This is a genomic window from Flavobacterium sp. ZT3R18 (assembly GCF_007097385.1).
In the GTDB taxonomy this organism is placed as follows: Bacteria; Bacteroidota; Bacteroidia; order Flavobacteriales; family Flavobacteriaceae; genus Flavobacterium.
This window is the reverse complement of record NZ_VJZS01000005.1, coordinates 74,705-132,375: the sequence shown is the minus strand read 5'-3', so window position 1 is coordinate 132,375 and position 57,671 is coordinate 74,705. Positions and strand designations below refer to the sequence as shown.

Genomic DNA, 57,671 nt, shown 5'->3' with positions numbered 1-57,671 from the left:
GAGTGTTTTTTATCCAAATTTTAGAAGTAGTATTATAACTGAAATTTTGTTTTAAAGTCAATAAATTCAAAGCGGGATTTTGCATTTGATCTCCTTTAATAGAAACATCGACAGCATAAATAGCCCAACTGTCCTCTACGATATAAATGTAGCCTTCCATGACAGGCTCAGACGCTCTTTTTGGAGTGACTTTTATTTTATTGATTTGTTGGTTGTTTTCATTGTAAAACGACCCTTCGAATTTGTATTTGTAATAACCAAAAGCATTGTCCGCAATAGGAGAAACCACATTGACATCAAAAGGTAAATAATTATCATAAAAATCAAAATTAGCAGAAGCGGCATTATTAAAACTGAACCCATTATCCTTGCCACTTACTTTGGAGGCAATAATAGTCTCTTTCATTTTATCGGGCTTCTGAAAAGCAATTTTAGAAACGGTTTCCGATAAATAGAGAATGCCACTTCGGGTTGAATCTAGCACTTCATCAAACATGTCCAGTTTTTGCCCTAGAATCTTTTTGGGAGCATCTTTGATTCGGAAGATACCTCGGGAATAAAAATCGGCTTTGTATTTAGCCGTTTTTTCGATGTTTACTTTCTTATTCGCAATAGCGTTTTTTATAATTTGGTTCGCGGGATTGTCTTTTAAATTAATCACAACTTCATTTAAAGAAAGACTTTCTTCGATCAATTTTACATCCAAACTATGAGGAAATGTGAGGACGTCGATGGCTATCTTTTGAGTTTTAAAGCCTAAAAATTGGAACACAATCGAGTGCCTGCCTATTTTTTTTATGTTTAGTTCGTAATATCCCTGTTCGTTTGTAGTAGTTCCATTGTAAGTATTATCTTCATATACGGTAACATAAGGCAGAGGATTCCCTTTTTCATCGGATAGTTTTCCTTTAATTTGAGCAAAATTGAATAAGCTGATAGATAGGAATAGCAACAAAAAAGCGTTTTTCATAAATGTAGTTTTATGTTTGACGCTTCTTTGTAAGGGATGTTACATATAATAATGCACGGCTTTTAATAAAATTTTGTTAAAAAAGTATTACAAAAAGTATTGTATTGCCAAATCATAGCTTTTTAAACCAAAACCAAGAATTACACCTTTTGCATTTCCTGAGATATAAGACTGATGTCTGAAACTCTCACGAGCATAAGTGTTCGAAATGTGAACTTCGATTACAGGAGTGCTTACTGCTTTGATAGCGTCTCCAATCCCAATAGAAGTATGGGTGTAGGCACCAGCATTAAGAATGATACCGTCGTAAGTAAAACCCAATTCTTGTATTTTGCCAATTAATTCTCCTTCAATATTGCTTTGGTAGTAAGTCAATTGTATTTGAGGAAACTTATTTTCTAAAATTTCAAAATAATCTTCAAATGTTTGAGTACCGTAAACTTCGGGCTCTCTTTTTCCGAGTAGATTTAAATTGGGACCATTAACGATGGCTATTTTCATAAGGTTTGTTTTTTGTAAAAATAATTAATCCATGGTGAATATGGATGACATTTTTATCAAAAAACCTTTGTTTTTTTAATAAAGCGGGCGTGGATTTATTTTATTAAGAAAAAACCTTATACAATCTAGTCTTGTGTGTTTTTATTTTGATACTATTCTGTTAAGTATTTTGTTTTTAGTCGTTTATATTTTTGTTTATTTTTTAAGATTAAGGAACTCAAACCTTCTTTTATGATTAAATTAAGTTTTAGTTAACGCATTTTGGTTAGTATTTCGTACATTTACTTTTGTATAAACAAGCAAAAAACAAACAAGATGAAAAAAATTAGTGTATTATTAGTAGCGATATTTGCGTTTAGTTATGCAAATGCACAAGATTCTGGAATGCCCAAAGCGACTTTTTCTAAAGGGAATATGTGGCTTGAGGGCGGGATTACTTTAACTACAGGAGATAGTAGCAATGATTATTTTGCATTAACACCTAAGTTTGGTTGTTTTTTAGATGAGAAATGGGCTATAGGTGGAGATTTTAATATTTCATCGGTATCTTATTTGCCCAATAGCAATAACCTTGATAAATCAAGTTCGTTCGGAATTGGAGTGTTTGCAAGATATTATTTCTTGAGTTTAGGTAATTTTAAGGCTTATGGCGAGGCAGGTTTAGGTTACAATCATACAAAATTAGAATATTTGAATAATACGACTAATATGAATAATGACATCAAAGCCAATATTGATTTAGGAATCAACTATTTCTTCGCGCCTAAATGGGCTGCTACATTTACGCTAGCTGAAATTTTAAGTTATAATAATGCCAAACCGGAAAATGGGTCTAGTAGTAGCGACTTAGTTGTAAATGTGAATTTGTTTAACAATATTTTCGCTCAACCAAAATTTGGATTGCTATACAAATGGTAGTTTAAAATAGTTGTAAAATTATATGAACCTCCTTGCTCGGGAGGTTTTTTTATGGCCAAAAAAGTCTTTACTTTGTTGCTATGAATTGGCAGTCGTATATAAAAAGTTATCAGTCGTATCTGAAAATTGAAAGAGGATTATCAAAAAACACCATTGATAATTATTCTTTTGATATGGAACGGTTGTGCTTGTTTTTGGCGCAAAATGAGATTCAGGTTTCGCCTGTTGTCATAAAGGAAGAAACAGTACAGCAATTCATTTATAACGTTTCTAAAGAAGTGAATCCTAGATCTCAGGCTAGGATAATTTCAGGGTTGAAAAGTTTTTTTTCGTATTTAATATTCGAAGATTTTAGAAATGATAATCCGATGGAGTTGATAGAAACTCCAAAAACAGGACGTAAGTTACCCGATACATTGGCTGTTGTCGAAATTGATGCGCTTATCTCGGCAATTGATTTGAGTTCGAATGAAGGAGAGCGCAATCGTGCAATACTGGAAACTTTATACGGCTGTGGACTTCGAGTTTCAGAATTGGTAGCCTTAAAGATATCGGATTTGTTTTTTGAGGAAGGTTTTGTCAAAGTAACAGGGAAGGGGAATAAACAACGTTTTGTCCCTGTTGGAGATTTAACTCAAAAGTTTATTGAAATTTATAAAAACAACATTAGAACCCAGCTCAATATTCAAAAAGGATTTGAAGATACTTTGTTTTTGAACAGAAGAGGGAGGCAATTGACTCGGGCAATGATTTTTACTATTATCAAAGATTTGGCTGTAAAAATTGATTTGAATAAAAGCATAAGTCCTCATACATTGAGGCACTCTTTTGCTACCCATCTTTTAGAAAACGGAGCTGATTTGCGTTCGATTCAATTAATGCTGGGTCATGAGTCTATCACGACAACAGAAATTTATGTCCATTTGGATAGAAAATTTTTAACCGAAGTCCTTAATACTTTTCATCCAAGGAAAACTGTATAATCTGTGTTGTAAAAATGCATGGTAAGGGTGTGTTATTTCGATAGAAATCTAAAAATGTTAATCTACAATCTTTTTATTTGAATTTAACCCCTTTATATATTTTAGATAATTGCATTTCGATACCAACAGTTGAAATAGGAAGGCTATTTTCTATTGAAATATATTCTTCAAAAGTCCATGTGTTGTCTTGATTTCGAGTAAATTTTTCGACAGAAATACATTCAGAATCAATTAGAATGTATTCTTTCAGAGTATTAATATTTCTGTATAAAGTAAATTTACCTCCCTTGTCATAATTTTTTGTAGAAGGAGATAATATTTCAAAAATAACAGAAGGATTTGTAGCGGTGTCAAAATGATCATCCGTTTCTGCTATTTCTCCGCAAATGATAGTGAGGTCAGGGTAGGTATATAAGCTGTTTTTAGGAATATGTATTCGAACATCATTACCATAAGGTTGGCAATCTTTTCCATCTAATTTAAGGCTTAATTCAAACGAGCAATTCATCGAAATTTTGGCATGCGAAAACGAAGCTCCACTCATAGCAAAAACTTCTCCTTTATAATACTCGTGCTTTACTGTTGCTAAACGTTCAGCATCCAAATATTCCTTTTCAGTTATATGTTTTATTTCAGGAAGTCCCATATTAGATAGTTTTAAACAAAGTTAGTTTAAATTTCAAATAAAATTCAATAAAAAATTCCAAATTACAATTTGTAATAATTGGAATTTGGAATTTAAAATTTTGAGATTTAGAATTTTACTTCGCGATATTCACGGCTCTGGTTTCTCTAATTACCGTAACTTTTACTTGACCTGGATACGTCATTTCAGTTTGGATTTTTTGTGAAATTTCGAAAGATAAAGTTGCTGCATTATCATCAGAAACTTTTTCGCTTTCTACAATAACACGTAGTTCTCTACCGGCTTGAATGGCATAAGCGTTTTTTACACCGCTAAATCCGTAAGCTACTTCTTCAAGGTCTTTTAAACGTTGAATGTAAGAGTCTAATACTTGTCTTCTGGCTCCTGGTCTAGCTCCCGAAATAGCATCACAAACCTGAATGATTGGAGACAATAATGACTTCATTTCTATCTCGTCGTGGTGTGCTCCAATGGCGTTGCAAACTTCTTCTTTTTCACCATATTTTTCAGCCCATTGCATTCCTAATAAAGCGTGTGGTAAATCACTTTCCGCATCTGGAACTTTACCAATATCGTGAAGTAATCCTGCTCTTTTGGCAAGTTTAACATTCAATCCCAATTCGGCTGCCATAATTCCACAAAGTTTAGAAACTTCACGAGAGTGTTGCAATAAATTTTGTCCGTAAGAAGAACGGTATTTCATTCTACCTACTACTTTTATCAATTCAGGGTGTAAACCATGAATTCCTAAATCGATAACAGTTCGTTTTCCAACTTCAATGATTTCATCATCAATTTGTTTGGTTGTTTTGGCAACTACTTCTTCAATGCGAGCTGGGTGAATACGTCCGTCAGTAACTAATTTATGCAATGCCAAACGAGCAATTTCTCTACGTACAGGGTCAAAACAAGAAAGGATAATAGCTTCTGGAGTGTCATCTACAATGATTTCTACGCCGGTGGCAGCTTCTAATGCTCTAATATTTCTTCCTTCACGACCAATAATTCTACCTTTTACGTCATCTGATTCTATGTTGAAAACAGATACGCAGTTTTCTACTGCTTCTTCAGTTCCAACTCTTTGGATGGTGTTAATGATGATTTTCTTTGCCTCTTGTTGTGCCGTTAATTTAGCTTCTTCGATAGTATCTTGAATATGCGACATGGCTTTGCTCTTAGCTTCGGCTTTTAAGCCTTCTACTAATTGGTTTTTGGCTTCTTCAGCAGATAATCCAGAGATTACTTCTAATTGTTGCAATTGACTTTTATGAAGTTTATCTACTTCTACTTGTTTTTTGTCTAAATTTTCAATTTTAGAAGTGTATTCTTTAGTTTTTGATTCAAAATCATCATTTACCTTTTTCGCTTTTGATAATTCGTTAGAAATTTGAGATTCTTTGTCACGTACTCTTTTTTCTACCTCGGCTACTTTTTTGTCTCTGGATAGAATTACTTGTTCGTGTTCAGATTTTAATTCGATAAATTTTTCTTTTGCTTGAAGAATTTTATCTTTTTTAATGTTTTCTGCTTCAAGATTAGCGTCTTTTAGGATAGAAGTTGCTTCTTTTTTTGCGCTTTTAATTAAATTAGAGATGTTACTTTTCTCAATGACTTTGGCGATACCAAATCCTGCTGCAATACCCGTAATTCCCGAAATAATTATTGTTAAGATGTCCATGTTTGTTAAAATTTATATATAAAAAAGCCTACATTAGATTGCTTGTATAAACTCGGAAAGACAAGTTTTGAGCTAACTCACTGTTCAAGTTTCCTCGCCGAAGCGTGGCATGCTTTAGTAGTGATGATTTGCTCATTCTAAATTGTTAGTGTTGAGTTTACCAAATATGAACTAATGTAGGCAGTATCTTAGTTTGTGTAAAGAACGTTTAATTTTCGAGATATTGATCTAAAATTGTATTGATTTTGTTTAATCTTTCAATGGTTTCATCTCCATTTATAGCGTTATCAATATGTTTTTGTTCTACTTGAGAAGCAAATTGTAAGGCGCACATGGCCAATACATCTTGTTTGTCTCGAACGGCATAATTTTCTTCAAATTGCTTTATCATAGCATCAATTTTTTTAGAAGCACTTCTAAGTCCTTCTTCCTGAGAGAAATCTACCGTTAACGGGTACACTCGGTCTGCAATTGATATTTTAATTTTAAGCTTTTCATCCATATTTTTTACTAATCTGATAGCTGTGCTATACAGTAATCAATTTCACGAATTATTGAATTTATTTTAAGCTTTGTATCTCTTTTATTTTCGTCACTGCCTAATAATGTATTGGCTATCTTGAGTGTTTCTAATTGTGTTTTTAATGATTCAATCTCTGTTGATTGAGTTTGTAGTAACACTGCAGCATTTCTTAATTCTAAAGTTATATCTTGATTGTTTTTTTCTAAAGTTTTAATTTTAAAAAAAAGTTTTCCAACCTTATTTTCAAGAGTATCAATTATTTCTGCAATCACACTCATTATAATTCCTATTCATTACTTAATCTTACAAAGTTAGTATTCCTTTTTATTATTACAATATTTTATCGATTTTTTTACATTAAAAAAACCAATTAGTTAAAAATCAGTTTATTGTATTTTGGTTTTGTTTTGTCTTGTGAGTTTTAGTTGCTTTTTTTATCTTAGCAAAAATGTATTCTATGAAATGAGCATATTCCAAAATCGGTCGCAAGCACTAATGATGTTATGCGAATTACATTTGACCGATAAAATACAATAAATATTTGCAAATGAAATTTTCTTTTTTCCTGTTCCTTTTCTCTAGTGCTCTTTTTGCTCAAACCGATTATCCCAAAAACTATTTTTGTTCTCCAATTGATATTCCGATGCAATTATCCGGGAATTTCGGAGAATTGAGACCGAATCACTTTCATGCGGGTTTTGATATGAAAACCCAGCAAAGAGAAGGGTTAAACGTGTATGCTGTGGCTGATGGCTATGTTTCAAGGATTAAAATTTCCACTTTTGGTAACGGAAAAACAATTTATATTGATCATCCAAACGGATTTGCTTCGGTGTATGGCCATTTGCAAAAAGCTGCTGATTCTATTCAAAATTTTATAAAGAAAACGCATTACAAAGAGCAGTCTTTTGAAATCGAGATGTATTTCAAGCCCAATGAAATGCCCGTTAAAAAAGGACAATTAATTGGAGTTTCAGGAAATACAGGGGCTTCCGAAGGGCCTCATCTGCATTTTGAATTTAGAGATACAAAAACGGAGAAAATCATTAACCCCATGTTTTTTGGTTTTGATGCTTTAATGAAAGACACGAAGAAACCAATAGTTTCAAATTTGTATGCTTACCCTTTAGATCCAAAAACTACGGTCAATCATGCACAACGCCCTATCGCAATCAATTTGTCCTTGCAGAAAGACGGAACTTATTTGGCAGACAAAGTGGTTGCCAACGGGAAAATTGGTTTTGGCATCGCCACTTTCGATTATGATGATGTTTCTTTTAACAAAAATGGAGTTTTTAATGTGGACTTATCATGTAACGGAAAATCTATTTTTGGATATCAATTTAATACCTATTCTTTTGATGAAATGCGGTATGTGAATGCATTTATCGATTATTCCTTTTACAAAAAAACACAGCAAAGGATTCAAAAGTTATTTATGAATCCATCCTATAATCTGAGTGTAATTAAAACAGATGAAACCAATGGTGTTATTACAGTACTGCCCAATTTGACTTCGGTTTGTCGTTTGGAGGTTTCAGATTTTTATGGAAATAAAACCACGATTACTATTCCTGTAGCATATGATACGCTTTCGACCATAATAGAAAAAGAAGAAGTTGTCTCGAATTATGTGGTAAAAGCGTCAAAAGATTGCCTTTTTGAAAAAGATAAAAATTCCGTTTTCTTTCCAGCAGGGACATTTTATGATGACTTTAATTTGAATTTTGATGTGAAGAATACTATTTTGACGGTACATGACGATACGGTTCCTGTGCATATCAATTTTACCATTACTATGGAAAATGACAGTTATCTTGCCGATCAAAAAGATAAAGTTTTTATTGGACGAATAAATGGGGGGAAGGTAGGTTACAATACGACCCGTCGAAAAGACAATGTTTATGAGACGAAAGTGAAGACTTTAGGTCAGTATAAATTAGTTTTGGATACGATTCCGCCAGTCATTACGATTGCAAAGTCTATTGAAGGGAAAAAATTAGACAATCAAAAACTACTTCAAGTGAGTATATCCGATAGTTTGTCTGGAATAAAATTCTATAATGGCTATCTTAATGGAAAATGGATTTTGATGGAATATGATAACAAAACGAGACTTTTGACCCACGATTTTAATGACGGAATTGTAGCAGAAGGTGACAATGAATTAAAAGTGGTAGTAGTTGATAATGTAGGGAATTCTTCTATCTTTGAAACTCATTTTCAAAGAAATCAAAAACAATAAAAAACACAGCAGTTGAATAATTTAAGAATCCTATTTTGTTTTGCACTTTTCTGTATTGGTTTTACTTCATCAGCCCAAGCGTCTTATGTAGAAGGAGTTATTTTGAACAAAGACAATCTTCCATTAGAGAATGTAAATGTTTCTTGTTTGAATAATAAGAGCCAGTCTAATGAGAGTGGTTTTTATAAAATTGCTATTCCATCCAATCAAAAAGTGGTTATAGAGTTTACTCATGTTTCTTTGAAAAAGAGTAGTCTTAAAATCACTTTGAAACCAAAGGAAGTGTATGTTTTTAATATACACATGAATGATCAGGAGGAACAAATGGGTGAGGTTATAATAAACAGTAAAAACAAAAAAGCGGTTCAAGGGATTATTACTTTTGATGCCAAAGACATACGGTTTATCCCTGGTGCCAATGCAGGTATCGAAAACGTTTTAAAAACATTGCCAGGAGTAAATTCAAACAATGAACTAAGTACACAATACTCAGTACGCGGTGGAAATTATGACGAAAACCTGGTTTATGTCAATGAAGTCGAAGTGTATCGTCCTTTCCTAATTCGATCGGGGCAACAAGAAGGGTTGAGTTTTATCAATACGGATCTGGTTCAAAATATAGAATTTTCGGCTGGAGGATTTCAGGCGAAGTATGGCGATAAAATGTCTTCAGTCTTAGATATTACCTATAGGAATCCAACACAGTTTGGAACTTCTCTCGAAATGAGTCTTCTTGGCGGAAGCCTAGCTGTTGATGCGGTTTCTAAAGATAAAAAATGGACGGCAATTACGGGTATTAGATATAGAAATAATAGCCTTTTGGTCAACAGCCAAGAAACCCAGACGAATTACACTCCTTCTTTTGCCGATATTCAAACCAATATCAATTATCAAGCTTCTCGCAAATGGCAATGGAGTTTCTTGGGGAATATTTCTCAAAATAAATATTTATACCAACCGCTTACTCGTCAGACCAATTTTGGGACTGCTAGTGCGCCGATGGTTCTTGGGGTTTATTATGAAGGTAGGGAAAAAGATAAATACGATACGTACTTCGGTGCTTTAAAAAGTACTTATGAAGTGAGTGATACTTTTACCTTGAAATTTATCGGATCTGTATTTCATACCATTGAACAAGAATATTTTGATATTTATGCCCAATATCGATTGGGTGAAGTGGATGCTAATATCGGATCTGATACTTATGGAGATGTTGCCTTTTCGAGAGGGATTGGTTCTCAGCTCAATCATGCCCGTAATAATTTGGACGCCTTAATTGCTAATTTAGAAGTAAAAGGTTTTAAAAATTGGAAGCAAAATCAAATCGAATGGGGAGTGAAATACACCAAAGAATCTATTCGGGATCGAGTATCAGAATGGGAAGTTATCGATTCGGCTGGCTTCTCCATACGACCGCCACTTTTTTTGCCTAAAAAAGATGAACCTTACCAACCTTTTGCGGGATTGTTGGTTCCGTACCAATATGTAAGCGCTACTAATTTTACGGATATCAATAGATTTTCGGCCTATGCACAATGGGGAAGAAAAGACAATTTAGGTTCAAATGAAATATGGTGCAATCTGGGTGCACGAATGCAAAGTTGGGAGGTTACAGGCGATAATTTGAAAAGTAATCTTCAAACTGTTTTTAGTCCGAGAGCTCAATTTGCTATCAAACCCGATTGGAAAAAAGATATGCTTTTTAGGTTTACAGTTGGGGTTTACAACCAGCCGCCGTTTTATAGGGAGTTGCGCGATTATAATGGCGTAGTGCAACCCGATACGAAAGCTCAAAAATCGATAAATGTTGTTTTGGGGAATGATTATAGTTTCAAGATGTGGGAACGACCTTTTAAATTGGTAACCGAAGCCTATTACAAAAAAATGTCAGATGTAAATCCATACACGGTTGATAATGTGAGGATACGTTATGCGGCTGCCAATAATGCCACGGCCTATGCGCAAGGGCTTGATGTTCGATTGAATGGGGAATTTGTTCCCGGAACCGATTCTTGGATTAGTTTTGGCTATCTAAAAACCGAAGAGAATATCGATAACAAAGGGGATATTGCCAGACCAACCGATCAACGATTGAAGTTTGGTCTTTTGTTCCAAGATTATATGCCAAAGATTCCAAGTGTAAAATTGTATCTTAATTTGGTTTACAATACAGGATTGCCAGGAGGTTCTCCCTCTTATGCAGATCCGTATTTGTACCAAAACCGATTGAATGATTACCGCCGTGTAGATGTTGGGTTTTCCAAAGTGTTTATCGATCAAAAAATGGGGATGTCCAGTAAGAAATTTTTGAAGAATCTAAAAGAATTGTCTTTAGGTTTTGAAATTTTCAATCTCTTTAACAATCAAAATGCCATAACCAATACTTGGGTTCGAGATGTGTACACCAAAACAGAATATGCTATTCCGAATTATATGACAACCCGCGTTTTTAATTTGAAGTTAAGTGCGAGGTTGTAATGAGTGTTTTAGATTTTAGATTTTTTTGAATTTGCCTTACCATTGATATTGCAATTGATATTGCAATTGAATAAATCTGCGGTATATTTCCCTTTCCATTTTTAAAAATGATTACATTTGAGTTTATTTTTTAATATTAAAATTATTATGAGAACATCACATTTTGTCTATATAGGAATTTCACTTTTACTTTTAGCAAGCTGTAAAGAAGAATCAGAGAAGCCGAAAGTGATTTATGATGCCTCAAAAGTGACGAGAGAACTCACTAAAGCCGATTCGACTCAAATAAAAATTGCGGATTTGCCTATACAAATGCAAGGGACTAATTATCTGATTCATCCCGTAGGAGATTTGAGTGTTTATGAAAAAGGAACCAAAAATAAATACGGTTCTTCGAGTGTGAATGATTTGAGTTTTACCATATCAAATGCATCCGAGTATGAAATTACAGGCTATTTGCAAAATATGAAATTCCAAAGAATAGACTCCGATTCTATAAAAGCATTGACGGATAAACCTGTTTTGATTCAAACAGCAACTTACTTAAAAACGGTTGCCGATAAGACCAAAAATCAAATTATGGTTTATACGATGTATGATATGGATTCTAATAAAGACGGGAAACTCGACACTAGCGATATTAAGGCATTGTATCTAAGTAAAATAAGCGGCGATAAATTCACGAAAGTATCCACTGATTTTCAAGAATTAATCGATTGGAATTTAATCGAATCCAAAAATCGTTTGTATTTCAGAACCGTTGAGGACACCAATAAAAACGGAAAATTCGACAGTAAAGATGTAGTGCATTACAATTACATCGATTTGTCAAGCAAGGATTGGAAAGTGGAAAGCTATAATCCTATTTAATTTTTTTTAAGTATAAAAGAAAAAATTAGCTATGTAATGTGCCAATTTACAAGTTAGCTGCCAGTTTAAAGACCGACAACTAAAAATAAAACTCAAGAAATTAACAAAGAGAACGAATCAATGGAAAAATACATTTCATCTACAGACAACGTAAATATTCACTATACAGAAACAGGAAAAGGAAATACTTCCATAGTTTTTGTGCATGGTTGGCTCGGTAACGTAAATTGGTGGAATAGTCAAGAATCTTTTTTTAAAGAAAAGTATAATATTGTTAAAATTGATTTAGGTGGTCACGGAAAATCTGACAAAACAAGACGAAATTGGACTGGCGAACAATACGCAGACGATATAAAAACGGTTATAAATCAAATTGACACTTCCGAAATTATACTTGTTGGTCATTCAATGTCAGGAGCATATGTAATTGAAGCGTTTAAAGATTTACCCAAAGTAAAAGCTATTATTTTGGTCGACACTTTAAAAGATTTAGACCAAGAATTTACTCCAGAACAAGCCGAACAGTTTATGTTTAGTAATTATCGCAAAGATTTCAAATCAGCGGTTGAAAATATTTTGCCACAATATCTTTTTGTTGCAGAAACTCCTATAACTATAAAAAATCAACTTCAAAACGAATTTATTCAAAATAATTTTGATTTAGCAATAAATGCACTCAAGCCTTTATATGAAATGGATATTAAAAGAATAGCAAAATTGGTAGATATTCCTGTAAGAGCAATTAATTCTGATGCAACGCCAACAAATATAGAAAGCAATCTAAAATATTTTAAGAACTATAATTACAAAATCATCACAAGAACAGGACATTACCCAATGCTTGAAAAACCTGATGAATTTAATAGAATTTTTAAGGAATTAATTGAAGAATTAACTGTTGAAAAAGAAAACAAGTCAAAAAACGGCAGCTAACATCTAGCAAAAATAGCCGAAAAAGCCCTAAGTAGAATGAATAAAAGCCCCAACGGCTCGGATATGTGTTCGCAACGATAGCGCAGATTTGCAATCTGTGCCCACAAACAAAGTCAAGTAAAACAAGTAAAGACAATAAAAAACCTCGCAATTTCGAGGGTTTTTATGCTTAAATGTTGTTTATCCAACTATCATCAGGATCAAGATAAGTAGAAATAACATAATTATCTCTTTGTTTTTACTGGAATAAAAAACTCGTATTTTGTCATTCCGACGAAGGAGGAATCACATTAGTTGCTCACATTATGTGATTTCTCCCAAAAGGTCGAAATGACAAATACTCCTAATTGCTATTCCAGTAAATTTAACGTCAAAACGGTTTAACTCTTGGGGTCGGCTTGTCTTTTATAACTTATCAAGATTTTCTTTTTCGAGTTGAGCAATCATTTCAAAAGCATCAACAGGAGTTTGAGGGTTTTTAATTCGCTCTAAAACTATATCTTTGTGAGAATCTAGAATGCTGTAATTTTCAACGGTTGGCATAATAATTACCTCGACTGTTTTGGCTGTAAATCCTTCCGGAAGCACAACATTAAAAGAGTTGTTTTTTACTTCAATAAATTGTCGAATAGCGTTCATAACAAAATAATTTGTTGGGAGTTATAAAATCTCAAATCAAAATATCACTTTCTAAATCTGATTTTTCGATTTCAAAATCAAATCCTAGTTGTGTTACCAATTGAATTACCAGTTTTTTATACCAATTCTCGGATTTGGGATGGATGTAGATTTTTTCGATTAGTTGGCTAATGTCCACATTTATTTTTAAACCATCATTTAATTTGATGTTGTTATCTGCCACATCGGTAATGATGCGTACTTCACGTTCGTACTGAAAACTTTTTCGTTTGAACAAAAATGGAAAAAATAGATCATCAAACGGAATATACTCTTTTTTGTAATCGATGTAATTGACTTCGCCAATGAATTGCTTGTAATTTTTTTCGGGAACCAAAGCATCCTGAAGTCTTTTTACTGTAGATTGTATGGCTAATCCTTCGCTGTTTTGAGTGAAAATTTGCCACATGGCAAACGATTCGTATTCATTGATGTGCCAACTGCTAATGGCGACTTTCTCTCGATGGGTTTTGTAGTAATTTAAAAAGTCAGGATTGTTTGTAGCCAGTTTTTTGATTTCCTCAAATGTAGGTTCGCTAAAAGTGCCTTCGTATTGGTCTTCAAATTTATCCGACCGTGACATGAACAGTTTTTGCGAAAGCAATAAATCCAAAAACTTCGACAAGTCCAGATATTTCCATACAATGGTATCTGGATCTTGCGGAAGTTTTATGTTGGGATTGTTCAGGTACATAATTAAGGGGTATGAGTTTAAAAGTTTAGAAGGTTTATAAAGTTTAAAAGGTTAGCATAGAAACTAAACTTTTAAACTTTATAAACCTTCTAAACTATTCAAAGGATTGCATCGTTACCAATTTGTTATAAGTCCCATTCATAGCAATAAGGTCTTCGTGTTTTCCTTGCTCTACGATTTTTCCTTTTTGCATTACGACAATCAAATCGGCTTTTTGAATAGTCGAAAGACGATGTGCAATCACAATAGAAGTTCTGTTTTGCATCATGTTCTCTAGTGCGACTTGAACGAATTTTTCGCTTTCGGTATCCAATGCCGATGTAGCTTCATCCAGAATCATAATTGGAGGGTTTTTCAGAACAGCACGGGCAATGGATAGTCGTTGTTTTTGACCTCCAGAAAGTTTGTTTCCGCTATCTCCAATGTTGGTGTAAATGCCTTTTGGGAGGTCTTTTACGAATTCGTAAGCATTGGCTATTTTTAAAGCTTCGATGATTTCCTCATCGGTTGCGTCTAGTTTTCCTAATGAAATATTGGCTTTTATAGTGTCATTAAATAAAATACTGTCTTGTGTTACCAATCCCATCAAACCACGTAGCGACTGCAAATTCAAATCTTTTATGGCAATTCCATCGATAGCAATAGTTCCTTCATTTACATCATAAAAACGAGTTAGCAAATTGGCGATAGTACTTTTTCCGCTTCCAGATTGTCCCACAAGAGCAATAGTTTGTCCTTTTTTTACGGTAAGTGAAAAATCTTTTAAAACATTTTCATCCTCATATTTGAAGTTGATGTTCTGAATCGCAATTTCGGATTCGAAAGTTGATTTTTCTACAGCGTCGATTTTACTGGTAATTGGGTTTTCTTGATCCAAGATTTCTAAAACACGCTCTGCAGCTGCATTTCCTCTTTTGATGGCGTATGATGCTTTCGAAATAGATTTTGCAGGGGTAAGAATGTTGTATGCCAATCCCATATAGGCGATAAACGATGCGCCATTCAGTGTTTTGTCGATCAGAACCATGTGTCCGCCATACCAAAGCAAAATAGCGATAACCATAATTCCCATAAACTCACTGGCTGGAGAAGCTAGGTTTTGGCGATTACCAATACTATTCGATAACAAGAAAAAACGTTGAGTCGATTCTTGAAAAATGCGGTTGAAGTAATTTTCTGAATTATAGCCTTTTACCACTTTCAATCCGCCCATTGTTTCTTCGATAGTCGATAAAAAGATTCCTTGTTCTTCTTGTGCTTTAGTCGATTGTTTTTTTAATTGTTTTCCGATAAGGGAAATAACATAACCCGAAACAGGAATGAAAATAAATACAAATAGGGTCAATTGCACACTGATGGTAACCATTGTAATCAAAGTAAAAACAATCGTAAGGGGCTCTTTTACAATGAGTTCCAAAATAGACAAGAAAGAAGTTTGAACCTCATTGACATCGCCAGAAATTCTAGAAATCACATCTCCTTTTCTTTTTTCAGAATAGAAAGCCAAAGGCAATTCAATAGTTTTTTTGTACATGGCATTTCGCATGTCTCTCAAAACGCCATTTCGTAAAAAGGTGATAAAAAACATCGCTAGATAATCACATAAATTTTTAAGTAAAAAGATAGAAATGATTATCACGACCATTATAGTCAAGGTGCGTCCTACACCAAACGTATCAGTAGTGTGGGTAATGTAATAACTTAAGTAATCTTCGCCATATTTCTTTAGCTCCCAAATACCTTTGTAAACTGGCATTGTCGTATTTTTTTTGGTTTGATCAAATAAAACCTGCATCATCGGAATCAAGGATACAAAAGAAAGCGTGCTAAAAAGGGCATATAGTACATTAAAAAATATGTTCATATAAGCATACTTCGTGTACGGAATGACAAAAGGGAATATTCTTTTAAAATTGTTCATTTATTTTCTGTTGTTGTTTTCTGCTATAGCTATGGCTTTTTCCAATTTTTCTAGCAATAATTTTTTTTCGGGTAATTGAGTCAAATATTCTGCTACTTTGATATGTTCGTGATTATCAAGCATTAAATAATTGATTTGCTCGGGAGATTTTTCGCTACAAAGAATTAGGCCAATGGGTTTGTTTTCACCTTCCTTTTGCTCGTTTTTTTCTAACCAACGAAGATACAATTCCATTTGACCCTTGTAATTAGCTTTGAATTTTCCAAGTTTCAAATCTATGGCGACTAGACTTTTTAATCCTCGGTGGTAAAACAGTAAATCGATATAAAAATCTTCATTATCAATAGTTATTCTTTTCTGACGGGCTAAAAAAGCAAACTCACTTCCCATCTCAGTTATGAAATGTTGAAGCTGTGCCAAAATAGAACTTTCTAAGTCTCTTTCAAAATAACTATCATGTAAACCTAAAAAGTCTAAAAAATAAGGATCCCTAAAAGCTAAATCTGGACTTATTTTCTTTTCGGTTTCTAATGTTTTTAATTCATTGACAATAGTTTGTTCTGGTTTTTTGCTTATAGCCGTTCTTTCAAAAAGCATGCTGTCTATTCGTTCTTGCAAAGTTCTTACGCTCCACCTTTCGTGAACTGTCATTTGTATGTAGAATTCCCTTTTTATCTGGTTTTCTATATTGATAATTGAATATAAGTGAGACCAACTCAATTGTGCAGACAGTGTCTGCACAATTGTAATATCTTGAAAAACAGTGCTTAGTTTTATAAAGCTATGTAGGTTTCTTTTACTAAAGCCTGTTCCGTATCTGATTTGTAGTTCTTGACTTAAGCCTAAAATTACTTTCTTACCATAATCAGCTCTGTCGTTCTTTAGAATTTCATCATTGATACTTTTACCAATATTCCAATACAGTAAAGTCAGTTCTTGATTGACCGTTTTGGCAACAAAATGACGCGTTTGATCTATTAAATCGATAATCGAATTTAATAGTTGAGGAGTGTCATTTGTGTCAAGTTTGTCCATTTATTGATTTAGTTCAATTGCATTGCAATAATTATGTTTTTAATTTTTTCGTTCAATATCTCTTCAACTTCGATAAAATTGTCAACGCTGTCTAAGTGGGTGTTTACACTGATGTAAAATTTAATTTTAGGCTCCGTCCCGCTTGGTCTGGCGCATATTTTCGAACCATCTTCAGTGTAGTAGATTAGTACATCAGATTTAGGAATCTTCATAGTTTCTTCCTCATCTGTAAACAAGTTTTTTGCTATTGATGACTTGTAATCTTCCATCATAACCACTCTTTCTCCGTTGATTTCTTTTAATGGATTTTCGCGTAGGGAAACCATCATTTGGTTGATTTCGGCCAATCCTTCTATTCCTTTTTTAGTGATAGAAACCAAATGCTCCTTGTAGAAACCGTAATCTACATAATATTGTAACAAAGTATTGTACACTGAACTGCCATTGGCTTTGGCCTGTGCCGCAACTTCGCAAATCAATAAAGTAGCAGCAACGGCATCTTTATCACGAACGGCATCGCCAACCATATATCCAAAACTTTCTTCTCCTCCTCCAATAAATTCTAGCTCTGGGAAGTCTTTAATCATTTTGGCAATCCATTTAAAGCCTGTCAATCCCACTTTACATTCTACACCATAAGCAGTCGCCAATTCCATAATCATTGGAGTAGAAACGATAGTAGAACCCACGAATTGTTTTCCGTTTATCTTATCCGCTTTTTTCCATTGTTCTAATAGGAAAGCGGTCATCAAAATCATCGTTTGATTTCCGTTTAGCAAAATCATTTTGCCTTCGTTGTTTCGAACAGCCACTCCCAAACGGTCGCAATCTGGGTCGGTTCCCACAACAATATCAGCATTCAGTTTGTCTGCCAAAGCAAGCGCCATCGTCAATGCTTCTGGTTCTTCTGGGTTTGGCGATTTTACGGTTGGGAAATTTCCATCCGGTTTGGCTTGTTCCGGAACGATGTTTACATTCTTGTAACCCGCTTTTTCCAAAGTTGCAGGAACCGACATAATAGAAGTCCCGTGCAAAGAAGTAAATACAATGTTCAGGTTGTCTTTCGCTTCCTTTGGAGTATTGAAACTAGCATTATCAACAGACGATTTTACAAAAGCTTCGTCAATTTCTGTATCTATATACTGTATCAAACTTTCGTCTGCCGAAAATTTGATTTCGTTGTAATTTAAATTTTCAATGATATTAATAATAGCTTCATCTTCGGGCGGAACGATTTGCCCACCATCTTCCCAATACACTTTGTAACCATTGTATTCTGGTGGATTGTGCGAAGCAGTTAGTACAATCCCGCATTGACAACCTAAATATTTAAGTGCAAAAGACAATTCTGGAGTAGGTCTCAAGTCCGAAAATAAATAAACCTGAATCCCATTGGCAGAGAAAACATCGGCAACCACTTTGGCCAAAGATTGACTGTTATGACGGCAATCATAGGCAATTACAACCTTCAAAACTTGCTCCGGAAAAACAGTATGTAAATAATTAGAAAGTCCTTGAGTATTTTTACCCAACGTGTATTTATTGATGCGGTTGTTTCCAACGCCCATTACACCACGCATCCCACCAGTACCAAACTCCAAATTTTTATAAAAACTCTCTTCTAATTCTTTTGGCGAGGTAGTCATTAATTCTTTGATGGCTACTTGTGTTTCGTTATCAAATGTTGGGGTTAACCATTCGTTTACTGCGTCTAAAATGTTTTGTGCTATGTGCATCTTAAATATTTAGTTTAAATTGTTATTCTGTTTTGTTAAGGAAGAACATTAGCTTCATTAGGAGCTAATTCCTGCTATCCGCTGTATCTTTTCTTGTCTAAAGGAGACAAGAAAAGGATGCCGCTACTATCAGGGCTAGACCCGTAAAGCGAGAAACTCAGTTCTTATAATTAATTTTATTTAAAATTTAGTCTGTCAAATAGTTTTTTACTGTTCTATTCTCTAAACCAATAAAAAATTAAAAGTTCACTTCACTAGAAACTTTATAGCGCTCCTCATTATTTTTGGTTCTCAAAATAATCTCCCCTAGAAATCCTGCCAAAAACAATTGTGTTCCTAGAACCATCGTCGTTAATGCAATATAAAACCAAGGATTACTGGTTACTAAATTGTAATTCATCCCCATATACATGTGGTATAGTTTTGAAATCCCAATATAACCAGCCGATAAAAAACCAACAATAAACATAAAGGAACCCATAGCACCAAATAAATGCATTGGTCTTTTTCCAAATCGGGAAAGAAACCAAATCGTTATCAAGTCCAAGAAACCATTGATGAAACGTTCCATTCCAAATTTAGTTTCTCCATATTTTCTCGCTTGATGTTGCACTACTTTTTCGCCAATTTTTCCAAAACCGGCATTTTTTGCCAAAACTGGAATGTATCGGTGCATTTCTCCGGATACTTCAATGTTTTTTACCACTACGTTTTTGTAGGCTTTCAGTCCGCAATTAAAATCATTCAGTTCTACTCCAGATGTTTTTCTGGCCGCCCAATTAAATAGTTTTGAAGGTAGATTTTTGGCGACAACAGAGTCGTAACGTTTCTTTTTCCAGCCCGAAACCAAATCGTATTTTTGAGTGGTAATCATTTCGTACAGACCCGGAATCTCGTCTGGACTGTCTTGCAAATCGGCATCCATGGTAATAATCACATCGCCTTTTGCCTTAGCGAAACCAGCATGTAGCGCTTGAGATTTACCGAAGTTTTTCATGAATCGAATCCCTTTTACATTTGGATTCTCAGTGGCAAATCCTGCTATGATGTTCCAAGATTCATCAGTACTTCCGTCATCCAGAAAAATGATTTCGTAGCTGTAATTGTTCGATTTCATAATCGAAATGATCCAAGTGTACAATTCTTGCAGGGATTCCTCTTCGTTAAGAAGCGGTATGAGTATAGATAAGTTCATTAATTTAGAAGCTTTGTGGTTTTTCATTTTTTACTATTGCACCTATAATTAGGGAATAAATCAAGCCAAAGAAAGAATACATGGCTAATGTTACAGGTAAAACAATTAAAGGATTCATGAATTTTTTAACCATTGAAAGTCCCATTTCAATTTGTTCACTTGTCATATTTGGGTTTTTGGCTAGCATACCTTCTTTGGTAATAGCTATCATTTCATCAATGAATTCAGGAAAAATGAAATTAAAAATAACATTAAAAACAGCATATATAAGTGCAGCGAGAAAAGTTATAGAAATTCCTGTTTTGAGACTTTCTGTAAGAGATATAAATCCGTTGTTAATATTTTTCTTGTAATTTGTACAACCTATGTATACAAATAACAGAGGTAGTATTATGTAGTTAGCAATGTTTACAATTGATCCAACACTTGTATTGATTAATGATTTCATTCCTACTACATACATAATAACGAATTCCAATACCATTATAATACCGAATAAAACACCATACAAAACACCAGATTTTGCTGGCGATACATTATTTTCCATAGAGACTATTTTTATTAATCAACAAAGATAACAATTCCCAATATAATGGCGTGCAAAAAATGTTTTTTACCATGATATAAAAAAAGTCACGCAAAGGTTTGTATATTGGAAAATAAGTGTAAATTTGCAAACTCAAAATAATATTGTAAAACAAAAAGTTATAATGCGTTTATACCTTTTCTGTTAGAAGAAAAGCTTCAAGACAAGTTATAATTAACAAATAAAAAAGATTCAAGATGAAAAAAGGTGTACACCCAGAAAATTACAGATTAGTTGCTTTTAAAGACATGTCAAACGAAGATGTTTTTATCACTAAATCTACTGCAGATACAAGAGAAACTATTACAGTTGACGGTGTTGAATATCCAGTTGTAAAAATGGAGATTTCTAGAACTTCTCACCCTTTTTACACAGGTAAATCTAAACTTATCGATACTGCAGGACGTATTGATAAATTCAAAACTAAATACGCGAAACACGTTAAATAATTTTAACTTGTTTTCAAATACACTAAAGCCTCGCAATTTGCGAGGCTTTTTTTATGGAATTTATACAAGAAATCCCTGCATTAAGGAGGATTCCATTTCGATAAACATATAAAAATATTTGTAACTTTGCCGTGATAACCAAATCATATTTTAACAATTTACAATCCAATTTATGAACTACATACTTTTTGACGGCCCCGCTCGAAATGCATTATTACCCTTTACCTTTACTCGTCCTGTTGCAGATATTCTTGTTGGAATTATGACGATTCGTCAAAAATGGGAAATGCGTTTAGGTTCCACTACAACAACTTTAACCGAAGAGTATTTATCGGACAAATATCCGATGGTAGAATTAGAAGAAAATGTAATGATAAATGCTTCTTTTCTTCCTAATGATGTTTTGGCTGAAATGGTAAGTAATTTAGAGCCGAATCAAGCTATTTTCAAAGGTGATGAAGTGATTGCTTTTTATACTCAAGAAGATCAAGAATCGGTAGATTTTGATACTTATGAGATCATTGAATATAATGAAGAGTGTATAACCATAGAACATACTTGGGATATTTTCTCCAAAAATGACGAGTCTATTCGCGAGGATTTTGAATTTTTAACCGAAGATAGAAAATCACAGCCTATACCCAAAAGTGTAAATGTTATTGCATCCGAAAATGTTTTCATAGAAGAAGGGGCGAAATTAGAGTTTGTGACTTTAAACGCGTCAACGGGACCAATATATATAGGCAAAGATGCAGAAATTATGGAAGGTTCCGTAATTCGTGGACCATTTGCTTTATGCGAAAATGCGCAGGTAAAAATGGGCGCCAAAGTTTACGGAGCTACTACAGTTGGACCTCATTCCCGAATTGGGGGCGAAGTTAAAAATGCAGTTCTTTTTGCAAATTCCAATAAAGGGCATGAAGGATATCTAGGTGATTCTGTTTTAGGGGAATGGTGTAATATTGGTGCGGATAGCAACAATTCAAACCTGAAAAATAATTACGAAGAAGTGAAATTGTGGAGTTATGAAACAGAAGGTTTCGCGAAAACAGGACTTCAGTTTTGTGGATTAATGATGGGAGACCATAGCAAATGCGGGATAAACACCATGTTTAATACCGGTACTGTGGTAGGAGTGAGTGCCAATATCTTTGGAAGTGGGTTTCCTCGTAATTTCGTTCCTAGTTTTTCTTGGGGAGGAGCTTCGGGATTTACCACATATATAACCAAAAAAGCTTTCGAAACCGCAAGGATAGTTATGAGCCGCAGAAATGTAGAGTTCGACGAAAGAGAAGCCGCAATTTTAGAACATGTTTTTGAGTTGACAAAAAAATGGAGGAAAGAGTAGTTTGGTTGGACTTCTTAGACTTATTGATTATACCTAAATATTTTAATTCGATGATTTGCATAGATTACTATGTAAATTGTCGAATTTCTAGTTTTAAGAAAAATCTAAGAAGTCTAAGAATCTAATTGTGTTGTCCAATTCTTTAATTAATCTATCTTTGCACCTTCAAAAAAAAGGTAGAAGCTAAACTTCTAAACTTTATAAACCTTCTAAACTTTAAAATGATAACAATTAACGATATTTCAGTTCAATTTGGAGGAACAACACTTTTTAGTGATGTGTCTTTTGCTATAAATGAAAATGATAAAATAGCCCTTATGGGTAAGAATGGAGCAGGTAAATCAACACTCTTGAAGATTATTGCAGGACAAAGCAAACCTTCCACCGGAAATATTTCGGCACCAAAAGATGCCATTGTTGCTTATTTGCCACAGCATTTATTAACGACAGATGGAGCAACGGTAATGGAGGAAACTTCAAAAGCCTTTGGAGAAATTTTTGGAATGAAAGCCGAGATCGACGAAATCAATGAGCAATTGACCATTCGTACCGATTATGAAAGTGACGCTTACATGAAATTAATCGAAAGAGTTTCGGACTTAAGCGAGAAATTCTATGCGATTGAAGAAGTGAATTATGAGGCCGAAGTAGAAAAAATTCTAATTGGTTTAGGTTTTGTTCGTGAAGATTTCACTCGTCAAACTTCTGAATTCTCAGGAGGTTGGAGAATGCGAATTGAATTGGCTAAAATCCTTTTGCAAAAACCAGATTTGATTTTATTGGATGAGCCAACCAATCACATGGATATCGAAAGTATTCAATGGCTGGAAGATTTCTTGATCAATTCAGCCAAAGCGGTTGTGGTAATTTCGCACGATAGAGCTTTTGTGGATAATATTACCAATCGTACTATTGAAGTGACAATGGGGAGGATTTACGATTATAAAGCCAAGTATTCTCACTATTTAGAACTTAGAAAAGACCGACGTATGCACCAGCAAAAAGCATACGACGAGCAGCAACGTATGATTGCCGATAATAGGACTTTTATCGATCGTTTTAAAGGGACGTTTTCTAAAACAGATGCGGTTCAGTCTCGAGTTAAGATGTTAGAGAAACTGGTTATTGTTCAGGTGGATGAAGTAGATACATCGGCATTGAAACTAAAATTTCCACCAGCAGCTCGTTCCGGACAATATCCTGTAATTATAAAAGAGATGTCAAAATCTTATGGAGATCATGTGGTTTTCAAAGATGCCAATGTTGTGATTGAAAGAGGTCAAAAAGTAGCTTTTGTTGGGAAAAATGGGGAAGGAAAATCGACTATGATCAAAGCCATAATGAAAGAAATTGGAATTGATAGTGGTTCTGTTGAAATTGGACACAATTCTCAAATTGGTTATTTTGCCCAAAATCAAGCGGCTCTATTAGACGAAAATGCCACTATTTTTGAAACTATTGATGATATTGCCGTAGGTGATGTTAGAACTAAGATTAAAGATATTTTGGGCGCTTTCATGTTTCATGGCGATGATGTTACCAAGAAAGTAAAAGTGCTTTCGGGTGGAGAGAAAACGCGTTTGGCAATGATTAAATTATTGTTGGAACCTGTTAATTTGTTGATTTTGGATGAGCCTTCGAATCACTTGGATATGAAAACCAAAGACATTATCAAAGATGCTTTGCGTGATTTTGATGGGACATTAATTTTAGTTTCTCACGATCGTGACTTCCTTGACGGTTTGGCTACTAAGGTTTTTGAATTTGGAAACAAACGTGTAGTTGAGCATTTTGAAGATATTACTGGTTTCTTGGCACACAAGAAAATGGATAGCATGAAAGAGATTGAGAAATAGATTTTAATTTCTTTTCAAATAGTGAAAAAGGCAAGAGTTTTATGCTTCTTGCCTTTTTTTTATGCGTTTTTCAAGATGGTTCTTTTCTTAAAATACAACGCAAGATAGGAGAGTAGGGCGCATACAATTCCGATGATTATCATATTCCAAATAGATCCATAAGTTTGATAAAGTTTACCGTTTTCTACGCTTAAGATTCTAAATGCTTTTAGAAAATGGGTAAGTGGAATTACATTTGCTATACTTTGTACCCAAACCGGCATTTGGCTTAAAGGCCATGTGAAACCACTCAAAATAAAACTGGGGGTTGCTATAACCATTAAAACTTCGGTTGCTTTCAATTGGTTTGGAATTAGAATACTAACCAATATTCCGATAAAAGATACAGAGAGCACAAAAATTCCGGCGACAAATGTTAAGGTGCCTAAATTGTTGAAGAAAGGTATTCGGAACCAAGTTGCAAATGCCCAATATAAAAGCCATATCCCAAAGCTCATAATCATATAAGGAATGATCTTTACGGCCATCATTTTTACAACTGAAGGGCATTTATCTACTAAATCTTTGAAAGTGTTATTCTCAAATTCAGAGGCAAAGGAGAGTGCTAACGCCAAAAGTAATACTTGCTGTAAAACAGTTGCCAGAACTCCAGGCCAAAGGAAATACATATAATTGGTGCTTCGATTGTATTTTTTTAGGAAGGTTGTTTTGAAAGGTTCGTATTGGGTCTCTAATAGTTTTTCTGGAGTGCCTTGTTTACGGAGGGTTTCGAGTTGAACGCCCGCTTTTAAAGTGCCAAGACATAATAGTACGGCAGATGAGGCGTAATTTGCCGTTAAAACATTGGCAGTATTTACAATAGTGATAATTTCGGGGTATTTTTTTGTAAACACCATTTTTTGAAATCCTTTAGGAATAATGATTACGCAATTGGCTTCCTTTTCGATAGCGATATCAGAAAGGTTGTTTTGATCGTATAAGACAGTGGCAATGTTGATGACTTCATTGTCTTCAAACATTTGTATGACTTTGGCGCTCATTTCAGTTCTGTCCTGATCGACAACGATGATGGGCAAATCAGTGACCTTTCCTTTGCCATAAACGTAGCCTAACAAAACGCCATACAGGATGGGCGCTCCAATAAAAAGCACTCGGAGAATTTTATTTTGCCAAAAGAATTGAAATTCTCTTTTTAGTAAAGAAAAGAAGTCTCGCATAGTTATAAGGATAAAGTGACCGTTGTTTTTGTGATCAAATCTTTGTTTTCGGCACTGTTTATTGGGGTTATTTTTACTTCAAATAAGCTTTCCTGCATTTCATAATCGGGATAAGCGGTGGCAATAGAGCCGTAAGCGCCTAATTGTTTTATGGAAGTTATAATCCCTTTAATACTCTTCTTGGCGTAGGGAATTGAAACGGTAATTTCTCGGCCTTTTTTTATTTTGTTCAATTTGCTTTCCGGCACTGTAAATCGAAAGTAAGTGCCACTGCTGATAGTGCCATTAAATAAGGTATATCCAGGCAATGCCAGTTCTCCTATATTTAGGGTTATGGTTTCGATATCCATGTCTTGCGGGGCAATAATATAGCGTTCTTTGTTGGCTGTTTCCACTTCTTGTAAAGCTCCCAAAGCTCTTTCTTGTTGTCCCAACGCCATGTTTTGTTGTTCGATGCGACCTCCTTTTTTGGCGTCATCCAATTCGGCTATAACGGCGTTGTATTGCGCTTGGGCTCCTTGGTATTTAGCAAATGCTTCGTCGTAAGTTTGTTGCGAAACCAATGAGTCTTTGAGCATATTGCTTAATCGTTTGATCGATTTTTGAGCAAATTCATATTGTTCTTTTAGTCCTTGTTTTTTGGCTTCAAGTTGTAGAATCTGATTGTTGGTTGCTCCTTTTACAGCCATTGTGTATTGTGCTTTTGCGGATAGCAGTGCCCCTTCGGCTTGATTTTTTTTAGCATCCACTTCAGGAATATCAAGAATGGCAAGGGTATCTCCTTTTTTTACAAAATCTCCTTCCTTTACCAGTATTTTTATAATTTTTCCTGGAATTTTGCTTACAACTGCAATTTGTTCATTCTCAACTTTCCCTTGAATAAGGGTGTCCTGCTTTGGATTTTTGCAGCTAATTGCAATAAGTGTTAGGAATAATATGGTATGAGCTCTTTTCATAGCATTGATTTTTTATTGAGATAATTTATTAGATAATTCGCCAGTAGTAATTATGGTTTCTATAGCTGATAATCGTTGTTCTATTAATGTATTTAGTTTGGTTACCGATACTTTATAATAGTCATTCTCTGCTTCCAAAAGTTCTGAAACATTAATTAGTCCTTCTTTATATTGTTTCAAAGCTAGATTGAGATTGTTGTTGGCTATTTTTTCCTGTTGTGTTGATATTTCGATTTTTTTTAATAAAACGGAATAATTCACAAGGTTGTTTTCGAGCAGTAATTGCAGTTTTTGTTTGGTGTCATCAATTTGATTTTGAATCTGCTCAATGTTTAATTTGGCTTCGTGTACTTTGTGTTCCCTTTCAAAACCAGCAAAAATTTCCCATTTCAGTGCGGCTCCTACTGTCAAAAGTGGACTTAAAGAGAACTCGTTTAAACCTAGATTTAAAGGCTGATTGATAACGGGAACAACCGAAGTGGTTCCATTTACATTAAATAAGCTAGAATATACAATTCCTCCAAAAGCCCCTACAGTAGGAAGATAGGTTCCTTTTTCTTTTTTTAGGAGGTACTCGCTAGCTAGTTTGAATGATTCTAATGCTTTGATTTCTTGTTTGTTTTCGGTGCTTAACTTTTCTTCAGCGATTAAATAAGGAATTAGATTGTATTGAACAGCATTAATTTCTTCGTCAGAATAACCAGTTAGATATTTCAATTTTTTATAAAGTAAGGTGCGTTTCCCTGTAAATTCAACTCTTTTGGATTCTAATTCTAATAGTGCCAATTTTATTTTATCTCTATCATAAGGAACTGCAAGACCTTGTTCAATAGCTTTTGAAACTCTTTTGGTTTCGGATTTTAACCTTTTATCGCTGTCATTTATGAGCTTTTCAGTTTCATCTAGAAGTTTTAATTGGTCGAAAGTATTAATGACGTCCTTTATTATTGCATCTTTTTCGGAATCTTTTAAATAAGTGGTACCTATTGCTTTTTGTTTAATGGCATTGGCTCCATTGGGGATTTGGAAACCGCTAAATAAAACGGTTTTGGCCATCACACTTCCGATAAAAAAATTACCGGTATTATCATAAGTTGCTTTTTTGTCGAATAAAGGATAATTGACGATAGGTATTGTTGAAGTAGGCAGGTCGAGGGTTAAGTTGCTGTCGAAATAGGAATAAAGGGCATTGGCTTCAACGGTTGGGATGTATTTGTTGCGAACGCCTTTTTCTTGCAGGTTTAATTTTTCAATTTCGATTACTTTGTTTTTAATGGAGGTGTTTATTTCGATTGCCTTGTAAATCGCGTCATGCAACGAAGCCGATGTTTCTATTTGTGAATAGCTGTAGGTAATAGAAAAAAAGAAGAAAAATGAAAGTACAGGGTATTTTATCATCTTGTTTTAGTTTCGAATTATAAATCAAACTCTTTTAAAATTTAATTTTATCTTCCTCGAGATAGGGTAATGGTAAAGATAGGATTTATCTTTTATTTATTGAAGAGTCAATCTTGTTTTTTTTGATTCTAAAGGATGCTAATTGGTTTTTGTAGTAGCTGAATATTTTTGTGTTTTAAATAAAGTCTTTAATTAGTATTTTGAGACTCTTTTTAATAAATTGCAGTAATTTATGCATAGAAAAACAATAAATGATTTAAATTAGTTATGAGTAAAATTCCAGTGTATTTTATGCCAGGTTTGGCGGCAAGCATTTCTATTTTTGAGAGGATTAAACTTCCTACTGATCAATTTGAGATGGTGTTTTTGGAGTGGGAAATTCCTTTTGAAAAAGAAAGTTTAGCCGAGTATGCTAAACGAATGACGCTAAAGATAAAACATGAAAATCCAGTGTTGATTGGAGTCTCGTTTGGAGGCATTTTAGTTCAGGAAATAGCAGGTTTTGTAGCTGCTAGGAAAATAATTATTATTTCTAGTGTAAAAACCAATCTCGAATTTCCAAGAAGGATGATTGTTGCAAAAAGTACTAAGGCTTATAAACTGATCCCATTAAGTTTGGTTCAAAATATGGAAAGTTTGGCTAAGTTTTCATTTGGTGAAAAAGTAAATCAAAGGCTTAAATTGTACGAAAAATTCCTTTCGGTTCGAGATAAGCGTTATTTAGATTGGGCAATAGAACAGGTTGTCTTGTGGGATCGAACCGTTGTTGATCAAAATGTGATTCACATACATGGGGATTCGGATGATGTTTTTCCAATTAAATACATAAAAAACTGTATTGTTGTAAGTGGGGGAACACATATTATGATTCTTAATAAATACAAATGGTTGAATGCCAACTTGCCTTCAATAATTATGGGTAATACAGTTTAGATTAGGGGTAAAGAAGTGTTATGAGAAATATAGGACTTAGTTAGTGGTAAATCTCTTGTTATTGGATATAGTATTTACAAGGTTTTCATTAATGTCTTTGCTAAAGTAATTATAACTAGTAATGATAGCTTGTTTTATAGGAGTTTTTAGTTTAATGACGTTTTCAAAATGTTTTATGTTAACTACATTTTTATTCTCATCTATAAATATTGAAGTTGGAAATCCTAATGTGTGTTTAATGGTAGAAACAAGGTGAGCATCTTTTGCATAGTTTTCATTGGCATAGCAAACTTTAATGTCGTCACTAAATTTATAGGCAATATTTTTAATATCACTTTTCTTATCCCAAAAAATCACGATAATTTGCATGTCATTGCGGTGTTCTTTAGCTAGTATGTTTAAAGCAGGAATCTCTCCTTTTGTAATTACGCACCAAGAGGCATAGGTAATTATAAAAATAGGCTTGTTGATCCTGTTTATTTTTACATTTTTGTCCTTGTAAACTTTTATGTTAAAATCATCAAATTTAGTTCCTATAAGTTTGTTTTTTACTAATGTATCAAAAAGATTTTTGCCTTCTTCAAAATTCCTTTTTTCGTAGGCGCTGTTGCTTGCTTTCTTGTAGGGATTTATGTTTTCTTTAATTGCATCAGATAAATACTTAATTGTGTCTTGACAGTATGAAGCTGTTAAGGATAAAGACAAAATTAATGTAAGTAAAAATTTACGCATAAATCATTGGTTTTTAGCTGTTTAGCAAAAATACCATTCTTCTGTTAATTAATGCAAAAATAACGTTAAATTACATATTAATCCGATGTAATGCTTATAATGTAAAAAAAACCACCCTAAAATTAGAGTGGTTTTTTTGAATATGGTAAAAATTAATGTTTAAAACTGAAAAATTTATATTTTTTTCATTTGTTCTTTCATCATGGCAATTTGATCTTTTAGCATGTTTTGCTTGTCTAATTTTTTAGCCTCGTTCAATAAGGATGTGGCTTCTAGTTTTCTTCTACGTGTCATGGCGACTCCTGCAAGATTTAATTTGGCTACAGCCAAATCCATATCCATAGACAAACCCAATTCGATAGCTTTCTTGAAGTATTTTTCGGCTTGATTGATATTCGTTTGCGAAAGCATGATTCCGTGTAGGTAATTAAAGTAACCTTGTTGCTTTCTTACTAAAGCTGTTTCTGGATTTTTGATGTAAGCTAGCCATTTTTTTGCTCCTTCAAAATCTTGTTTCCTCAATTTTAAGAAGGCAAGTAGGATAAATTCGTTTTTGAAATATAAAAAAACAGGGATTCCAGCTAATAATATAAGGAAAATCCCATTCCCGATATTGCTCTCTGTAAATTGCCAAATGCCAGTAACTATGATAAGTCCGGCGATAATAAGTTTGATATTTTTGTGAAACATAATGTATAATGATTTTAAGAGAGCAAAGATAGTAAAAGGAATTAAAAATATTTTTAAAAAACTACTTGCCAGAAAAAAAACTCTTTGTATATTTGCACTCGGTTTTAGAATAACGGTTATTCAAAACGAATAGACACATAATTAAGATTTTTAAAGATACAAAGCAATGAGCAAAAGAACGTTTCAACCATCGAAAAGAAAAAGAAGAAATAAGCACGGATTTATGGACAGAATGGCTTCTGCTAATGGAAGAAAAGTTCTTGCGCGTAGAAGAGCTAAAGGAAGACATAAATTGACTGTTTCTTGTGAACCAAGACACAAAAAATAATGTTTGTATAAACATAAATAAGGCGTTACTTTTTTTTAGTATCGCCTTTTTTTATACCCAAGCGGTAATGAACTTTTTAAGTTAAGATTTGAAGAATGTAACAAACTTCAAGCTTTAAGTGATAAAAATAATAACTACAATATATAATAAAATGCCAAAAGATACATCTATAAAGTCGGTTTTAATAATAGGTTCAGGTCCAATTGTAATTGGTCAAGCGTGTGAATTTGATTATGCGGGTTCTCAATCTGCACGTTCTATTCGTGAAGAGGGAATCGAAGTGATCTTGATCAACTCGAATCCTGCTACAATTATGACAGACCCTTCTATGGCGGATCATGTTTATTTATTGCCTTTAACTACTAAATCAATCATCCAAATCCTAAAAGAGCATCCTCAAATTGATGCGGTACTTCCAACCATGGGAGGACAAACGGCGTTGAACTTGTGTTTAGAAGCGGATGAAAAAGGAATCTGGCAAGATTTTGGAGTGAAATTGATTGGGGTTGATGTGAATGCAATCAATATTACTGAGGATAGAGAGCAATTTAAACAATTGTTAGAAAGAATAAATGTTCCTACTGCACCTGCAAAAACAGCTACTTCTTACCTTCAAGGAAAAGAAATTGCGCAAGAGTTCGGTTTTCCACTGGTAATCCGTCCTTCTTTTACCTTGGGTGGAACTGGAGCTGCAATTGTTTACAAAAAAGAAGATTTTGATGAGCTTTTAACTAGAGGTTTAGAAGCATCGCCAATTCACGAAGTTTTAATCGATAAAGCTTTAATGGGTTGGAAAGAATACGAATTGGAATTATTGAGAGACAAGAACGATAATGTGGTTATTATATGTTCTATCGAAAACATGGATCCAATGGGAATTCATACTGGAGATTCAATCACTGTTGCGCCAGCCATGACGCTGTCTGATAAAACTTTCCAGAAATTACGTGATTACGCTATATTAATGATGCGAAGTATCGGGAACTTTGCTGGAGGATGTAATGTACAGTTTGCTGTTTCTCCAGACGAAAAAGAAGATATCGTAGCTATCGAAATCAATCCTCGTGTGTCTCGTTCATCAGCATTGGCATCAAAAGCAACGGGTTATCCTATTGCAAAAATTGCTTCTAAGTTAGCTTTGGGGTACAATCTAGATGAATTGCAAAATCAAATTACAAAATCTACTTCGGCTCTTTTTGAACCAACGTTGGATTATGTGATTGTGAAAATTCCACGTTGGAACTTTGATAAATTTGAAGGTGCCGACAGAACGTTGGGACTTCAAATGAAATCGGTAGGGGAAGTGATGGGAATTGGACGTTCGTTCCAAGAAGCATTGCACAAAGCGACTCAGTCATTAGAAATAAAAAGAAACGGTCTAGGTGCCGATGGAAAAGGATATACAAATTATGAGCAAATTATCGAGAAACTAACTTTTGCGAGTTGGGATCGTGTTTTTGTGATTTATGATGCTATTGCAATGGGAATCCCGTTGAGTCGCATTCATGAAATCACAAAAATTGATATGTGGTTCTTAAAACAATACGAAGAGCTTTATACATTAGAAAAAGAAATTTCTAATTATAAAGTGGATACCTTGCCAAGAGAATTGTTGCTTGAAGCCAAACAAAAAGGTTTTGCCGATAGACAAATTGCTCACATGGTGGGTTGTCTTGAAAGTCAAGTTCACGATTTGCGTACTGCAAAAAACATCAACCGTGTATTTAAATTGGTTGATACCTGTGCGGCAGAGTTCAAAGCCAAAACACCTTATTATTACTCTACTTTTGAAGCTGAAATAGAAAAAGCTGATGGAACACGTTATGTAGATAACGAAAGTATCGTAACTGATAAAAAGAAAATAATTGTTCTAGGCTCAGGGCCAAATAGAATTGGACAAGGAATCGAGTTTGATTATTCTTGTGTACATGGAGTGCTTGCCGCCAAAGAGTGCGGGTATGAAACTATCATGATTAACTGTAATCCAGAAACGGTTTCGACTGATTTTGACACTGCTGATAAATTGTATTTTGAACCGGTTTTCTGGGAACATATTTACGACATCATTCAACATGAAAAACCAGAAGGGGTAATTGTGCAATTAGGAGGTCAGACGGCTCTTAAATTAGCCGAAAAATTATCTAAGTACGGTATTAAAATTATAGGAACGAGTTTTGACGCACTTGATTTAGCCGAAGATAGAGGACGTTTCTCTGATTTGTTGACTGAATTAAAAATTCCTTTTCCACAATTTGGAATTGCAGAAACGGCTGATGAAGCTTCAGCCTTGGCAGATACTTTAGACTTTCCATTATTGATTCGTCCTTCTTATGTATTAGGAGGTCAAGGAATGAAAATCGTAATCAACAAGCAAGAGTTAGAAGAACACGTAATCAATTTATTGAAAACGATCCCAGGAAACAAATTGCTTTTGGATCATTACCTAGACGGAGCGATAGAAGCAGAAGCTGACGCGATTTGTGATGGTGAAAATGTTTATATCATAGGTATAATGGAGCATATCGAGCCTTGTGGAGTACACTCTGGTGATAGTAATGCGACTTTGCCACCATTTAACTTGGGTGAATTTGTGATGCAACAAATAAAAGATCATACTCATAATATTGCTTTGGCACTAAAAACGGTTGGTTTAATCAACATTCAGTTTGCTATAAAAGACGATACGGTTTATATCATTGAAGCCAATCCTAGAGCTTCTAGAACGGTTCCTTTTATTGCAAAAGCGTATGGCGAGCCGTATGTAAATTATGCAACAAAAGTAATGTTAGGGCATAGTAAAGTAACCGATTTTACCTTTAACCCACAGTTAAAAGGATTTGCCATCAAGCAACCGGTTTTCTCTTTCAGTAAATTCCATAATGTGAACAAAGCATTAGGACCAGAAATGAAATCGACAGGAGAAAGCATTTTGTTTATTGATGACTTAAAGGATGATCAATTCTACGAATTGTACTCTAGAAGAAAAATGTATTTGAGTAAATAAACTTAAATTTATAATATTGAAAAAGCCCCATTTTGGGGCTTTTTACGTTAAAAAGTGATTGCTATTGATAAAGAAGGCTGCGAACTTTGAACTAAAGAGCCTTGATTGGGAATAAGAATAGGTTGGTAGTTTAAGGAGAGGGTTGCCGCTTTTCTCGCATTGCTTCCGGAGCTTATGAAAAAAGGAATACTCCCCAAGGCAATGAGCGGGCCGCTAAGAATTAAAACACCATAAGTGTCTGTTGAGTTGTCGCTCCAGTCGTCATAAGTATTACTAAAGCCAATGACTCCTACTATAGTTATGGCCACCCCGGCCGAAAGAAATACCCAGCCAGTGGTTTTTTGGGTTTTACTTTTTTGCAAATAATCTTCTTTGGAAAATTCTGTGCTTGGAATTGTCTGACTAAAGCCTTTAGCTGTAAAAAGCAAAAGGATTAGAAAAATAAGAGTCTTTTTCATAGTATTAAGTTATTAATGCCTACTCTTTCAAAAATGCAGTTTTCGGCTTTCCTGTTTTGGTATCGGTAAATAGAATGTTCAAATCTCCCTTCAACGGAACGGTAGAGAAAGAGACATCTATATTTGATTTCTTCATGAGGCAGTAATTTTTTTAAGCAATAGGGTTTATGATTCGTAGCATTTGAATTACTTCGTCATCTTCAACTTGGTAAAATTGGTCGTAAAATGCGCCAACGGATCTGAAATTGCTTGAGGTAATGAGATAGACAAACTCATCCGTTTGCTGTTTGAATATTTCTAGAACATCCAAAGGTAAAACAGGCACGGCAACGATTATTTTTGCTGGTTTTCTTTTTCTCAACATGCTAATACATGCTAATAAAGTATTGCCAGTTGCAATGCCGTCATCCACCACAATCACATTTTTGCCTTTTACAGCTAACGGTTCGCGATTACCCATATAAAGCTGGTGTTTTTCTCGTAATAATTTTTTTAGCCGAATAATTTCATCGGTTATATATTGTTCGGGAATGCCCGGATGCTCGTCTATTATTGTTGTATCTATAGTCATTGCTCCAATGGCAAATTCTTTATTCATAGGATGACCTATTTTTTTTGAAAGAATAATGTCTAAGGGAAGATGTAACTTTTGGGCAATTTCATAGCCTACAGGGACTCCACCTCTAGGAATGGCGAGAACTATGGAGTTACCATCTTGGTTCTTTTTTAGTTTTTCCGAAAGCAAAATGCCAGCTTCTTTCCTGTCTTTAAGTTTGTTTTTATACATTTTCAATGGTCTTGAATTTAATGAAGATGTAGAGTAAAGTTACTGATGTTTAGTGTTTTATAATTATTTTTATTCGTATTTAATTGATGGTATGTTTTTTATGGTTAAATTTATGCTCCTTTTCAAAATAAGACTTAGCCGAAAATCAAACAATTTTTGTTACTATTCAGCCTACACAAAATTAACGTAGGATTTAAAGGAAAGCAGACACGAATTACACAAATTTGCACAAATTGCATTGTGAAATTGTTTTTTTTTGAAATCAGATTCAATTTTGATCCGGAATTCGTGTTAATTCGTGAAATTCGTGTAAAATTTTTGTTAGTCCGAAAATCAAACTATTTTTTAATATTAATTTAAATGTTTAAAACTATGAGAAAGATTTTTTTATTTGTTTTGTGCGCTTCAGTATTTGTAAGCTGCAAGAAAGAAGAAACTGCCGAAAAGAAAGCAGAATCCGCTTCTGTTGATACCATAAGTAAACCCGCCGAATTTGCCGACCCTAAATATACTGAGAAGGGCAAAAAAAGTCTAGCAGCTTTAGAAAAAGGAGATATGGATACCTGGATGTCCAATTACTCCGACAATGCTAAATATTATTGGAACAGTGGCGATAGCTTAATTGGGAAACCCGCCATTGATAAATACTGGAGAGACAGAAGAGCAAATGTGATTGAAACCATCACTTTCGAAAATGATATTTGGTTGCCCATAAAAGTGAACAGTCTGGAAAATGTAAAAACTAAAGGAATTTGGTTATTGGCATGGTATAAAACAACAGCCAAATACAAAGGGGGGAAATCGATGACGCAATGGATACATACTGATTTCCATTTTGATGGCAATGACAAAATTGACGAAGTACATCAATATGTTGATAGAGCTGTAATTAATGCGGCTATGGCTAAGTAAATTTTCGAAATCTTTGATTGAAAAGAAAAATAGACACTCCAGAGCGTCGATTTTTCTTTTTGTTAAAAATATAATTCTCAATCAAATTGTTCTGTATCTAAATAAAATAATATGTGTGTCCGCAACTAATGCCAATAAGATTAATAGGCCAATTATTAAATAAACGTAGAAATTTGAATGTATTTTTTTTACACAGATTCCACAAATTTCTACAAATTAATCTGTGGAAATTTGTGGAATCTGTGTAAAGAAAATCAATCATGGTCTACTTAACGGATAGTCATATAAAATAAATTAAAAGACCAACTATTTAAAAATTGAAATGCTTTAAGGGTAATCCATACCTAAAAACTAAAAACTATTCTTTACTTTTGTGCAAATCAATATTTGAACCATGTACAAGTTTTTTATTCGTCCTATACTTTTTTGTTTTGATCCTGAAAAAGTGCATTATTTTACTTTCTCCTTGATAAGAACGGTATCTAAAATACCGGGATTCCCAACTCTTTTTAAATCACTATATGAAGTCAATGATAAAAGATTAGAGACGGAGGTTTTTGGTTTAAAATTTAAAAACCCGGTTGGTTTAGCAGCTGGATTTGACAAAGATGCTTCTTTGTATCAAGAGCTTTCTAATCTAGGTTTTGGATTTATAGAAATAGGAACACTCACACCAAAAGGACAAGAAGGAAACCCTAAAAAACGTTTGTTTCGTCTTAAAGCAGATTCGGCTATTATCAATAGAATGGGGTTTAATAACGGAGGAGTTCAAGAAGCGGTAGAACGATTAAAGAAAAATAAGGGTGTTCTTATAGGAGGTAATATTGGCAAAAATAAATTGACTCCAAATGAAGAAGCGACATCAGATTACGAGATTTGCTTTGACGCTTTATACGATTATGTAGATTATTTTGTAGTAAACGTGAGCTCTCCCAACACTCCAAATTTGAGAGCATTACAGGATAAAGAACCGCTTACCCAATTGTTGCAAACCTTGCAAAATAAGAATTTGGCTAAGCCAAAGCAAAAGCCAGTGTTACTAAAAATTGCTCCCGATCTTACGGATGACCAATTGTTGGATATTATTGATATTGTTAATGAAACAAAAATTGCGGGTGTAATCGCAACCAATACGACTATTTCTCGTGAAGGATTGCAATCGGAAGCAAAAACAGAAATGGGTGGATTGTCTGGAAAACCTTTGACAAAACGTTCTACCGAGGTAATTCGTTTTCTTTCTCAAAAGAGTAATAAATCATTTCCTATTATTGGAGTGGGAGGAATACATTCTGCCGAAGATGCCTTAGAAAAATTAGAAGCGGGAGCAAGTTTAATTCAGTTGTACACTGGTTTTATTTATGAAGGACCTGCATTGATAAAGAAAATCAATAAGGCAATTTTGTCAAAAAAATAGTAGGATGATGAATTTTCTTTCTTTGTAAGTCAAAACCTTTTTTATACATTTGGTGGTTATGAAGCCAATAAAAATTATCGAATGCCCACGAGATGCTATGCAAGGCATAAAATCATTTATTCCTACCCAAAGAAAGGTAGCGTACATTCAGTCCTTATTGCGTGTTGGTTTTGATTCTATTGATTTTGGAAGTTTTGTTTCGGCAAAAGCCATTCCTCAAATGCAAGATACTGCTGCCGTTTTAGAACAACTTGATTTATCTCAAACCCGAAGCAAGTTATTGGCCATTATAGCCAATACGCAAGGAGCAACTCTGGCTTCACAACATAATGCAATTCAGTATTTAGGATTTCCTTTTTCGATTTCAGAGAATTTCCAAATGCGAAATACGCATAAAACCATTGCGGAGTCTTTGGTAACTCTGCAAGAAATTTTAAATATTGCCGATAAAACCAATAAAGAGGTAGTTGCTTATCTTTCTATGGGTTTTGGAAACCCGTATGGAGATCCTTGGAATGTGGAGATTGTAGCGCAATGGACCGAAAAATTAGCCGCTATGGGTGTCAAAATTTTATCCCTTTCGGATACGGTAGGTAGCTCAACACCTGATGTGATTCAATATTTATTCTCCAGTCTGATTCCACAATATCCTCAAATTGAATTTGGAGCGCATTTGCATACCACGCCCGATAAGTGGTATGAAAAAGTTGATGCTGCCTATAAGGGAGGTTGTCATCGTTTTGATGGTGCCATTCAAGGTTTTGGAGGCTGTCCTATGGCTACAGATAATTTGACGGGTAATATGCCGACAGAAAAATTACTGTCCTATTTTACTGTCCAAAAGGAAAATACCAATTGCAGTCCAATGAGTTTTGAAAGTGCTTATAATGAAGCTTCTAAATTATTTGGAGATTTTCACTAAAAGAAAAGCACTCAAGTTGCTCTAAAAAAAACAGATTAAAATTAAATAAAATAGAATATTTGTCGTTTCTTTATTTTAGTTTCAAGATTGTATGTAATACTATTCTATAACTAAATAACAAGGATATGAAGTACTCATTTTTTAAAAGAATGATTGGCATTCTACTACTGTTGCTTTCTTTTTCGTGTAGTAGTGATTTAGACTTTAATCAAGCTAATGATTTTAATGTACAGCCCGTTTTCACCACGAATCTAGCCTATTTTGAAGCAAAAGCTCCAAATTTTGTTATAAATGGTGTAGAGCGATCTGTTTTTTCTTATAGCTCTAATGTCGATTTTTTCACTACTTCTTTTATCGAAAATGATTTGGTAAAAGCTGATTTGTATTTTAGAATCAAAAACACCATTGCTAGAGCTTATGTTTTGAATGTTACTTTTTTGGATAAAATGGATAGGCCTATTTATAGTATGTCTCCAATGAATGTACCAGCCTCTAATGGTACTGAAATTTTGGTAGAAAGAAACGAAATATTTTCGGGTACTAATGTCGATATTTTAAAAAACACAACCAAAATGGTTTTTTCTATTGAGATGCTTGCTGGACCACCATTAACAGCAAATAGTACAGGAAGGGTTGAATTAAGCTCAAGTATAACTGCATATTTTGATGTGAAATGAGAAAAATAGTAATCCTTTTATACCTGTCTGTTTCTTTCTATTGTTCCTCTCAAAACAAAGAAATATTATATAATTTCACTCCATTACCTCAATCATTATTGACAAATCCCGGAGCTGATGTAAAATACAAATGGTTTCTTGGCGTGCCATTATTATCTGGTATTTCGGCTAATATTGGTTCTAAAGGCATCAATGCCTATGATTTGTTTGCTAATAATGGAGTCGATTTTAACACCAAGATAAAAGAGGTAATTGCAAAAACAAATAGGAATGATTATGTTACGGCCAATCAGCAATTAGAACTGTTTAGTGCAGGATTTAGAATAGGGGAGCCGGAGGATAGATCGTATGTTTCTTTTGGGATGTATCAAGAGTTTGATTCGTTTATTTACATTCCAACAGACATTGCAATATTGAGTGTTTATGGGAATAAAGATTATGTTGGGAAATCATTTAATCTGGGCGATTTGAGTGTGAAAGCCGAATTATTATCGGTGCTTCATATTGGATTCAATAAACCAATCAATAAAAAAATGACTTTTGGAGTACGAGGGAAAATTTATTCCAGTATTTTTAATGCTACATCAACTCATAATTCAGGTTATTTTCACACGGTACAAGGCAAAAATTTAATCTACGATCAGTCTATCCGATCCAATTTAACACTGAATACTTCGGGAGCTGCAAAGTATCTAGACGAAAATTATGATGGTGATTTTGGAAGTGATATGGTAGAAGATGTGAAGCAGAAAGCACTTTTAGGAGGGAATTTAGGATTGGGTTTTGATGTTGGTTTAACCTATTATCCGAAAAAAAATATTCAGATTACTGCTAGTTTAGTAGATATTGGATATATAAAACACACACAGGAAGTAAAAAGTTATACTTTGAAGGGGAATTATGATTTTAAAGGTGTCATTACCGATTTTAATTCTAATGGCTCGATAAACAGTGCCTATCAAGATTTTAAAGATGCAATTCCGTTAGACACATTATATACAGCTTATGCAACACAGCGACCATTAAAGTTTTATTCTTCCTATCAATATTCATTCGAGGAAGAAAGGCAAACGGAATGCAATTGTGATACCGATGAAGATTCTTGGTATAGAAGCGCCGTTGGAGCTCAGCTTTTTTCTATGTCTACTCCAAGAGCGCCTATGATGGCTTTGACAGCTTATTATAGAAGAAGGTTTTTCAATGGGTTACAAATGAAAGCAACATATACATTAGATTCTTATTCTTATAAAAATATTGGTTTAGGATTGTACACTAAAATTGGGATTGCAAATTTTTATGTACTCGCTGATAATCTTTTGGCTTATACGGATCTCGCCAAGGCAAATGCTCTGTCCTTTCAAATAGGATTTAATATAATCTCTGGGGGGAGTAATCGATAACGATTCACGAAATTGATTTCTCTTTTCTTCTTCTGAACATTTTAAAAATTTCTATCCAAAATACCGAAATAAAACCAACTACGATACTTAAAACTATTTTCGGGAAAGTGATGTTGTCAAACATAAAGAACGTTCTAAAAACAGGAACAAACAATATAGAAGTGGTGACCGCTATCGTTAATCCAATAATAAGCAATACCAAATTGTTTTTATATTTTAAAGTGGTAAATATCGAATAGTAAAAAGAACGGTTAGCAAGTGTCAGAAAGACATTGGACGCTATCAATGTTAGGAAAACCATGGTTCGTGTGTTATTTTCAGAAAGAGTGTTTTGTACCCCATATTGGTATATAAATAAAAGTCCAACAGTAATTGCAATTCCTTGAATAATACTGATGGTAATTTCTTTTAGACTGAAAAAGGTATTGGTAAAAGGACGCGGTTTTTGCGACATTAGATAACTCTCCATAGGTTCGTTTTCGTAAATTATGGAACAAGTGGGGCCCATAATAATCTCCAGAAAAATGATATGCACGGGTGAAAAAATATTGGGATAGATCCAACCCAAAACTAACGGGATAAAGACAATCAAAATAATTGGAATATGAATGGATATGATGTATTGAATAGCTTTTTTTAGATTGATGTAGATTTTTCGCCCCATTGCTATGGCTTCGGTCATTTTTGAAAAATCATCGTCTATAAGAATTAAGTTGGCTGCTTGTTTGGCTATTTCGGTTCCTTTTTTGCCCATCGCAATACCAATATGAGCCGATTTTAAGGCAGGACCGTCGTTTACCCCGTCGCCAGTCATGGCTACAATTTGGTTGTTTGCTTTTAAAGCTTTTATGATTTTTAATTTGGCTTCGGGAAACATTCGGGTAAAAATATTGGTTTCCATAACTTTCTCTTTCAAAGTAGCATCATCCATAGTCATAAGTTCGTCTCCGTTTAAGATTTTTCCAGAGTTTCTAAAACCAATTTGATTGGCAATGGTTGCTGTTGTTAAAGCATTATCTCCAGTAACAATTTTCACTTGAATTCCCGCTTTGTAAAAAGTTTCAAAGACTTCTTTTATATTGGCTTTTGGAGGGTCATAAAAGGCAACAAGTCCTTTAAAATCAAATGAAAATTCTTGTTGTGTTTTTGGATAATTGTTGCCTGAGAAATTAGTAACACCAACACCTAAAACGCGATACCCTTTTTCTGCCATCGATTGCATTGCTTTTAGAATTTGATTGGTTTGTTTTTCGGATAAATGAGAACAGGCAATTAAGGCTTCGGGAGCTCCTTTGGCGGCTATGATTCGGTCCCCTTTTTTGTTTTCAAAAATGTGGGTCATCATGGGTGGTTTCCCACTTAAAGGATATTCATGGACCATTTTGTAATTGGGACGTTCATCTTTGATTCCTATTTTTGCGTAAGCATCGTGCAAAGCAATTTCCATAGCGTCAAAAGGAATGGGTTCACTGGCCCACATAGAAAGGCTCAGTAATTCTTCTTCGTTTAAAGATAAGTTGTTATTTTCATTGCCATTGCCATTGCCATTTCCATTTCCATTGAAATTGCCATTGAAATTATTGCCATTGCCATTGAAAGAATCTGTTTCTAAAAGATACCATTGTGCCAAACTCATTCTGTTTTCAGTAATTGTTCCTGTTTTGTCAGTGCAAATTACGGTGGCACTTCCCAAGGTTTCAACCGTTTTGGTTTGTTTGACAATGATTCCTATTTTCATTAATCGCCATGCTCCCAAAGCCATAAAGGTGGCAAAAGCTACTGGTATTTCTTCGGGAATAATACTCATCGCCAGAGTTAATGCATTTAACAAACTGTCTAAAAGAATTCTGGAGTTGTAATAATTTACTCCCCATACAATTGCAAAAATAATTAATCCTATAATGGACATTTTAGTGACGAAATTCCCAATCTGTATTTGTAATGGTGTTTTTTCTTCGGCAATGTTTTCTAAACTTTTTCCTATTTTTCCCAGTTGGGTTTGGTTTCCTATAGCAGTTACTTTGCAAATGGCCAAGCCAGAAGCGACGATGGTTCCTTGGAAAATAGTATTATTTTCGGATTTTTCATTTTTAAAAACAGCCAAGGATTCCCCCGTAATTATGGATTCGTTTACCGAAAAATCATTAGACTGAATAATGATTCCGTCAGCAGGAATAAAGGTTCCTTCTTCGGTTTGAATGCAATCGCCCAATACTATTTCTTCGCTTGGAATTTCTACCAATTCGCCATTACGAATGACTTTGCTTTTGGGTTGTGATAATTTATGGAGTGCTTCAATAGCATTTCGACTCTTGGATTCTTGATAAAGTGAAATAGTGGAGACTAATACTATAGCGACTCCCATAAATATTCCGTTACCATAATCGGCTGTTATAAAGTAAATAGCGGTGGCTGTTAACAGCAACAAAAACATGGGTTCTTTTACCATTTCAATGATAGAGGAAAGTAAATTGTTTTTGTCTTGATGTTCAATTGAATTGATTCCATTTTGGATTCGGGATTGTTCAACTTCAGTATTTGTTAGGCCTATTATGGAGTGGTTTGTTGGAGTCATAATAAAAAGAGAATTTTTTCTTTAGTTTTAATGAAAAAATAAAGGAAACTATTGAAAAAGAGTTTAGTTTACACTGCAATTTAAAAATAAATTCGGGGAGTAAGATGCTTTTTTGCTTAAGATTGTGTACATTTGCACGCAATTCAACTACAAATTGCAACATGAAAGCACACAACTCTAAGATTATCGGTGAAGGTTTAACCTACGATGATGTATTATTAGTTCCCAATTACTCAAATATTCTTCCTCGCGAAGTGAGTATCCAATCCAAATTTTCAAGAAATATAACGCTTAATGTTCCTATTGTATCCGCAGCTATGGATACCGTAACCGAAAGTGCAATGGCTATAGCTATGGCGCAAGAAGGAGGAATCGGTGTTTTGCATAAAAACATGACAATCGAGCAACAAGCTGCCAAAGTACGTAAAGTAAAACGTGCGGAATCGGGTATGATTATCGATCCTGTTACTTTATTAATGAGTGCTACCGTTGCTGATGCTAAAAATGCCATGAGAGAATATGGTATTGGAGGTATTCCGATTGTGGATGAGAATAAAATTTTAAAAGGAATTGTTACCAATAGAGATTTACGTTTTGAAAAAAATGGAGCAAGACCTATTGTTGAGGTAATGACTAGCGAAAATCTAGTAACCGTTGCCGAAGGAACTTCATTAGAACAAGCTGAGGTAGTATTACAAGGACATAAGATTGAAAAATTACCTGTAGTAAATGATAAAAAAGAGTTAGTTGGTTTAATCACTTTTAGAGATATTACCAAATTGACTCAAAAACCAAATGCCAATAAAGATAAATTTGGTCGTTTGAGAGTAGCTGCAGCCATTGGAGTTACTGGTGATGCTCTTGAACGAGCTGAAGCACTTGTAAAAGCGGGTGTCGATGCTATTATTATTGATACTGCCCATGGTCATCATCAAGGAGTAGCTAATGTATTGAGAGAAGTGAAGACTAAATTCCCTCAAATAGATGTAGTTGTTGGTAATATTGTTACCCCAGAAGCAGCTTTGGTTTTGGTAGAAAATGGTGCTGATGGTGTAAAGGTAGGAATAGGGCCTGGTTCTATTTGTACCACTCGTGTAGTGGCGGGTGTTGGTTTTCCACAATTCTCGGCGGTATTAGAAGTAGCTGCTGCGTTAAAAGGAACAGGAGTTCCTGTAATTGCCGATGGTGGAATTCGTTACACAGGAGATATTCCTAAAGCAATCGCTGCGGGTGCGGATTGTGTGATGCTAGGTTCGTTACTAGCAGGGACAATGGAATCTCCAGGGGAAACTATTATTTTTGAAGGAAGAAAATTCAAATCTTATAGAGGAATGGGTTCTGTAGAAGCCATGCAAGGAGGTTCAAAAGATCGTTATTTCCAAGATGTAGAAGATGATGTTAAGAAACTGGTTCCAGAAGGAATTGTGGGTCGTGTACCGTATAAAGGAGAGTTGAACGAAAGTATGCAACAATTCATAGGTGGTCTTCGTGCAGGTATGGGTTACTGTGGTGCTAAAGACATTCCTACTTTGCAAGAGACTGGACGTTTTGTTCGTATTACTTCTAGCGGAATAACTGAAAGTCATCCTCATAATGTAACTATTACAAAAGAAGCTCCGAATTATTCGAGATAAAAAATTAGAATTTAGAAAATAGAAAAAAGAAAATAGAAAATAAAAAAGGTATAAGATTCATTTCTTACACCTTTTTTTGTAGTAAATCATTCAAAATTCCTCGCTCTTAGCTCCCTCTTCTTTGGGAGTCGCGATAATTATCAGGAGGGGTGAGGCTCTTTTTTTTAATCATGAACCAATTCCCCTAATAATTTTCTATCTCCAACAATCCACAGGATATCGTCTTTTTCTAAAATAACATTCGACTCTGGATTTAAGATGCGTTTTCCTCTTTTTTCAATCCCCACAATCAAACCTTTTGTCTTTTCGCGTAAATTAGATTCTTTGATGCTTTTTCCTAGAAAGGTGTGATTTTTTAATTCGATCTGGCGTAAAACAATATCAGGTTCTGTAATTTCTGGGGAAACATCCGTTTCGTGTTGGTCTAAATATTTTTTGAATTCCTGTACTTGAGCATCCGTACCAATAACACAAATCTCATCTCCCGGGAAAAGACGTTCGTTGGCAATAGGGATGTGGATCATGATATCACCTCGCTTGATGGAAGCAATGTTAATTCCCATTTGCTCTCTAATTTGTAGTTTCCGCAATGTTTTTCCGGCAATATTAGATTCTGCTGCAATTTCAAAGTAGGCCATATGTCCGTCCCAAGGCGATAAGTCACTTCGGCTTCTTCTGGCTTTGGTGATCTCTCTTTCGTTTAAATTGGCCAAGAAATGATTCTCGATTTTATGGTATTGCGCGTTGAGTTTCTTTTGAAAAACAAAATAAAGAGCAGTAGCAATAAGGAATGCGATAAATGCAATGCGTGGAGAAAAAAAGATATTCAGTAAAAAACCAATAAAAAAGGTAGAGAGTAGAATTCGGAATAAAAACAGCATGGCCATTGGTCCACGGGATTTTCGTTCTTCCAATAAAATAGCCACTTCTTTTACCGCCACTCTTCGTAACGAGAGCGCCCATAAAAAAGGAGATAAAATAGCCAACGTAATCAAAGCTCCCATGGCATTTCCTAAATGATACTCTTTTACCATAGGCAAAATATAAGTTGAGGATAATAAAATTACCGCCATAATGATTACGGATAGCACGATTACTTGTGTCAAATAGGCGTTAAGAACAGTTCGCCAATTGCTAACGGTTTTTATAGCTTGTGTGTTGGCACTGTAGCGTTCGATTCGTTTGGTCCATTTTCGGGGTAATTTTTTAGATAAATACTCTGAAAAAGGCGCCGAAAGTTTAATCATAAAAGGAGTAGTAAACGTAGTGACCGCCGAAACCGCCACAACAATTGGGTAAAGAAACGAACTAGTGACATTTAGCGTCATGCCTAATGTGGCAATGATAAACGAAAATTCCCCAATTTGAGACAAACTCATTCCAGTTCGTACGGATTCTTTCAAGGGTTGTCCAGAAAGTAATGCACCAGTAGTAGAGCTTATGGATTGTCCAAAAATAGTAACAAAGGATAAAATTAAAACCGGAATCGCATGTTCAAACAAAGTTTCCGGATCTATTAACATTCCTACCGATACAAAGAAAACTGCCCCAAATAAATCTTTAACGGGTTTTACCAAATGCTCGATATGTTCTGCTTGCGTAGTTTCGGCAATGATAGACCCCATGATAAAAGCACCCAGTGCAGGCGAAAACCCAACGTTTGAAGCCAGCATTACCATCATCAAACATAAGGCGAGTGAGATGATGAGCAGCATCTCATCGGAAAGTAAGTGTTTTGTTTTTTTTAGAACGGTTGGAATAATAAATATTCCTGCCAAAAACCAAAGGACTAGAAAAAAAAACAATTTAAAAATCGATTGCACTAAGACACCACCAGAAAACTGATCGCTAACCGCAACTGTCGATAATAAAACCATCATTAATATGGCAATAATATCCTGAACAATGAGGGAGCCAATAACGTTTCCGACAAATTTTTGAGCTTTTACCCCCAATTCATCAAATGTTTTCAGAATAATGGTTGTCGACGAAATAGAGAGCATAACTCCTAGAAAGATACTGTCCATTTTAGACCATTCCATCCATTGACCAACCATAAATCCCAGAATGGTCATGGTAATAATTTGAGTAATAGCAGTGACAGATGCAGTTCCGCCCACTTTCATTAATTTTTTGAAACTGAATTCGAGTCCCAAACTAAACAGTAAAATGATAATCCCAATTTCAGCCCAAACTTCAACGCTTTTCATATCCGTTACAGACGGAAAAAAATTAAAATGATTTCCAGCCAAAAATCCTGCTATTAAATAGCCCAGAACTAGCGGTTGCTTTAACTTCTTGAAAATCAAAACAGCGATTCCAGCCGTCATTAGAATTAATCCTAAGTCGGTTATTAAAGGTTCTAGGTGTTGTGTTGTCTCAGTTATTGCACTCATAGATTTTTATTTTTCAATGCAGACTTTAAATTATCAGGGCAAACGCATTAAAGTTTTTTTTACACTAATTAGCACGAATTTGGATGGGATATTATTTCGTCTGTTCGCTTTGCTCGGGTCACGAATCTGCCAAGCGTAGATGAAATAAGTGTAATTTTATTTTTAGAATTACTAAAATTAGTGCTAATTAGTGTAATTAGTGTTAACTTTTTATGATGCGTTAGCCCTGAAACTGCCAGTATTAATTGTGTTTTTATAAAAATAACACATTTTAGGATTGAAATGAAATGAAACGATATTTTAATTTAAAGTACTCAATTCAGATAAACTGTAAAATGTCATATTATGTTGTTTGACATAATTGCAAATCAGTTCTAATGTTTCCATTTGGGTTTGGTAATTGGCGGTTACTTTATATACTGGTTTATGACCAAAAAGTATCAGTATTTTATGCTTTCGTTTGGCGTAATCCAATAATTTGATAAGATACGGGATACTAAAATTAGGATGATCCGTATCAATACCTGTTGCGAAAACTAATTTGGAGTTATTGAAATAGCAATTTTGAAAAAAAGGATCTTCTGCGCCATAGGTGGTACCTCTTATGATTTTAAATTTTTTAAAAAGAGCTGCGTCAATCTCTGAATTTCTAAAACCAAAAGGATAGGCGAACGAGTTTACTTTAAAGGAATAAAAATGCATCAAATCCAACATCGGATTTATTTCCTGATCAATGTATTTGTCAATTCCATTTTTGGCAACAAATTTAGGAGCATCAAAATGATAAAAACCATGTCCTGCAATTTCATGTCCTTCCTGCTGTAATTTCAAGAGTTCATTTATTTCGGAATAGTTTAAAGTGTTTATTTTAGAAACGCAAAAGGTAGCTTTCCAAGAATACTTGCTTAATATTTTGTCGGTTTCAAACCATTCGTAAACACTAGTGTCGTCAAAAGTGATGACTACTCCGGCATTAGGACGTGCGGGTTGGGGTTTTATAGTAGGCTTATCCTTTTCACATGAAAATAAAAAAAAAGTACAAAGCAATATGAATGTAGATAGTTTTCTGTTCATAATTGACTTTGTACTTTGTAGGTGTTTTTATTTTTTTTAAATCCCCAAGAAATTGCTTGGAGTAATTTGCATCAATTCAGCTTTAATTTCATCCGAAACATCGAGTGTTGCAATAAAATCATGAATCGCTTTTTTATCAATCGCTTCATTCGTTCTGGTCAAACCTTTCAAGGCTTCATACGGATTTGGATAGGCTTCACGTCTTAAAATCGTTTGAATCGCCTCGGCTACAACAGCCCAGTTTTTCTCTAAATCTTCGTGAAATTTAGGTTCGTTCAATAGTAATTTGTTCAATCCTTTCAACGTAGCTTCAAAAGCAATTAAAGTGTGCCCTATTGGTACACCAATATTTCTTAAAACGGTACTGTCTGTCAAATCACGTTGCAATCTCGAAACTGGTAATTTTGCCGATAGATGTTCGAAAATAGCGTTTGCTATTCCTAAGTTTCCTTCGGAGTTTTCAAAATCAATTGGGTTCACTTTGTGTGGCATAGCCGATGATCCAATCTCTCCTGCTTTTATTTTTTGTTTGAAATATTCCATTGAAACATACGTCCAAATGTCACGATCCAAATCAATAATGATACTGTTTATTCTTTTTAAAGCATCAAAAAATGCGGCAAAATGATCGTAATGTTCGATTTGTGTTGTTGGAAAAGAATGGTGTAATCCCAAGTTGTCTTCCACGAATTTACTTCCAAATTGTTTCCAGTCAATTTGAGGGTAAGCCACATGGTGCGCATTGTAATTTCCGGTAGCTCCACCAAATTTGGCTGCAAACGGAATGTTAAACAACAAACGCATTTGCTCTTCTAGACGCTCAACAAAAACTCCAATTTCTTTACCCAAACGAGTAGGAGAGGCAGGTTGTCCGTGTGTACGAGCTAGCATCGGAATGTCTTTCCACTCTTGGCTTAGGTCTTTTAACTTGGAGGTTAAAGTGATTAACGATGGCATATACACTTTCTCAAAAGCTTCTTTTGTCGAAAGAGGAATCGCCGTATTATTAATATCTTGAGAAGTTAATCCAAAATGGATAAACTCTTTGTATTCTGATAAACCCAGTTTTTCAAAAGCGTCTTTGATGAAATATTCAACCGCTTTCACATCGTGGTTGGTTACTTTTTCGGTTTCTTTTATCCAAAGGGCATCTTCGGTAGAGAAGTTTTTATAAATAGCACGTAAACTATCAAATATAGTAGGGTTGACGTTTTTTAATTGCGGCAAAGGAACTTCACATAAAGTAATGAAATATTCAATTTCAACTAATACACGGTATTTGATTAAAGCTTCTTCAGAGAAAAAAGGAGCCAGAGACATTGTCTTATTTCTATAACGTCCGTCAATTGGCGATATAGCATTCAATTCGTTTAATGTAGTCATTTTTTGTTGTTTTTTCGAAAGGCACAAATATAAAGAGAATTTAGGGATTAAGGGTCAGAAAATTAAGGTTTGGCAAAGAAATTAGTGATATAAAAGGATTCAATTTATTAATTTTAGCGGATTATACGTGTGGGGTACCTATTTTCGATATTTTGGAATTATTCAGACTGGAGCAATTAGTAAAAAAGCAATTAGGTATTTACCAATTCAAAAAACAATGATAAAACAAGAAGTATCTATTTTTTGGTTCCGACGCGATTTGCGTCTGGATGATAATGTGGCGTTGTATCATGCTTTGCAATCCAAACACCCTGTGATTCCCTTGTTTATTTTCGACACGGATATTTTGAATAGCTTGCCGAAAAATGATGCACGAGTTGGTTTTATATACGAATCTCTCCAGAAAATAAATACACAGCTGAATGCCATCGGGAGTTCACTTTTAATCAAAAAAGGAACCACAACTGAGGTTTGGGAATCCCTTTTTGAAGAATTTGCTATTTCGGGTGTTTTCTTCAATAAAGATTATGAGCCGTACGCCATCAAAAGAGATTTGGCTATTGATGCTTTAGCAAAAGCAAACCATGCTCTTTGTTTTTTATTCAAAGATCAAGTGATTTTTGAAGAAAACGAAATCACCAAAGCCGATGGATTGCCCTATACCATTTACACCCCATACAAAAATAAATGGTTGGAAAAATACAAATCCATGGCGCCAATTCAGGAGTATGACACCCAAAGTTACTTTTCCAATTTTTACAAAAACCACTTTGATTTTCCTTCTTTGCAGCAAATAGGTTTCGAAGAAAGTGACATAAAAGTAATTCCGTATAACCTAACACAGATTACCCATTACCACGAAACCCGCGATTTTCCTGCTATCGATAGTACTTCGTATCTTTCGCCTCATTTACGTTTTGGAACAGTAAGTGTTCGAAAGTTAGTCAATTGGGCGGTTCGTAAAAACGATGTTTTTTTGAGTGAATTGATATGGAGAGAGTTCTTTATGCAAATCTTATTTAGCTTCCCAAAAGTTGTCAGCCATAATTTTAAATCGGCTTATGATGGCATACAGTGGCGCAACAATGAAGAAGATTTCAAACGTTGGTGTACGGGAACTACGGGCTATCCTATGGTCGATGCGGGAATGCGTCAGCTCAATGCAACGGGCTATATGCACAATAGAGTACGCATGGTGGTAGCGAGCTTTTTGTGCAAACATTTACTGATCAACTGGCAGTGGGGCGAAGCCTATTTTGCCGAAAAATTATTGGATTACGATTTGTCCGCCAATGTAGGCAATTGGCAATGGGCTGCGGGAACGGGCTGCGATGCAGCACCTTATTTCAGGGTTTTTAATCCCGAAATCCAACTCAAAAAATTTGACGAAAAAGGAATCTACATCCGCAAATGGATTTCTGAATTTGATTTGGGTTATTGCGAGCCTATGGTAGAACACGCATTCGCCAGAGACAGAGCTATTGCTACTTATAAAGCGGGGATTTTGAAGTGATTTTAAATTACCTCCAGCTTTGAATGAAAATATACGCTATGAGTTGCCCCCTTTTCCTAATGGTGACACGCCCAAATGATTTTGTATACTAGTTGCACGCTAGTTTTGAGTATGAAAATAGCGACGTTTAACTAAACATTAATAATGCCGAACTGTATAGTGACTTATATTTGTATAATTATAATAGATTGCCCCAAATTTTAATGGCTATGAACAAGAATGTTTTAATAACGGGAGGAACTGGTTTTATTGGAAAGCATTTAACGAGGATGTTGTTGGATAAAGGCTATACGGTTTCTATATTAACGAGAAGCCCTAAACCCAACACTGAAGGCATTACCTATTATGTTTGGGATGTTTCCAGTCAAAGTATGGATGAAGAAGCAGTACTCCATGCGGATTATATCATTCATTTGGCAGGGGAGAATATTGCCGAAAAAAGATGGACTACTAAAAGAAAGACCGAAATAATCGATAGTAGGACACAATCAGCTGAATTGATTTATACGGTTTTGAAAAAGCATAATAAAAACAGTGAGGCTTTTGTGTCGGCTTCTGGAATTGGAGTCTATGGCGCTCTAAATGGAGAAGGGATTTGCACCGAAAATACGCTTCCGGGGAATGATTTTGTTGGAATAACTTGCCAGAAATGGGAACAATCCGCCGATTTAATTGCTGGTTTAGGTATCCGAACGGTTAAGATCCGAACGGGTTTGGTTTTGGGAAAGAATGAAGGGGTTTTGAAAAAGCTAAACTTTGTTTTTAAAACAGGTTTTGGGTCGGCATTGGGGTCTGGAAAACAGTATATGCCTTGGATACATATATCTGATTTGTGTGCGATTTATCTTGAAGCAATTAAAAATAAAAATATGATTGGTGCCTATAATGCGACCATCAATGATAGTACTACAAATTCGTCTTTTTCCAGATTATTGGCAAAAGAGTATGGATATTTTATTTGGCTCCCAAATGTGCCTGCTTTTGTATTGCGATTGGTAATGGGAGAAATGGCTTCGATTGTTTTGACCGGTAGGAGGGTTTCATCGGATAAAATAAAAAGTCTAGGTTTTAGATTTAAATTCAAAAACTTGAAAAGAGCTCTTATAGATTGTATCAAATAGTTAGCTTTTAGTGGTTAGAAAAAAAAGCAAAGAGCAAAGAGCAAAGAGCAAAAGGCAAAGGGGAAAAGACAAAGTGATTAGTAAAAAGTAACTAGCCGTTAACGATACCAAAAGTGGATGGCCAATCACTAATCACTAAAAACAGTTCATTGTAATAGACATTCCAACTCTGTGTTTACCAATTTTGAAACTTTGGCGATCACAATAGAAGGAATTTCAATTTTAAAATCATCTGAATTCAGCGTAAAATGGGAATTGATTTGAACGCCGTCTTTTACTCTTTTTATTTTTGCCGAAACCATAATTGCTTTTGATTCGCCGTGAATTTCTATTTTACCTTTTATTTGATAGTCCTTCTCGATTTCATTAATATCTTTCATATCAAATTTTTCGATAATTCCTTTAAAAGTAGCTTTAGAATAACGATCACTTTCCATATAATTGGCATTAAAATGCTCTTTCATTAAATCTCTTTTGAATTGAAATTTTTTGATAATGGCCACAAAGGTGATTTGACTTTTTTCTGGAATTAAAATACAATTAACCGCATCGTTTTTTGCTTCAACAGCTTCAAAAAACGGAACAGACGCTTCAAAATGAATTACACATTTTGAAGAGGTCAATTTTTCTTGGGCGTCAGCAAAATAGATGTTTAACAGTAAAAATAATAGAGTAATTTTTTTCATAATTTTTCTATTAAAGGGTCATACTAATTGGATTCATTATTTAACCTAACAAACTCGAAAACTTTCAGGATCATTGGACTATGTGTTTTGTATACATCGATATCACTCTTAAAGTTACGTAATTTTAGTAACATTAGTCTTAAAAAAGTGTAAAAAAAATCCTTGACTTAAGAATTTTTTATTCTTAAGTCAAGGATTAACTTTCTTGTTTTGAAAAGATTGAAAAATCAGTCTAGTTCTTTTAAATAGAATCCAATTTGAGTTGAACATTGTATTTTGTTAAGGCAGAAAGTGTTTCTTCTGAACTATAATCAAAGATTTCTTCATGTAAGTCTCGTTCTTTTTTTAGAGCTATTTGTTTCAGACAGTTGCAAAATCTTCGCACATCATCAAGGTTAGAGAGAATTAAACCAGGAACAGGCATGCTTTTGCCTTCATTATCTTTGGCAACCATTGTAAAATAAGAGGAATTACAATGCTTTACATTGCCAGTTTGAATGTTTTCGGCTTCTACACGAATACCAACGATCATAGAACTTTTTCCAACATAGTTTACGGAGGCTTTCATCGTTACTAATTCGCCCACTTCAATAGGTTTTAAGAAATTGACCGTATCTACCGAAGCCGTTACACAATAGTTTCCTGAAAATTTAGAACCACAAGCAAAAGCAACTTGGTCGAGAAGCGATAAAATATATCCACCATGAATTTTTCCGCTAAAATTGGTGTGGGATGGTAGCATCAACTCGGATATACTAATATATGATGAAGCAACTGTTTTGAAGGTTTTGTCCATTGGTCTTAATTTTAGGTTAAAAGGAGATTTGTATTAAGGTCACAGTTTTCAGTCGCAGTCGCAGTTTTCAGAGTTGTCTGTAAACATAGTAATTCGCGTTCTTAACAATATTTGTAAAAAAGTAAGGTTGTATTCGTACTGTTTTTAAAATCAGCACCCTTTTGTACTGAAAACTGAAAACTGAGACTGAAAACTTACGGCGGTTTTAATTTAAAAGTAAATTCTCATCGGTTTCGGCTCTTTTTAATATGCTGTCTGGAAGAGCTTTTTTGGCTTTGGCTCCCATTTTTTTAAGTTTTTCAACGCTAATGATTAAATTTCCTTTTCCGTCTACCAGTTTGTTCATGGCGCCTTGGTATTCTACTTTACTCTCGTCTATTTTTTTGCCAATTTTTATTAAATCGGCTACAAAACCCTCAAATTTATCATACAATGCACCCGCTTGACGCGCTATTTCAAACGCATTTTCCTGTTGCTTTTGATTGGCCCACATACTATCAATCGTTCGTAAAGTGGCCAATAGTGTAGAAGGCGTCACAATAACGATGTTTTTCTCGAATGCTTTGTTGTATAATGAAGTGTCCTCATTGAGCGCTATGGCAAATGCAGGTTCCATTGGAATGAAAAGCAAAACAAAATCGGGACTTTCTATTTGGTATAAATCCTGATAATTTTTATCGCCCAATTGTTCTACGTGGCGTTTTATCGAATTGACATGCTCTTTTAAATAACCTATTTTTACTACATCATCGTCTTCATTAATGTATTTCTCATAAGCAGTCAAGGAAACTTTAGAATCGACGACCATCTTTTTACCATCGGGTAAATTGATCACAACGTCTGGGAACACACGATTACCTTCCTCGGTAGTATGGCTTTGTTGCACTTCGTATTCACGCCCTTTTTCTAATCCCGATTTTTCGAGAACGCGTTCCAGAACCAGTTCGCCCCAGTTTCCTTGCATTTTGCTATCGCCTTTTAATGCTTTGGTCAAGTTGATGGTTTCCTTGCTCATTTGAATATTCATTTCTTTCAAACCAAGTATTTGTTGACGTAAAGCAGCATGGTAATCGATACTTTCTTTGTGTGTGTCTTCGACTTTCTTTTCGAATAACTGAATTTTATCTTGTAGCGGGGACAAGATGTTTTTCATGTTTTCTTTGTTTTGCTCGGTAAACTTATTCGATTTTTCTTCTAAGATTTTATTGGCAAGGTTCTCAAATTCTTTGGTAAATTTTTCTTGAAGTTTTTCGACTTCTTCTTTCTGTTCCTTGTTGCGCTCCCAAAGATTTTCAAAATCGACTTCTTTTTTAGAAAGTTGAATGGCCAAACTGTCTTTTTCGTTTCGGATGTTTTCTTTTTCAGAATTGGATACTTCCAGTTGCTTTTCGAAAGTGTTTTTATCCAATAAAAATTGTTCTTTTTGGTGGTTGAATTGAGAATTCAGCGCAATTAATTTCTCTTCAAGACTTACTTTTTCCGACTGAAATCGGGCAGAAAATATAAGTTTACCCATAAAAACACCTATTGCGAGAGCAATAATAAAGACCAATAATAAAGGAAGAATAGTTAGCATAAATTTTTCTTTTTTAAAAAAGTAAAAGTACTGATTAATACGGAGTACTTAATTTTAAAAAAATAAAATTTCACGAATTATTCCAATTCAGATACCAAATCAACATTTTTTTTACTGTTGTCACGCAACCTTTTTATAACAAGTGCATCTTACTATTATAACCTTACTAAAATAGAACATGAAGAATTTAATTTTAATGTTGTTTGTTGTCCTACCCTTTTGGTCGTGTACCGAAGCATCCGATAATAATCTAGAAAATTGTGGTGATACGACCAATGTTCTTTATGAGGGTTTTAGTTATTGTGGCGTTTTAAAAGAAAACCCAAAACAACCTTCTTTTTTAATTATAAATTCTAATGAAGAAGTTCAAAAATTATTTACTACATGTCAAACTGTAGCTGTTGCGTTACCCGATTTTACTCAGAAAAGAATATTGGGACTTTTTGCAGGACCAAAACCAACGGGCGGATATGCCATAAAAATACAAGCTGTTGTAGAAGACAATTGCCAAATCACAGTAGAGTATTTTGAAAAAGAGCCACAAAAAGACGAAATCGTAACGACTGCAATAACGTATCCTGCTGATTATGTGTTGCTTCCAAAATCTAATAAACCCATTTTGTTTAAGAAAGTGAAAGAGATTGTAGATTATGTAGTAATTGGGAGGTATAGCTTTTTTTGTCCAAGCAATTGTTCTTCTACTTATAGAATTGATGATGTAAAAACGATTCGGTTTTTGATAGGGAACACAACGTCTGCGAGTTACGAAGTACTTGGCGTAAAAGAAGATTTTTCCAGTTTTGTGTCTCACATTCCTCAAGAATTTCTAGCGCTTAAAGGTCAAACCAAAGAATTTAAAAATGATTTGATTGCAGACGGTGGCGGGTGTTTTATAGAATATCATCAAGGAAATGTAGTGACCGATATTAAGTTTACAAATTTTAATAACCCAGAGAAAGGTCAAGAAAATTTAGTCAAGTTTATGGATTATATCTATAGTAAGATTTCATTTTTGGATGCATCCAAATAATAAGAGAATCTAAAGAATTATATGTTTTGTTTCAATGGTATAATATTTTAAAAGTATATTTATGAAGAAAATAATATTGATTAGCGTTGTGTTTTTTGCTTTTTGTTCCTACGCTTCTGATGATGCAGGTTTTGAACAAATGTCTAAAAAAGAAATAATGGAAAGCTGGGCCTGGAAAATTTTTATCTTTACAGATGAAGGGGAAATAAGACCAGTAGGGAAGGTCAAAAATAATTTTGAGAATACTATAAAAGATAAATCTATTCTTGTTGAAGATATTTGGCAAATGTATAATAATGATGATTTGTTTTTGAATAATCAGAAAGTAGCATTCAAAGATGCAATAGTGAATGCCGATTTTACTAAAAATAAAAGAAAAAAATAACGAATTCAATACCTATTTTCTTGAAAGAAAACATAGAACTATATATTAAAAAGTGCGCCGAAAACGACAGAGAAGCACAACTGAAAATTTATCAGTTGTTTTCTCCTGTTTTGTATGGGTTATGTCTTAAATATATGAGAAATGAGGACGATGCCAAAGATGTTTTTCAGGAGGCTTTCGTAATTGCTTTTCAAAAGATGGGACAATATAAATTTGAGGGAAGTTTTGAAGGTTGGATCAAACGAATTTTTATCAATAAGTTATTGGAAACGCTGAAGAAAAAGAAAAAAGACATTTTGTTTCTGGATGTTTTTGATACGGATGTTATAGAGGAAGAAGAATTAGAATTGGCCCCAATTGAACAGGAAAAATTATTAGAATACATTCAAGAATTACCTGACCAATACCGAATGGTTTTTAATTTGTTTGTTTTTGAAAAGATGAAACACAAAGAGATTGCAAAACAGCTTGAAATAACGGAAGGCACATCGAAATCTAATTTGAATAGAGCCAAGAGTATTTTGAAGAAAAGAATTTTGGTGGTATTAAACTGTAAAATAGCATGAAATCGCCATGCTTCAAAAACAAAAGAGAGACAGAAAATGACGATACCATGTTCCATAAAAAAGCAAATATTAACGTCGCATGAAAAATAAAGAAGCAAAATCTATTTTTTCTTCATTGGAAAACTTCTCCAGTATTCCGCCTCCCGAGTTATGGGATAAAATTGAAGCGCAATTAGATCAACCCAAAAAGAAGAAACGTGCCATTATTTGGTGGTCGATTGCTGCTAGTTTATTAGTTGGACTTTCTGTTCCAACTATTTTGTATTTTAACTCTAATCCAGAAAATGGATTTGAAATGAGTATTGAAAATAATAGCAATGTCAATAGCAATAGCAATGGCAATAGTAATAGTAATAGTAATAGTAATAGTAATGTCAATGGCAATGACAATAGCAATGGGAGTAATAATAGTAATGTTAATGGCAATAAGAATGTTAAGTTAAATGTTAAGTTTATCGATTTGAATAATGGTAATCAAGTTGCCGCAACAACGGTTCCGATTATTTCTTCTAAGACGAAAAAAAATACAGGATTTAAGAATTTCAATGAGCCGAAAAATAAAAGGATGAATCCAAAGGTTAAGGATGAATCCAAATCAAATGCGATAGTAGCGAATCAAAATTCATGTGCTACTATTTCTAAATCGGCATTAGCAATTGATAGTGCTGTTCAAGTCAGCAATTCAAATGCGAACAATAAAGTAGTTGTGAGTGATGAAAAGAATAGTATTTCAATGTCAAATGCCAATAAAGCCGTTGCTGTAAATATAAGTTCAAAATCGCTTCAGGTCAGCAATTCAAATGCGAACAATAAAGTAGTTGTGAGTGATGAAAAGAATAGTATTTCAATGTCAAATGCCAATAAA

General features: G+C 34.3%; 50 protein-coding genes (1 of these 50 cut by a window edge). 23 read left to right on the top strand and 27 right to left on the bottom strand.

What is annotated here, in order from left to right; all coding sequences use genetic code 11:
- Positions 1-970, bottom strand: partial view of a DUF5686 and carboxypeptidase regulatory-like domain-containing protein gene (locus tag FNW52_RS07745; protein WP_143376884.1) — the beginning only. It extends 1,496 nt beyond the left edge of the window; only the first 970 of its 2,466 coding nucleotides appear in the window; it begins with the start codon at positions 968-970; its stop codon lies beyond the left edge, outside the window.
- A gap of 87 nt (positions 971-1,057) precedes the next feature.
- On the bottom strand, positions 1,058-1,471 hold the full coding sequence (gene aroQ / locus FNW52_RS07740) for a type II 3-dehydroquinate dehydratase (protein WP_143376883.1): 414 nt from the start codon (positions 1,469-1,471) through the stop codon (positions 1,058-1,060).
- A gap of 315 nt (positions 1,472-1,786) precedes the next feature.
- Here aroQ and FNW52_RS07735 point away from each other — a divergent pair, with 315 nt between their 5' ends.
- Entirely contained in the window at positions 1,787-2,389 is a 603-nt protein-coding gene (locus FNW52_RS07735; RefSeq protein WP_143376882.1) for an outer membrane beta-barrel protein, read from the top strand.
- 80 nt (positions 2,390-2,469) lie between these two features.
- Positions 2,470-3,372 (top strand): site-specific tyrosine recombinase XerD, encoded by a 903-nt coding sequence (xerD, locus tag FNW52_RS07730; RefSeq protein WP_143376881.1) that lies wholly within the window; start codon positions 2,470-2,472, stop codon positions 3,370-3,372.
- Between the two features lie 73 nt (positions 3,373-3,445).
- On the opposite strand, the gene FNW52_RS07725 is transcribed toward xerD, so the two are convergent.
- The 4 genes from FNW52_RS07725 to FNW52_RS07710 form a co-directional block, all read right to left on the bottom strand.
- Positions 3,446-4,018, bottom strand: a complete 573-nt coding sequence (locus FNW52_RS07725; RefSeq protein WP_143376880.1) for a Uma2 family endonuclease — start codon at positions 4,016-4,018, stop codon at positions 3,446-3,448.
- Positions 4,019-4,133: 115 nt separating this feature from the next.
- On the bottom strand, positions 4,134-5,696 hold the full coding sequence (rny, locus tag FNW52_RS07720; protein WP_143376879.1) for a ribonuclease Y: 1,563 nt from the start codon (positions 5,694-5,696) through the stop codon (positions 4,134-4,136).
- A gap of 208 nt (positions 5,697-5,904) precedes the next feature.
- Complete coding sequence (locus tag FNW52_RS07715) at positions 5,905-6,198, bottom strand: cell division protein ZapA (protein ID WP_143376878.1); 294 nt, start codon at positions 6,196-6,198, stop codon at positions 5,905-5,907.
- A gap of 8 nt (positions 6,199-6,206) precedes the next feature.
- Positions 6,207-6,497 (bottom strand): hypothetical protein, encoded by a 291-nt coding sequence (locus FNW52_RS07710; RefSeq protein ID WP_143376877.1) that lies wholly within the window; start codon positions 6,495-6,497, stop codon positions 6,207-6,209.
- A gap of 269 nt (positions 6,498-6,766) precedes the next feature.
- Here FNW52_RS07710 and FNW52_RS07705 point away from each other — a divergent pair, with 269 nt between their 5' ends.
- The 4 genes from FNW52_RS07705 to FNW52_RS07690 all read left to right on the top strand — a co-directional run bounded on the left by FNW52_RS07705 (position 6,767) and on the right by FNW52_RS07690 (position 12,745).
- Positions 6,767-8,464, top strand: a complete 1,698-nt coding sequence (locus FNW52_RS07705; protein WP_143376876.1) for a M23 family metallopeptidase — start codon at positions 6,767-6,769, stop codon at positions 8,462-8,464.
- A 12-nt stretch (positions 8,465-8,476) separates the two neighbouring features.
- Complete coding sequence (locus FNW52_RS07700) at positions 8,477-10,942, top strand: TonB-dependent receptor plug domain-containing protein (RefSeq protein ID WP_255515524.1); 2,466 nt, start codon at positions 8,477-8,479, stop codon at positions 10,940-10,942.
- Positions 10,943-11,089: 147 nt separating this feature from the next.
- Positions 11,090-11,812, top strand: a complete 723-nt coding sequence (locus tag FNW52_RS07695) for a hypothetical protein (protein ID WP_143376875.1) — start codon at positions 11,090-11,092, stop codon at positions 11,810-11,812.
- Positions 11,813-11,932: 120 nt separating this feature from the next.
- Entirely contained in the window at positions 11,933-12,745 is an 813-nt protein-coding gene (locus FNW52_RS07690; RefSeq protein ID WP_143376874.1) for an alpha/beta fold hydrolase, read from the top strand.
- A gap of 405 nt (positions 12,746-13,150) precedes the next feature.
- Here FNW52_RS07690 and FNW52_RS07685 read toward each other — a convergent pair whose 3' ends face one another.
- From FNW52_RS07685 to FNW52_RS07655, 7 genes are all read right to left on the bottom strand, one after another.
- Positions 13,151-13,384, bottom strand: coding sequence for a hypothetical protein (locus FNW52_RS07685; protein ID WP_143376873.1), 234 nt, complete (start codon positions 13,382-13,384; stop codon positions 13,151-13,153).
- Between the two features lie 31 nt (positions 13,385-13,415).
- Positions 13,416-14,117, bottom strand: coding sequence for a DUF2971 domain-containing protein (locus FNW52_RS07680; protein ID WP_143376872.1), 702 nt, complete (start codon positions 14,115-14,117; stop codon positions 13,416-13,418).
- A 94-nt stretch (positions 14,118-14,211) separates the two neighbouring features.
- Positions 14,212-16,038, bottom strand: a complete 1,827-nt coding sequence (locus FNW52_RS07675; RefSeq protein ID WP_143376871.1) for an ABC transporter ATP-binding protein — start codon at positions 16,036-16,038, stop codon at positions 14,212-14,214.
- The gene (locus FNW52_RS07670) at positions 16,039-17,073 is read right to left on the bottom strand and encodes a YhcG family protein (protein WP_143376870.1); all 1,035 of its coding nucleotides are present in this window, start codon (positions 17,071-17,073) and stop codon (positions 16,039-16,041) included.
- A gap of 8 nt (positions 17,074-17,081) precedes the next feature.
- On the bottom strand, positions 17,082-18,809 hold the full coding sequence (locus FNW52_RS07665; RefSeq protein WP_143376869.1) for a phospho-sugar mutase: 1,728 nt from the start codon (positions 18,807-18,809) through the stop codon (positions 17,082-17,084).
- Between the two features lie 238 nt (positions 18,810-19,047).
- Entirely contained in the window at positions 19,048-20,004 is a 957-nt protein-coding gene (locus FNW52_RS07660) for a glycosyltransferase family 2 protein (protein ID WP_143376986.1), read from the bottom strand.
- A gap of 4 nt (positions 20,005-20,008) precedes the next feature.
- The gene (locus tag FNW52_RS07655; protein WP_143376868.1) at positions 20,009-20,551 is read right to left on the bottom strand and encodes a DUF4199 domain-containing protein; all 543 of its coding nucleotides are present in this window, start codon (positions 20,549-20,551) and stop codon (positions 20,009-20,011) included.
- A 236-nt stretch (positions 20,552-20,787) separates the two neighbouring features.
- On the opposite strand from FNW52_RS07655, the gene FNW52_RS07650 reads away from it, so the two are divergent.
- The 3 genes from FNW52_RS07650 to FNW52_RS07640 all read left to right on the top strand — a co-directional run bounded on the left by FNW52_RS07650 (position 20,788) and on the right by FNW52_RS07640 (position 24,243).
- The gene (locus FNW52_RS07650; protein WP_035667703.1) at positions 20,788-21,039 is read left to right on the top strand and encodes a type B 50S ribosomal protein L31; all 252 of its coding nucleotides are present in this window, start codon (positions 20,788-20,790) and stop codon (positions 21,037-21,039) included.
- Between the two features lie 172 nt (positions 21,040-21,211).
- Positions 21,212-22,387 carry a GlmU family protein gene (locus FNW52_RS07645; protein WP_143376867.1) on the top strand — a complete coding sequence of 392 codons (1,176 nt, stop codon included), beginning with the start codon at positions 21,212-21,214 and terminating at the stop codon, positions 22,385-22,387.
- Positions 22,388-22,608: 221 nt separating this feature from the next.
- Positions 22,609-24,243, top strand: coding sequence for an ABC-F family ATP-binding cassette domain-containing protein (locus FNW52_RS07640; protein WP_143376866.1), 1,635 nt, complete (start codon positions 22,609-22,611; stop codon positions 24,241-24,243).
- A 59-nt stretch (positions 24,244-24,302) separates the two neighbouring features.
- On the opposite strand, the gene FNW52_RS07635 is transcribed toward FNW52_RS07640, so the two are convergent.
- From FNW52_RS07635 to FNW52_RS07625, 3 genes are read right to left on the bottom strand one after another with little or no spacing between them, the layout of a single operon-like run.
- A complete protein-coding gene (locus FNW52_RS07635) occupies positions 24,303-25,460 on the bottom strand; it encodes an ABC transporter permease (RefSeq protein WP_143376865.1) in 1,158 nt (385 codons plus the stop codon).
- A 2-nt stretch (positions 25,461-25,462) separates the two neighbouring features.
- Positions 25,463-26,416 (bottom strand): HlyD family secretion protein, encoded by a 954-nt coding sequence (locus FNW52_RS07630; RefSeq protein WP_143376864.1) that lies wholly within the window; start codon positions 26,414-26,416, stop codon positions 25,463-25,465.
- A 12-nt stretch (positions 26,417-26,428) separates the two neighbouring features.
- Positions 26,429-27,814, bottom strand: a complete 1,386-nt coding sequence (locus FNW52_RS07625) for a TolC family protein (protein WP_143376863.1) — start codon at positions 27,812-27,814, stop codon at positions 26,429-26,431.
- A gap of 267 nt (positions 27,815-28,081) precedes the next feature.
- Between FNW52_RS07625 and FNW52_RS07620 the strand changes: the two genes are divergently transcribed.
- Positions 28,082-28,747, top strand: coding sequence for an alpha/beta hydrolase (locus tag FNW52_RS07620; RefSeq protein WP_143376862.1), 666 nt, complete (start codon positions 28,082-28,084; stop codon positions 28,745-28,747).
- Positions 28,748-28,783: 36 nt separating this feature from the next.
- On the opposite strand, the gene FNW52_RS07615 is transcribed toward FNW52_RS07620, so the two are convergent.
- Together FNW52_RS07615 and FNW52_RS07610 are read right to left on the bottom strand one after the other, a co-directional pair.
- Entirely contained in the window at positions 28,784-29,479 is a 696-nt protein-coding gene (locus FNW52_RS07615) for a thioredoxin family protein (RefSeq protein ID WP_143376861.1), read from the bottom strand.
- 174 nt (positions 29,480-29,653) lie between these two features.
- Positions 29,654-30,169 carry a DUF2892 domain-containing protein gene (locus FNW52_RS07610; RefSeq protein ID WP_143376860.1) on the bottom strand — a complete coding sequence of 172 codons (516 nt, stop codon included), beginning with the start codon at positions 30,167-30,169 and terminating at the stop codon, positions 29,654-29,656.
- A gap of 166 nt (positions 30,170-30,335) precedes the next feature.
- On the opposite strand from FNW52_RS07610, the gene rpmH reads away from it, so the two are divergent.
- The gene (gene rpmH / locus FNW52_RS07605; RefSeq protein ID WP_007136275.1) at positions 30,336-30,497 is read left to right on the top strand and encodes a 50S ribosomal protein L34; all 162 of its coding nucleotides are present in this window, start codon (positions 30,336-30,338) and stop codon (positions 30,495-30,497) included.
- Between the two features lie 151 nt (positions 30,498-30,648).
- The gene (carB, locus tag FNW52_RS07600; protein ID WP_143376859.1) at positions 30,649-33,501 is read left to right on the top strand and encodes a carbamoyl-phosphate synthase large subunit; all 2,853 of its coding nucleotides are present in this window, start codon (positions 30,649-30,651) and stop codon (positions 33,499-33,501) included.
- Positions 33,502-33,548: 47 nt separating this feature from the next.
- Here the strand turns inward: carB and FNW52_RS07595 are convergent, their stop codons facing one another.
- Both FNW52_RS07595 and FNW52_RS07590 read right to left on the bottom strand, forming a co-directional pair.
- Positions 33,549-33,959, bottom strand: a complete 411-nt coding sequence (locus FNW52_RS07595) for a tetraspanin family protein (RefSeq protein ID WP_143376858.1) — start codon at positions 33,957-33,959, stop codon at positions 33,549-33,551.
- Between the two features lie 151 nt (positions 33,960-34,110).
- Entirely contained in the window at positions 34,111-34,746 is a 636-nt protein-coding gene (locus tag FNW52_RS07590) for a phosphoribosyltransferase (RefSeq protein ID WP_143376985.1), read from the bottom strand.
- A gap of 372 nt (positions 34,747-35,118) precedes the next feature.
- Here FNW52_RS07590 and FNW52_RS07585 point away from each other — a divergent pair, with 372 nt between their 5' ends.
- From FNW52_RS07585 to FNW52_RS07565, 5 genes are all read left to right on the top strand, one after another.
- A complete protein-coding gene (locus FNW52_RS07585; protein WP_143376857.1) occupies positions 35,119-35,658 on the top strand; it encodes a nuclear transport factor 2 family protein in 540 nt (179 codons plus the stop codon).
- 394 nt (positions 35,659-36,052) lie between these two features.
- Complete coding sequence (locus tag FNW52_RS07580) at positions 36,053-37,072, top strand: quinone-dependent dihydroorotate dehydrogenase (protein WP_143376856.1); 1,020 nt, start codon at positions 36,053-36,055, stop codon at positions 37,070-37,072.
- A gap of 58 nt (positions 37,073-37,130) precedes the next feature.
- Positions 37,131-37,994: a hydroxymethylglutaryl-CoA lyase gene (locus tag FNW52_RS07575; protein ID WP_143376855.1), complete on the top strand. Its 864-nt coding sequence runs from the start codon at positions 37,131-37,133 to the stop codon at positions 37,992-37,994.
- A gap of 125 nt (positions 37,995-38,119) precedes the next feature.
- The gene (locus FNW52_RS07570) at positions 38,120-38,671 is read left to right on the top strand and encodes a hypothetical protein (protein WP_143376854.1); all 552 of its coding nucleotides are present in this window, start codon (positions 38,120-38,122) and stop codon (positions 38,669-38,671) included.
- The gene (locus FNW52_RS07565; protein ID WP_143376853.1) at positions 38,668-40,071 is read left to right on the top strand and encodes a DUF5723 family protein; all 1,404 of its coding nucleotides are present in this window, start codon (positions 38,668-38,670) and stop codon (positions 40,069-40,071) included. Before FNW52_RS07570 ends, FNW52_RS07565 begins: the two co-directional genes overlap by 4 nt.
- 4 nt (positions 40,072-40,075) lie before the next feature.
- Here FNW52_RS07565 and FNW52_RS07560 read toward each other — a convergent pair whose 3' ends face one another.
- Complete coding sequence (locus FNW52_RS07560) at positions 40,076-42,646, bottom strand: cation-translocating P-type ATPase (protein ID WP_143376852.1); 2,571 nt, start codon at positions 42,644-42,646, stop codon at positions 40,076-40,078.
- A gap of 161 nt (positions 42,647-42,807) precedes the next feature.
- On the opposite strand from FNW52_RS07560, the gene guaB reads away from it, so the two are divergent.
- Positions 42,808-44,280: an IMP dehydrogenase gene (guaB, locus tag FNW52_RS07555; protein ID WP_143376851.1), complete on the top strand. Its 1,473-nt coding sequence runs from the start codon at positions 42,808-42,810 to the stop codon at positions 44,278-44,280.
- 164 nt (positions 44,281-44,444) lie between these two features.
- Here the strand turns inward: guaB and FNW52_RS07550 are convergent, their stop codons facing one another.
- The 3 genes from FNW52_RS07550 to purB form a co-directional block, all read right to left on the bottom strand.
- Positions 44,445-46,676, bottom strand: coding sequence for a cation:proton antiporter (locus FNW52_RS07550; protein WP_143376850.1), 2,232 nt, complete (start codon positions 46,674-46,676; stop codon positions 44,445-44,447).
- A gap of 300 nt (positions 46,677-46,976) precedes the next feature.
- Positions 46,977-47,750, bottom strand: a complete 774-nt coding sequence (locus FNW52_RS07545) for a polysaccharide deacetylase family protein (protein ID WP_143376849.1) — start codon at positions 47,748-47,750, stop codon at positions 46,977-46,979.
- A 36-nt stretch (positions 47,751-47,786) separates the two neighbouring features.
- Positions 47,787-49,133, bottom strand: coding sequence for an adenylosuccinate lyase (gene purB, locus FNW52_RS07540; protein ID WP_143376848.1), 1,347 nt, complete (start codon positions 49,131-49,133; stop codon positions 47,787-47,789).
- Between the two features lie 217 nt (positions 49,134-49,350).
- Between purB and FNW52_RS07535 the strand changes: the two genes are divergently transcribed.
- Positions 49,351-50,646, top strand: coding sequence for a deoxyribodipyrimidine photo-lyase (locus tag FNW52_RS07535; protein WP_143376847.1), 1,296 nt, complete (start codon positions 49,351-49,353; stop codon positions 50,644-50,646).
- A 209-nt stretch (positions 50,647-50,855) separates the two neighbouring features.
- A complete protein-coding gene (locus FNW52_RS07530) occupies positions 50,856-51,767 on the top strand; it encodes a TIGR01777 family oxidoreductase (RefSeq protein WP_143376846.1) in 912 nt (303 codons plus the stop codon).
- Positions 51,768-51,913: 146 nt separating this feature from the next.
- Here the strand turns inward: FNW52_RS07530 and FNW52_RS07525 are convergent, their stop codons facing one another.
- The 3 genes from FNW52_RS07525 to rmuC all read right to left on the bottom strand — a co-directional run bounded on the left by FNW52_RS07525 (position 51,914) and on the right by rmuC (position 54,825).
- Positions 51,914-52,453 (bottom strand): YceI family protein, encoded by a 540-nt coding sequence (locus tag FNW52_RS07525; protein WP_143376845.1) that lies wholly within the window; start codon positions 52,451-52,453, stop codon positions 51,914-51,916.
- 241 nt (positions 52,454-52,694) lie between these two features.
- Entirely contained in the window at positions 52,695-53,249 is a 555-nt protein-coding gene (locus FNW52_RS07520; RefSeq protein WP_143376844.1) for an acyl-CoA thioesterase, read from the bottom strand.
- Between the two features lie 205 nt (positions 53,250-53,454).
- The gene (rmuC, locus tag FNW52_RS07515) at positions 53,455-54,825 is read right to left on the bottom strand and encodes a DNA recombination protein RmuC (protein WP_143376843.1); all 1,371 of its coding nucleotides are present in this window, start codon (positions 54,823-54,825) and stop codon (positions 53,455-53,457) included.
- Positions 54,826-55,003: 178 nt separating this feature from the next.
- Between rmuC and FNW52_RS07510 the strand changes: the two genes are divergently transcribed.
- From FNW52_RS07510 to FNW52_RS07500, 3 genes are all read left to right on the top strand, one after another.
- A complete protein-coding gene (locus FNW52_RS07510; protein ID WP_143376842.1) occupies positions 55,004-55,855 on the top strand; it encodes a protease complex subunit PrcB family protein in 852 nt (283 codons plus the stop codon).
- Positions 55,856-55,916: 61 nt separating this feature from the next.
- A complete protein-coding gene (locus FNW52_RS07505; protein WP_143376841.1) occupies positions 55,917-56,240 on the top strand; it encodes a hypothetical protein in 324 nt (107 codons plus the stop codon).
- Positions 56,241-56,260: 20 nt separating this feature from the next.
- Positions 56,261-56,806 (top strand): RNA polymerase sigma factor, encoded by a 546-nt coding sequence (locus tag FNW52_RS07500; protein ID WP_143376840.1) that lies wholly within the window; start codon positions 56,261-56,263, stop codon positions 56,804-56,806.
- The last annotated feature ends 865 nt before the right edge of the window (positions 56,807-57,671 follow it).

What these genes read in the sequence shown, in the direction of transcription:
- aroQ (WP_143376883.1), bottom strand. Translation starts at nt 1,471, where the DNA reads ATGAAAATAGCCATCGTTAATGGTCCCAATTTAAATCTACTCGGAAAA.
- FNW52_RS07735 (WP_143376882.1), top strand. Translation starts at nt 1,787, where the DNA reads ATGAAAAAAATTAGTGTATTATTAGTAGCGATATTTGCGTTTAGTTAT.
- xerD (WP_143376881.1), top strand. Translation starts at nt 2,470, where the DNA reads ATGAATTGGCAGTCGTATATAAAAAGTTATCAGTCGTATCTGAAAATT.
- FNW52_RS07725 (WP_143376880.1), bottom strand. Translation starts at nt 4,018, where the DNA reads ATGGGACTTCCTGAAATAAAACATATAACTGAAAAGGAATATTTGGAT.
- rny (WP_143376879.1), bottom strand. Translation starts at nt 5,696, where the DNA reads ATGGACATCTTAACAATAATTATTTCGGGAATTACGGGTATTGCAGCA.
- FNW52_RS07715 (WP_143376878.1), bottom strand. Translation starts at nt 6,198, where the DNA reads ATGGATGAAAAGCTTAAAATTAAAATATCAATTGCAGACCGAGTGTAC.
- FNW52_RS07710 (WP_143376877.1), bottom strand. Translation starts at nt 6,497, where the DNA reads ATGAGTGTGATTGCAGAAATAATTGATACTCTTGAAAATAAGGTTGGA.
- FNW52_RS07705 (WP_143376876.1), top strand. Translation starts at nt 6,767, where the DNA reads ATGAAATTTTCTTTTTTCCTGTTCCTTTTCTCTAGTGCTCTTTTTGCT.
- FNW52_RS07695 (WP_143376875.1), top strand. Translation starts at nt 11,090, where the DNA reads ATGAGAACATCACATTTTGTCTATATAGGAATTTCACTTTTACTTTTA.
- FNW52_RS07690 (WP_143376874.1), top strand. Translation starts at nt 11,933, where the DNA reads ATGGAAAAATACATTTCATCTACAGACAACGTAAATATTCACTATACA.
- FNW52_RS07685 (WP_143376873.1), bottom strand. Translation starts at nt 13,384, where the DNA reads ATGAACGCTATTCGACAATTTATTGAAGTAAAAAACAACTCTTTTAAT.
- FNW52_RS07680 (WP_143376872.1), bottom strand. Translation starts at nt 14,117, where the DNA reads ATGTACCTGAACAATCCCAACATAAAACTTCCGCAAGATCCAGATACC.
- FNW52_RS07675 (WP_143376871.1), bottom strand. Translation starts at nt 16,038, where the DNA reads ATGAACAATTTTAAAAGAATATTCCCTTTTGTCATTCCGTACACGAAG.
- FNW52_RS07670 (WP_143376870.1), bottom strand. Translation starts at nt 17,073, where the DNA reads ATGGACAAACTTGACACAAATGACACTCCTCAACTATTAAATTCGATT.
- FNW52_RS07665 (WP_143376869.1), bottom strand. Translation starts at nt 18,809, where the DNA reads ATGCACATAGCACAAAACATTTTAGACGCAGTAAACGAATGGTTAACC.
- FNW52_RS07660 (WP_143376986.1), bottom strand. Translation starts at nt 20,004, where the DNA reads ATGAACTTATCTATACTCATACCGCTTCTTAACGAAGAGGAATCCCTG.
- FNW52_RS07655 (WP_143376868.1), bottom strand. Translation starts at nt 20,551, where the DNA reads ATGGAAAATAATGTATCGCCAGCAAAATCTGGTGTTTTGTATGGTGTT.
- FNW52_RS07650 (WP_035667703.1), top strand. Translation starts at nt 20,788, where the DNA reads ATGAAAAAAGGTGTACACCCAGAAAATTACAGATTAGTTGCTTTTAAA.
- FNW52_RS07645 (WP_143376867.1), top strand. Translation starts at nt 21,212, where the DNA reads ATGAACTACATACTTTTTGACGGCCCCGCTCGAAATGCATTATTACCC.
- FNW52_RS07640 (WP_143376866.1), top strand. Translation starts at nt 22,609, where the DNA reads ATGATAACAATTAACGATATTTCAGTTCAATTTGGAGGAACAACACTT.
- FNW52_RS07635 (WP_143376865.1), bottom strand. Translation starts at nt 25,460, where the DNA reads ATGCGAGACTTCTTTTCTTTACTAAAAAGAGAATTTCAATTCTTTTGG.
- FNW52_RS07630 (WP_143376864.1), bottom strand. Translation starts at nt 26,416, where the DNA reads ATGAAAAGAGCTCATACCATATTATTCCTAACACTTATTGCAATTAGC.
- FNW52_RS07625 (WP_143376863.1), bottom strand. Translation starts at nt 27,814, where the DNA reads ATGATAAAATACCCTGTACTTTCATTTTTCTTCTTTTTTTCTATTACC.
- FNW52_RS07620 (WP_143376862.1), top strand. Translation starts at nt 28,082, where the DNA reads ATGAGTAAAATTCCAGTGTATTTTATGCCAGGTTTGGCGGCAAGCATT.
- FNW52_RS07615 (WP_143376861.1), bottom strand. Translation starts at nt 29,479, where the DNA reads ATGCGTAAATTTTTACTTACATTAATTTTGTCTTTATCCTTAACAGCT.
- FNW52_RS07610 (WP_143376860.1), bottom strand. Translation starts at nt 30,169, where the DNA reads ATGTTTCACAAAAATATCAAACTTATTATCGCCGGACTTATCATAGTT.
- rpmH (WP_007136275.1), top strand. Translation starts at nt 30,336, where the DNA reads ATGAGCAAAAGAACGTTTCAACCATCGAAAAGAAAAAGAAGAAATAAG.
- carB (WP_143376859.1), top strand. Translation starts at nt 30,649, where the DNA reads ATGCCAAAAGATACATCTATAAAGTCGGTTTTAATAATAGGTTCAGGT.
- FNW52_RS07595 (WP_143376858.1), bottom strand. Translation starts at nt 33,959, where the DNA reads ATGAAAAAGACTCTTATTTTTCTAATCCTTTTGCTTTTTACAGCTAAA.
- FNW52_RS07590 (WP_143376985.1), bottom strand. Translation starts at nt 34,746, where the DNA reads ATGTATAAAAACAAACTTAAAGACAGGAAAGAAGCTGGCATTTTGCTT.
- FNW52_RS07585 (WP_143376857.1), top strand. Translation starts at nt 35,119, where the DNA reads ATGAGAAAGATTTTTTTATTTGTTTTGTGCGCTTCAGTATTTGTAAGC.
- FNW52_RS07580 (WP_143376856.1), top strand. Translation starts at nt 36,053, where the DNA reads ATGTACAAGTTTTTTATTCGTCCTATACTTTTTTGTTTTGATCCTGAA.
- FNW52_RS07575 (WP_143376855.1), top strand. Translation starts at nt 37,131, where the DNA reads ATGAAGCCAATAAAAATTATCGAATGCCCACGAGATGCTATGCAAGGC.
- FNW52_RS07570 (WP_143376854.1), top strand. Translation starts at nt 38,120, where the DNA reads ATGAAGTACTCATTTTTTAAAAGAATGATTGGCATTCTACTACTGTTG.
- FNW52_RS07565 (WP_143376853.1), top strand. Translation starts at nt 38,668, where the DNA reads ATGAGAAAAATAGTAATCCTTTTATACCTGTCTGTTTCTTTCTATTGT.
- FNW52_RS07560 (WP_143376852.1), bottom strand. Translation starts at nt 42,646, where the DNA reads ATGACTCCAACAAACCACTCCATAATAGGCCTAACAAATACTGAAGTT.
- guaB (WP_143376851.1), top strand. Translation starts at nt 42,808, where the DNA reads ATGAAAGCACACAACTCTAAGATTATCGGTGAAGGTTTAACCTACGAT.
- FNW52_RS07550 (WP_143376850.1), bottom strand. Translation starts at nt 46,676, where the DNA reads ATGAGTGCAATAACTGAGACAACACAACACCTAGAACCTTTAATAACC.
- FNW52_RS07545 (WP_143376849.1), bottom strand. Translation starts at nt 47,750, where the DNA reads ATGAACAGAAAACTATCTACATTCATATTGCTTTGTACTTTTTTTTTA.
- purB (WP_143376848.1), bottom strand. Translation starts at nt 49,133, where the DNA reads ATGACTACATTAAACGAATTGAATGCTATATCGCCAATTGACGGACGT.
- FNW52_RS07535 (WP_143376847.1), top strand. Translation starts at nt 49,351, where the DNA reads ATGATAAAACAAGAAGTATCTATTTTTTGGTTCCGACGCGATTTGCGT.
- FNW52_RS07530 (WP_143376846.1), top strand. Translation starts at nt 50,856, where the DNA reads ATGAACAAGAATGTTTTAATAACGGGAGGAACTGGTTTTATTGGAAAG.
- FNW52_RS07525 (WP_143376845.1), bottom strand. Translation starts at nt 52,453, where the DNA reads ATGAAAAAAATTACTCTATTATTTTTACTGTTAAACATCTATTTTGCT.
- FNW52_RS07520 (WP_143376844.1), bottom strand. Translation starts at nt 53,249, where the DNA reads ATGGACAAAACCTTCAAAACAGTTGCTTCATCATATATTAGTATATCC.
- rmuC (WP_143376843.1), bottom strand. Translation starts at nt 54,825, where the DNA reads ATGCTAACTATTCTTCCTTTATTATTGGTCTTTATTATTGCTCTCGCA.
- FNW52_RS07510 (WP_143376842.1), top strand. Translation starts at nt 55,004, where the DNA reads ATGAAGAATTTAATTTTAATGTTGTTTGTTGTCCTACCCTTTTGGTCG.
- FNW52_RS07505 (WP_143376841.1), top strand. Translation starts at nt 55,917, where the DNA reads ATGAAGAAAATAATATTGATTAGCGTTGTGTTTTTTGCTTTTTGTTCC.